The organism is Psychrobacillus sp. 05T411 (genome assembly GCF_056396485.1).
The window spans coordinates 173,014-230,684 of sequence record NZ_JBFTLO010000005.1 but is presented as its reverse complement, the minus strand read 5'-3'; the positions used below and the strand labels follow the sequence as shown (position 1 = coordinate 230,684).

The following is a 57,671-nucleotide window of genomic DNA, read 5'->3' as shown; positions in this document are numbered from 1 at the left end:
ATCCAATAAAGTAGCAAGCTCAGAAGCTTTTACAGCTTTTTGCTGTTTTAAAAAGGATTCAATCATTTCATGTCTTTGTTCTTGTAACATCACGAAGTACTCCCCCTATTTTTTTATCTCGTATAAAAATAATAACATAAATCAAAAGAAAGCAAAATGATGCATAGAAAAGCAAGGTGTAAAGTTAAAAGTATATGTTGTTTATGAAAATAGTGTAAATGTTGTGTAATGAAACTGTAAAACCCCTTGCAAAACTGCAAGAAACGGATTAATCTTGCAATGTAAGTAAATGAAAACCGAAAAAGAAAGGAAATAGCTGAATGGGAAATTATTATAATCCAGTAAAAATTATCCTAGATACGATAGATGTTATCGAGGATGCCTTAAATACAATCAATCCTCCACATAAAAGTATTGTCCTTTTACATCGAGGAGGTGATTTTTTAGAAACCGAGGCTGGACGTATTCTTTACAAATGTCTTGAAGGTTTTGAAGTCAAACAATTAGCAGTGAATATATCCAATCCTGATGTAGAAGACTTGTTTCACTTTTATAAAGAAATTGAAAACTTTGATTATCAATGCATAGTAGGAATTGGGGGCGGCAGTGTTCTGGATCTTTCGAAATCTTTAGCTGCCTTAAAGAATATGGAAATAGATTCTACTTCTACTTTGCGCTCTGTCATTGAACAAAAGCTTTATATAGAAAATCAACATTTCGTACCATGGGTCGGGATTCCGACAACTTCAGGTACGGGTTCCGAGGTTACTTGTTGGGCAACAATTTGGGATCGCGCTAACGGAGTAAAATTGTCTGTTGATTGGGAAAAACTATATGCACATACTGCTATCATTGACCCAACTCTGACAGCATCATTACCGAAGGGGTTAACGGCGGCAACCGCTTTAGATGCTTTATGTCATGCTACGGAGGCTTACTGGTCAAGAAGCTCCAATGAAATTTCAAGAATTTATTCATTAGAAGCGATCGAACGAATTGTCAACAACTTTGAAAAGGTATTAAATCAGCCGAGTGACATTACACACAGAAAAGAAATTGCTTTAGGTAGCTTGTATGCAGGTCTAGCCTTTAGCAATACAAGAACAACGGCATGCCACTCCATCTCCTATCCTCTCACATTGGAACTTGGAATGGTTCACGGGATTGCGGCAAGCATCACCTTAGCAAAAGTGATGGAAATCAACTTTGACTCAATTATTGAAAACGATAAGCTGCTTCAAGCCTTTGGAGTAAGCCGCGTCAGTGAAATCCAAGCGCTTATCGAGCATTTCCATCAACTATCAGGTTTCTCAAGCAAGCTTAGAGACTACAAGGCGAATGAAGAAATAATCGAAAAAATCGCCAATAATGCCTTTACAAAGGGCCGGATGGATAATAACCCAGTTGCTTTAACAAAAGAAGATGTCACACAAATTCTACTATCTATTTACTAATAGAAAAACGCTGAAGTTGCACAAAAACCTAAGTTCGAAAATATATATTTAAAAAGGAGAAAAAAATGAAGACTAAAATTATGTTTACAATGCTCTTAATATTCACTGTTTTGTTAACCGCGTGCGCTGGAAGTGATACTAGTGCTCCAAAAGTGGATGATGTGATTAAAATGGTTTGGTATCCAAATGAATCTGGTGAGGATATGAAATCATCTCGAGATGAAATTGGCAAACTTGTTTCAGAAGCAACTGGTAAAAAAGTAGAGCATCAATTAACAACGGACTATGCCATTGCGATTGAAACGATGGTTAACAATAATGCAGATCTCGCATTTATGGGATCAGAAAGTTATGTCGAAGCAAATAAAAGAAATAATGCTGTTCATACAATAGCGGTGAAATCTGGTAAATCAGGTACTTTGGATGATGCCAAATACTATAGCTGGTTAGCGGTTAATTTGGACGAACAGGACAAGTACAAAGTAAATGAAGAATTTTCACTAGATACGATAGCAGACAAAAAGATTTCATTTGTATCTAATAGCTCAACATCAGGATTTAAGGTTCCAACTGCTAGCATTTTAAGTCATTTCACTCAACAAGAGAAGTATGCAGGTTTAACGGCAGAGGATTTAATGGAAGGTGGACCATTATTCTCTCAAGTATTATTTGGTAACTCTCACCAAGGCTCCGCAGTAAATTTATTATCGGGTAAAGCGGATATTGCGGCATTCTGTGATACTTGTGTGAATGACTATGTGGAAATTGCGGAAGGTAATGAAAATACTGCTGGTGCTGTTTATCGCGTGAAAGCTGATGCTGCAGAGCCATTTAATACAGTTGCAGGTAATAAATTTACTTTAATAACTGCTACACCAGTATTAAATCAACCATTCGTAGTGAATATGGATACAATAGGTCAAGAGGATTTTGATAAAGTTCAAAAACTATTTATTTCAGATGAATTTGTAAACAATGAAAAAATCTTTGCTCCTAAAGATTCAGGACAAGCAGCTTTATTCACTAAAGAAGGCAATGAAAAACTACTTGTTGTTGAAGATAAATGGTATGACCCAATCCGAGAACTTTCAAAATAATATACCGTTTCATCCATAGGAAAAAGGAATAAGAACAAGAGTGTGTATACACGAATATTAGTTATACACACTCTTACTTGTTAATTAAAATAAAAAGGAGCCAATTCAAATGTCTTTGTTAAAGATAGAGGGACTTGGAAAATCATATACAGCAGACAAACAAATACTAAAGAATATTAATTTTGAAATAAATGCGGGAGAATTTGTTTCCATCATTGGTCCGTCAGGTGCTGGTAAATCTACAATGTTGCGTTGTATTAATCGAATGGTTGAATTTAATGAAGGAAAAGTTATTTTTAATCATCAAGATGTTGGTAGTCTGAATAACAAAGAGTTACGTAAATTGCGAACGAATATTGGGATGGTGTTTCAGCACTATAATCTCGTACCTCGTTTGACAGTGATTGAGAATGTACTGCACGGCAGATTTGGTTATAAAACAACGCTGCAAGGAATTTTCAACAGATATACAGAGGAAGAAAAAGAACGTGCCTTTTACCTGCTAGAGAAACTAGGAATTCATGAACATGCTTATAAGCGATGTGACCAATTAAGTGGTGGTCAACAACAGCGTGTAGGGATATGTAGAGCACTAATTCAAGAGCCGAAATTGATCCTTTGTGATGAACCAATCGCTTCACTTGATCCGAGTTCTTCTAAGATTATTATGGACCATTTAAAATCCATAACTACTGAAATGGGGATTACATGTTTGGTGAATTTACACCAAGTGGAAGTGGCACAAAATTATTCAGATCATATCATCGGGTTGAACAAAGGGGAAGTTGTATTTCGTGGAGAGGGCAGTGAGCTTTCTGATGAACAAATTCAAAAAATTTATGAAACCAATACGAAAGACTTAATAACTGCGTAAGGAGAAAAAAACGTGAATGAAAAAAAGATGCGAAAAAGCAGATGGCAGACAGTAATCTTTCTCATCATTATCATCGTTCTCACCTATTTATCATCAGCTATCACAAAATTTAATTTTGTAGAGGGAATGGTAACGTTTCCTAAAGCCATAGGTTGGATCTTCTCTAATTTAATAGTGACACAGGAGTCGATGTATAAATTACCTAAAATCCTAGAAAAGTTAGTGGAAACCATTTTTATGTCCATAGCGGCGACAACTGTAGCAGCTGGTATATCCCTCTTTTTAGGAGTATTTGGATCGAAAACAACAAAAGTAAACAATTTCTTAAGTGTATTTGCTCGTTTTATTGCTTCCGTATCAAGAAATATTCCAGTTGTCGCATGGTCGTTGGTTTTGCTTCTTTCTTTTGGGCAAAATTCAGTAACAGGATTTCTCGCTCTATTTATTGGGACAGTAGGATTTTTAACAAGGGCATTTATCGAATCGATTGATGAAGCTAGTCAAAGTTCTGTTGAAGCATTAACCGCAACAGGGGCGACCTATTTTCAAATTGTGAATAAGGCAGTTATTCCACAATGTTTGCCACAGATGCTCAGCTGGATATTGTTTATGGTGGAAACCAATATTAGAAACGCTACTTTAGTAGGGATCTTAACGGGTACGGGAATTGGATATACGTTTGATATGTATTATAAGATGTTAGATTATAATGCCGTAGCACTTGTGACGTTATGTATTGTCATTACCGTGATTATTGTGGATCTTATTTCAAACTACGTACGGAAGGTGATTTTATAATGGAAGCATCTTATATTCGAAGAACGAAAGACGGACGTATTCATATAAAATCAGGTTACAAAGGTGATTCAGCCGTAAGATGGACGTTAATAACTCTCCTAGTTTTAACAGTTGTTGGCTTTCTATTATTTAACTATACAGGGTTGGAACTAGGCTCCGCGATTATTGAAACAGTTTATAACTTAAAAGTGATGTTTCTAGAACCGGCATTAAGTCATTTTGATTTAGGAGAAGCCGTCTATCAAGTGGGGATTACACTTGGTTTAGCATTTCTAGCTACGATTATCGGAGCCATTATTGCTTTTTTCCTTTCTTTGATGGCCGCAGCGAATTTAGCACCTGCATGGGTATCGAGAATTGTTCGTATATTTGTTGCTGTTGTTCGGGCTGTTCCAACCGTATTATGGGTGTTAATCTTTGCGATTGCTGCTGGGTTAGGAAGTGAAGCGGCGATACTTGGGATGCTATTTCATTCTATCGCTTATTTAGTTAAAGCATTTTCAGAAAGCTTTGAAGAAGTCGATAAAGGAATCTTTGAAGCGCTGAAATCATCTGGTGCTAACTGGTGGCATATTGTGCGAAGTGGTGTTTTACCGACTACTTTGACTTATTTATTGTCATGGGTGTTCTTGCGATTCGAAATTAATTTTGGAGTAGCCGTAGCAATGGGAGCAGCTGCTGGTGCGGGTGGAATTGGATTTGAGCTTTTCATGGCTTCTGGATTCTATTTCGATTTACGCGAGGTTGGCTTTATTACTTATGCGATTCTCATTATTGCCTTTCTATTAGAGGTGACGTCAACCCGTTTGAAAAAACGTTACTTCCCAGCAACTGCTGACTAAAAAGAATCTATAATTATACTAATATAAGGGAGAAGAGAAAAAATGAACAAAGTAGAAGGAATTATTTTTGATTGGGCTGGAACAACAGTAGATTTTGGATGCTTTGCACCAGTAAACGTGTTTATTGATATTTTTAAAAATGCAGGTATTGAAGTGACCATGGAAGAAGCAAGAGAACCAATGGGGATGTTGAAAATTGACCATATTCGTGCGATGCTGTCCATGCCAAGAATCTCGACAAAATGGGAAGAAAAATACAAAAGACCTTTTAATGAACAAGATGTAGAGAATCTATATGCTGAATTTGAAACTGCACTCATGTCTTCTTTAATCGAGTATACAGATCCAATTCCAGAGGTTGTGGAGACTGTGCAAATATTAAGAAACCAAGGATTGAAAATCGGCTCAACAACAGGATATACACAAACTATGATGGATGTTGTTGTTCCGAATGCTTTGAAAAAAGGCTATGGTCCAGATTTTTATATTACACCGGATGGAACAAATTCTTTGGGAAGACCGTATCCTTATATGATATATCGCAATATGGAAGCTTTACAATTATCGGCAGCATGGAAGGTCGTAAAAGTAGGAGATACGATTTCAGATATTCAAGAGGCGGTTAATGCAGGTGTTTGGTCAGTGGGTGTCGTGATCGGCAGCTCAGAAATGGGATTAAGTTTAGATGAATTTAATGCGCTATCGAAAGAAGAGCAAGAGATAGTGATCTCTAAAACAGAAAAATCCTTTTTACAAAATGGGGCAGATTTTACGATCCAATCGATGAGCGAATTGCCACTCTTAATCGAGCGAATTAATCACCTTATTACAGATGGAAAAAGACCTAATGCTAAATAAGCTAAACTAAAAGATTGACGAGATTAGTAACTTTAGTCAGCTACGGACAACTGAGAGCAAACCTTAAATTCAGGTTTTGTTCTTTTTTTGCTTAGGAAACTAAAAAAGTTTAGATATATGGATATTTTTTCAAGTAACAAAAGGTATGGTAATTTTTATTTTGTACGTGATATAGGGATAAAGTGTCGTAGTCATCGGAATCTCAATCCAAGTAAAGAGCTATTTTAAGAATTGGTTGCTTTCACCGACAATTTGGTTGCTCTCGTGTGGATCTGGTTGCTTTCGAGTTGATTTAGTTGCTTTCCGAATAGAATTGGTTGCTTTCAGTGCCCGATTAGTTGCCCTTATCCATTTATTGGATTTATTGCGTTTGCATACGACGCATTATCCCTATTATGTCCACCATTCCATTCATAGTTTCTATGCGCTATAGCGAAACAGAGACAGACACTATCGTTTTATTTTAATTGGTGAAATAATCCCCCACTCGACAAACTTCGTATCCATCCTCCATAAGACAATCTGTCTAGTCCACTCCGTAAAGTGTTTACATAATGTCTAGTTAATTGAAAATACCCTCAAAATATAATAAAGATAGAATATTTATAAAATTCTATAAACAATTATAAGACCGTAGTTTTCAAAAGATCTGGAAAAGGGGAGATTATATGAACACAAAAGTAGAAAACGTGACGTATTTACGAGATAAAGAGGCTGTTATTAATTTAACAAGAGAGTTAGTCCGAATTCCAAGTGTTTATCGCGAAAATACCCCAGATGGAAATGAAACAAAAGTAGCGCTATACGTTGCCCAATATTTAAGGGACCTTGGGATTGAAACACATGTGGAGGAAGTTGTGCCTGGGCGACCAAATGTTATTGGAATCATTGACTCAGGGAAACCTGGAAAAACGCTACTTTTTGAAGGTCATACAGATGTTGTGACAGAAGGTAACAGAGACGCTTGGGAATACGATCCGTTTGGAGCAGAAATTATTGATGGACGTATGTATGGAAGAGGAACTAATGATACAAAAGGGAATCTAGCATGCATGATTACTGCTGTAAACTCTCTTTTGTTAGATAAAGAAGAATTCAAGGGGAAGATCATTCTTTGTATTCCTTGTGACGAAGAGGGTATGATGCTCGGGATTAAACACTTCATTAAACAAGGTTGGGCAGATGGGGTAGATGGAGCAATTATATGTGAACCTGAAGAGAATAATGTTTGTATTGCACAACGCGGGGCAATGCGTATTCAAGTGGATGTATATGGAAAGATGGCACATGGTGCTATATCTTGGAGTGGTATTAATCCAAACTGGCGTATGGCGAGACTAATAGTTGAACTCGAAAAGTTAGAGAAGGAAGAGCAAGCAAGATTAGGGGAAGATCCTTATTTAAAATGGCCATCGATCACTCCTACTATATTGCGAGCACCTGTAAAAGGTGATGCACAAATCAATGTTATCCCGGACCACTGCATGATGACACTTGATATTCGAACAGTACCGAAACAAAATCATGATGAACTTTTAAATAAAATCTATGAAATTATAAATAAATTAAAAGAAGCAGATCCGGATTTTAAAGTAGACTTAACAATTTTAGACAATCGTCCTTCAACTTTAACTCAAAAGGATAATCCAGTAGTAAATGCTGTGTATGATGCTGTTCATTCCGTAACAGGGGAAGAGCCAATTTATAATGGTGTTCCTGGTGCAACAGATGGCACATTCCTTCATATGCATGGTATCCCAATTGTGACGATTGGTGCGGGAGACCGAGAAATTCCCCATCAAATTAATGAATATGTGGATATTGAAGAATTAGCAGTTACTACTGCCATTTTCAGAGACGCTGCCTTACGATTTTTGAATAGTGGAGCGTAATTGATTATTTGAATGAAGAAAGAGGTGAATTCATGAATACCCCGCAAAATAAAACAGCATCTACTACACTTCTTCAGGAAGATTTGTTACTAGAGGTTAAAGGTTTAAAAACCTATTTTAAACTTGGAAAAGGAAAGGTCGCTAAAGCGGTAGATAACGTTAGTTTTTCTATTAATAAAGGGGAAACTGTCGCATTGGTAGGGGAATCCGGAAGTGGGAAGAGTATAACGTCGTTGTCCATTATGAGGCTAATCCCCAAGCCACCCGGTGAGATTGTGGAGGGCTCTATTCGTTTAGAGGGAAAAGAATTACTTACACTTTCGGAAAATGAGATGACCGAAGTTCGTGGGAACGAGATAGGAATGATTTTCCAAGAACCAATGACATCATTGGATCCAGTCTTTACGATTGGCAATCAAATTGTTGAATCTCTTATGAAGCACCAAAAGATGAAAAAAAGAGAAGCATATGAGAAAGCAATTGAACTTTTAAAAGTAGTCGGCTTTTCAAGAGCTGAAGTCATTATTAATGAGTATCCCCACCAATTGTCTGGAGGCATGAGGCAAAGGGTGATGATAGCTATTGCGATGTCGAACAATCCAAAGCTTCTAATAGCAGATGAGCCAACTACAGCATTGGATGTCACCGTTCAAGCTCAAATACTAAACTTAATGATGGATATGAAAGAGCAATTTGGATCGTCCATATTACTCATCACGCATGATATGGGAGTGGTTGCAGAAGTTGCCAATAGGGTGCTTGTTATGTATGGAGGGCAAATAGTGGAAGAGGCACCTGTTAAAGAGCTTTTTCTCGAAACGAAACATCCATATACGAAAGCATTGTTAAAAACCATCCCAAGTATCGATGTAGAATTAGAGCGGTTGGACTCCATACCTGGTATGGTTCCACCTGCTCACTTGTTTCCAACAGGATGTAGATTTGCAGATAGATGTGCGTATGTAATGCCAAAATGTCGTAAAGAGAATCCTGAACTCTACGAGAATTCTCCCAATCATAAAGTTAGATGTCACCTTTATGGACAAGTAGGAGGTGTATAGAATGAAAGAAAACGAGAAGCTTCTTACTATAAATAATTTAAAAAAGTATTTCCCTATTAAAGGTACCCCTTTTAAGAAAAAAGCTGGACAAGTAAAAGCTGTTGATGATGTGAGTTTCCATATATACAAAGGGGAAACGCTAGGTATTGTGGGGGAATCTGGATCTGGTAAATCCACTTTAGGAAGAACAATTCTTCGATTAACAGAACCAACCGATGGGGAAATAATTTTTGAAGGTACAAATCTTGAAAAGCTTTCAATGAGTAAGCTATTTGACTATAGAAAGCATATGCAAATGATTTTTCAGGATCCATTTGCCTCCCTAAACCCGAGAATGCGTGTTGGACAGTTAGTAGGGGAGCCTTTAGCTGTCCAAAAAGTACTAACAAAAGCGGAACGCACTGAAAAAGTAATCGACTTGATGGGTAAAGTTGGTTTGCCGAAAGAAGCGTTGACAAAATTTCCTCATGAGTTTTCTGGTGGACAAAGACAACGGATAGGAATTGCGAGAGCTTTATCGATGAATCCTAGCTTTATTATTGCGGATGAACCGGTTTCTGCATTAGACGTTTCGGTTCAATCGCAAGTTCTGAATTTGATGATGGATCTTCAAGATGAATTCGACTTAACTTATCTATTCATCTCCCATGATTTAAGTGTGGTAAAACATATTAGTGATCGCGTAGGTGTGATGTATCTAGGACGTATTGTTGAAATTGGACCTAAAAAAGCTATTTATAGCAACCCATTACATCCTTACACACAGGCACTTTTATCAGCCATTCCAGTTGCAAATTTTGACAGTAAAAAAGAAAAGATACAACTAAAAGGAGAACCGCCTAATCCTTCAAATCCACCGGAAGGTTGCGCATTTCATACAAGATGTCCATTTGCATTCGAACGATGCAAATTGGAACGACCTAGTCTCGCAGAGCAGGGGGACGGGCAATACGTGGCATGTCATTTGTATGCAGGAAATGCAAATATAAGTATCGAGTCAAGCAATGATGAAAAAATGCTCGTTTTGCAAAATTAACTAGGTTTTTATGTTTGTGACAGGGGGAAAGTAAATGATTCACGGCAATATAACGGATGTTCCAGGAGTAAAAGTTGGCAATTTAGAAAACGTAGAAGCATTAACGGGGTGCACAATTATTGTTGTAGAAGAAGGGGCAGTTTGCGGCGTAGATGTCCGTGGATCAGCTCCGGGAACAAGGGAAACAGACTTACTTGACCCTATCAACAAAATAGAGGAAGTACATGCAATATCATTGTCAGGGGGAAGTGCATTTGGTTTAGATGCTGCGTCAGGCGTTATGCAATACTTGGAAGAACAAGGAAGAGGGTTGGATGTAGGAGTAGCAAAAGTACCGATTGTGCCAAGTGCGGTATTATTTGACCTGCCTATAGGAAGCCCTACCGTTCGCCCCGATAAAAAAATGGGGTATGAAGCAGCTAAAAAAGCAAATACAGGTCCTTTTCCTTTTGGGAATATAGGAGCGGGATGCGGAGCAACAGTTGGTAAAATAACTGGTATTGAAAATTGTATGAAAGGTGGCTTAGGTAGTGCATCATTGACATTTGAAAATGGCCTCGTGATCGGTGCAATAGTTGCAGTAAATGCAGTAGGTGACGTAAGAAATCCACTTACAAGAGAAATTCTCGCAGGTCCGATTGACCCGACGACGGAGGAGTTAATCGATAGTATTGCATATTTACAAAAAAATGCATCTACGAATCACGTATTACCTGGGACAAATACGACAATCGGGGCGGTGGCAGTGAACGCAAAGCTAACAAAATCCGAAGCGAAAAAGATTGCTCAAATCACCCAAAATGCATTAGCTAGAACTATTTTCCCGGTGCATACGACAATGGACGGAGATACCATTTTTGCACTTGCTACTGGGGGAGAAGTATACCCAGTTGATTTCCTGGGAAATATGGCTGCGCAAGTAATGGAGGAAGCAATTATTGCCGCTATTAAAGCCGCTGATACTGTTGAAGGCATACCAAGCTATAAAAGCCATAAACACAAAATAATATCGCAACCATAAAAAGGGGGATGCAAGATGAAGAAAAACAAAAATTGGTTCATGCTTATCGCAATAATGTTTTGTGTTTTGTTAATAGGCGCATGTTCTGGAGAAGAAGGTAGCGAAGCAAACGGGGAAAAAGCGCAAGTAATTAAAGTAAGGATTAATGATGATCCAGATTTCCTTGATCCACATTTGGCAACTGCTTCGATTTCTTTTCAAATGATTTTAAATATGTTTGAAGGTTTATTTGCCCCTGAAACGGATGGTTCTTTAACTCCAGCGTTAGCTGAAAGTTATGAGCTATCTGAAGATGGTTTAACTTATACATTCAATATTAGAGATAATGTGAAATTCCATGATGGTAGTGCACTTACAGTAGAAGATATAACGTATACATTCAATCGATTAATGGGAACAGAAAACGGGGAACCTCTTTCATCCAATTTCGATAATGTTGCTTCAATTGAAGCACCAGATGCGGATACATTCGTGATAAAACTGAAAGAGCCGAATTCAAACTTTCTATACTCACTAACCGCTTTGCAGTCAGCTATTATACCTGTAAGCAATGATGGTAAGCAAAATGATAATCCCATTGGAACTGGTCCATTTAAATACGTAAAATATACGCCGGGTGCTAATTTAGAACTGGCTAAAAACGAAGAGTATTGGGACGAGAAACTGCCGTATTTAGATAAAGTGACGTTCGTGTTTCAATCAGATGATCAATCTGCATTAATGGCATTAAAGGCAAAAGAGGTAGATTTAACTGGAGTACCAGCAAACCGATTAGCGGAAGTGGAAAATGACTTTACGATTAGTAAACAAAATAACAATTCATCATTAATTGTCACTTTTAATCATGAAAAAGAACCGTTTAATGATTTAAAAGTGCGTCAGGCTATTAACTATGCGGTAAATAAAAATGACATCATAGACGCTGTATTTTCAGGATATGCTACACCAACCGGTTCCAATATGAGTCCAGCAATGGGTGATTATTATAAGGATGGATTGCAGGACGTCTATGCTCGAAATATTGAAAAGGCAAAAGAGCTTCTTGCAGAAGCGGGCTATCCAGATGGCTTTAGCACGACAATTTCTGTATCGTCCCACAACGATATGTATTCTAATATAGCGCAAGTAGTAGTAGAAAATTTAAGAGAAATTGGGATTAACGTTGAAATTGAAGTAGTAGAATGGGGAATTTGGCTAGAACGGATTTACTTCGGAAGAGATTATGATATGACAGCAATCGATCTAACTGGAAGACCTTCTGCATATGAAATTTTAAATGATTATATATCTACAAACAATAGTGAAAACTTCTTCAAATTCAAAAACGCTGAATTCGATCAAATTATGGCAGATGTATTAAAAGAAGCAGATAGAGATAAACAAATAGAAATGTACCAACGTGCACAGGAAATATTAACGGAAGAATCTGCATCTGTTTATATAGCAGACTACCAAGTACTTTGGGCATCTGACAAGAGACTTGAAGGACTAAAAAGTTACCCATTCTGGTTCCATGATATGTCTGAGGTAAGATTTACTGAATAGAAGGGAAGAGAAATATGGCATATATCATTCGCAGAATTATACTATTTGTCGTCACGATGGTGCTTGTATCTCTAATCACTTTTTCAGTTTTTCAAGTAATGCCGGGTGATCCTATACGCATTATGTTAGGAACTGAGGCAGATGAAACACAAGTAGCGACATTAAAGAAGCAACTTGGATTAGACCAGCCCCTTTACGTTCAATATATTGACTGGGTAAAAGGATTAGTGACTGGAGATTTAGGTGAGTCCATTCGATTTTCAAGGCCAGTAACGGAATTACTTGCCGATCGATTGCCGGTCACTATTTCCTTAGCCTTAATCACATTGCTTATAGTCGTCATTGTCGCAATCCCTCTTGGTATATTCGTTGCTAAAAGACAAAACAAGTTAAGTGATGTTGTTTTGTCTTCGGCAACTCAATTAGGGATGGCCATTCCATCCTTTTGGCTAGGGATGTTATTAATCTTGTACCTAGGGATGAATTTTAGTTTTTTCACAATTAGTGGATATGTTCCTTGGACACAAAGTATAGCTGGTGCGCTCGGTGCAATACTGTTACCTGCATTGACGATAGCGATTCCACAAATAGCGGTTAAATTTCGGTATGTGCGAAACGCAATACTAGAACAGCTACGATTAGACTATGTTAGAACGATTCGAAGTAAAGGAATCACAGAAAAGTTCGTAATGTATAAGCATGTGTTAAGAAACTCAATGATTCCTATATTGACCATATTCGGATTAATAACTGCTGAGGTCGTAGCGGGAACTATTATTGTGGAACAAGTCTTTTCTTTACCTGGTATCGGTCAATTACTTATTACTTCCATCAGTTATCGGGATTTCCCACTAGTACAAGGAATTGTTATGTACATCACATTTATAGTTGTTTTAATCAATTTCTTAGTGGATGTTTTATACTCAGTGTTAGATCCTCGAATACGGTTAAATTAAGGAGGACTTTAATGAAAACATTAATKAGTCATGCCAAAAATATAAATTTAGTCTTGGGCCTCCTCATATTATTAGCTTTTTTTGTTTTAATGGTTTTGAGTTTCTTCTATACGCCCTATGATATAAACGTTATGAATGTCGCCAATAAATTAAAAGGTCCTAGTAGTGAACATTGGTTTGGTACGGATGAATTCGGAAGAGATATTTTTAGCCGAATTATGAAAGGAACCCAAACAGCCTTTTTTGTTGGAACTTTAACTGTTAGTATTGGTGTTATTTTTGGCACGTTAATTGGAGGGGTAGCGGGTTATGTCGGTGGTTGGGTAGATGAAATATTCATGCGAATTATGGATGCATTAATGGCTTTTCCTGGTATCATATTAGCCCTTATGTTAGTTGCAGTATTTGGACCGGGAATTGTAAATACATCCATCGCCCTTGGCATAATAGCTATTCCTAGTATTGCCAGAATTGCTAGAAGTGGTTTTATCCAGCACAAAGAATTTGAATATGTATTATCAGCAAAGTTGATAGGTGTGAAGCCTTTTAAAATTATGTTTAGACATATTTTACCGAATGTTTCATCGCCATTAATCGTTGCTGCATCTGTAAGTTTTGGAGTTGCTATGCTAGCTGAAGCTGCACTAAGTTACCTCGGACTAGGCGTTCAGCCGCCTAACCCAAGCTGGGGACGTATGTTAAAAGACTCCCAAGCTTATTTAACAAGTTCACCTTGGTACACATATGCTCCAGGTATTTCGATTACTTTTATGGTTTTGGGATTTTATATGCTCAGCAACGCAGTAAGAGATATTATGGATCCTCGTTCCAACTGAATAGACAGGGAAATGACTGGTTTTTGATTAACTACTAAAAACCGGTCATTTCCCTGTTCTATAAAGTTAAGATTTAGCTTAATTCAGAACAGCCTATATACGAAGGTCCTTATAAAAGGATGTAATGGACATTTGGAAGCATTACAAATAAATTATTTAAACTTCCAAAGTCACCGGTGTAAACACATAATTTCCTTTTTCAATGGGCTCCCCAATAACAACTGGAACACGCGAAGAAAAAATTGGACCATCTACAACAACCGTATGAAATTCTCCGTTCTCTCCACAAGCATCGATACCTGCAAGTTCAAGCTCCTCGACCATTTCTCTTGTCAACTTTTTCCCAGCATATTTAGCAGGCATCATCGTCGTATTTACGACAACAATCCAAGCTTCAAAGCCCTTAGCTAATAGCTCGTCCACAACAGCTCTTCGCGTCATTTGCCAAAGCGGATGTACGGCTTCAATATTCGATTTCGCGCACGTCTTTTGCACCCACTCCAAATGTCCCTCTAAATCGATATCGCCGAACACGCCGTGCGTAATTCCTTCTTCTCGGCAAGCATCCATTGCGCTAGTAAACTGATTTTCATATGTACCCCAACTAGCCGCTTTTGTTAATAGAGGCACCCCAAGTCGGTCCACCTGAGCTTGCACAACCTCTAACGGAAGAGCGTGTGACTTAGAAATTTCCCCATCTTCTTCAAACATCGTTAGCACTTTTTTCGGCAGCATTCCTAATTGCAATGCCCGGTAATAAGCCAAGGCAGAATCTTTTCCGCCACTCCATGAAGCTACAAAACTTGCATTTTGCATATCCCATTCCTCCTTTAATACTAAGTTACATGATTAATTGGTTATTTCCAACCTAGGAAGTCCTTTTCTTGAAACAATAAACTTGTGATCAATCAGCGAAAAGAGAGCAGCCAAACAGGTTAACTGATTTGAATAAACATTCTACTAGAACTAGTGTCACAATCATAAGCAACTATTAATAATATACATCTAAAGAGGCTCAGAACAATTAGTTTGTACAATCGAGGAGTGTGTGTATGGCTACGATTACAGGAAAGCAATATATAGAAAGGATTAATCAGTTAAAAACGGAAGTATGGATAGATGGTGAGCCTGTTATCGGTAATATTTCGGAGCATCCTGCATTCAAAGGGATTATGAAGAGTCAAGCAACTTTATACGATTCACAACATGATGCTTCGTTAACAGAGATGATGACTTATCGATCACCTTCAACTGGAGAACCTGTAGGTATGTCTTATTTCCAACCTAAAACAAAAGGGGATTTAGTTAAAAGGAGAGAAATGATTCAACAGTGGGCACGATTAAATAATGGGCTAATGGGAAGAAGCCCGGACTATATGAACACGACTTTAATGGCTTTTGCATCATCTTCTGGCTTATTGAAAGGAAAGAAGAATTGCTTTCCTGAAAATTTACAAGCGTTCTATGAATATGCACGCGAACATGACCTATCGATGACTCATACCTTTATGGACCCACAAGTGAATAGGGCACAATATTATCTTGAAAGAAACAAGGAGCCTATTGCTGCAAAAATCGTTGATCGAAACGCTGAAGGGATTATTATAAAAGGGGCAAAATTACTTGCAACACAAGGTGGAATTACAGACGAAATTTTGGTCCTTTCTACTGGGGGCATCTTGGAAGAGGAAGGTGGATTTGCCTTTTCCATCCCTAGTAATAGTAAAGGCTTAAAATTTATTTGTAGGCAATCATTTGTGGGTGGAGAATCCGTGTTTAATTATCCATTAAGTTCACGTTTTGATGAAATGGATAGTATTGTGGTGTTTGACGATGTGCTAGTACCCTGGGAACGAGTATTTTATTATGATAATTCTGCTGTTGCGAACAGCTTCCAAATAGCTAGCTCTTTTCAAGCATTTGCACTACATCAAGTGATCTCCAGACAAATCATGAAAACAGAGTTTGTATTAGGTATCGCACAATCCATCATTAACACGATAAATATCTCAGAATACAAGCATGTACAAGAAAAGGTTTCCGAGATTATAGTGGGACTTGAAACACTGAAAGCATTAGTCATCAAATCAGAAGTAGAAGCAAAAGTGGATGAATGGGGTTTTATGCGACCGGACAGCATGACATTACTCATAGGCATTAATATTTTTCCGCGCATCTATCCAAGGTTCACTGAAATCATTCAGCTTTTAGGGGCAAGTGGATTGATGACTATTCCAATCGAACAGGATTTTCAGTCATCTATACGAAATGACTTAGACCAGTATTTACAATCTAAAGGGGAAAATGCGGAAGAACGTGTCAAACTCTTTCGTCTAGCCTGGGATTTAACAATGAGCCCTTTCGGCACACGTCAAACGCTATATGAGCGCTTTTTCTTTGGAGACCCTATACGACTTTCTGGTCAACTATATCAATCGTATAATAAAGAACCGTACGTGGAGAGAGTGAAGGGGATATTAGAGTGAAGCTTGTCACTTTATAATTAGCTAGAAAAGTAGATATCCAAGTAGTAATATCTACTTTTCTACGTTTATACATATTATCAATAATATTAAGTCTCCTTTATGCAACAATCGTTTCTAGTAAGAGTTTTAATAGTTCTTCTAGCGTTTCTGGTAATTGCTCTGGCAAGCCAAATGGACTCATTATTTTCGCGCCTCCTTTCTTATCTTGTAATCTATTAACAATATAGTCAATCTATCTAACTTTTATACATGAATTTATAAAATAATTTTCAAGAAGTTTCGAATCTCTTAAAATAGAGTCTATTCATACAAAAGACGAGCTAGTACTAAGCCTTTCAGTACTAGCTCGTCTTCATGTATTTATAAAACCTTTCAAATCATTCCCAGATGGACTCTGGAATAATTGAATTCCAAACTCGGGTGCTATGGCGAAAAGATGGTCAAAGATATCGGATTGAACTGTTTCGTACACTACCCACTGCACACTATTTGTAAATGCATATATTTCTAACGGTAACCCATGTTCGCTAGGTGCTAACTGTCTTACCATTAAAGTCATCTCCTTATTGATGCCAGGATGATTTTGAATGTAATTGCTAATATAGGCCCTAAATACGCCAATATTCGTAAGAGCCCTTCCATTCACCGGACTACTTTGGTTAATTTTATTCTTCGCATTGTACTCTGTAATTTCCCGTTCCCGTTGAATGATATAGTCCGATAAAAAGTGGATATTTTTAAAGGCATCTATCATCTCTTCGGTACAAAATGAAATACTGTTTGTATCGATAAATAAGGAGCGCTTGATCCGTCGTCCTCCAGATTTTTGCATGCCTCGCCAATTTATAAAAGAATCGGATATTAGCGCATAGCTTGGAATCATCGTCACCGTTTTATCGAAATTTTGCACCTTGACTGTGACTAAAGAGATATCAATAATATCCCCGTTTGCCCCGTACTTAGGCATTTCAATCCAGTCTCCAACTTGAACCATATCATTGGTCGACAACTGAATCCCCGCAACAAGCCCTAATAACGAGTCTCTAAAAACTAACATAAATACAGCAGAGAGCGCACCAATTCCACTTAGAAGAATAAGGGGGCTTTTACCGACTAGGTTTGCGATTACTAAGATAAGGCCTATTATTATAACGATAATTTTAACTACTTGAATATATCCTTTAATCGGCTTTGTTTTAGAGATTTCATACGTTTGATAAGTATCATTCATTGCATTTAGGGAGGCACTAATAAGTACTAATCCCATAATGATTAAATACGCCATCGCACCCTTTTCTATCAAATCTCGATAGGATGAAAAAGTGGAGGCAAAGCGGTAAATAATAATTGCGGGAACTATATGGGATAGCTTATGAAAAACCTTTCTTTCCAAAAGCATATTATCCCATTGGAATTTCGTATTATTTACAACTTTAGAGATTATCCTGATTACTACTTTTTTAGTGATAAAATTCGCTACAATACATAAAATTATGATGAAAAGAAGCATGATAACAATGGAAAGATACCCTGCTAAGGTAGGATCCATATTATATTTTAAAAGTTGGTTATTAATGAAAGCCATCTATTTCACTCCATTGAATGACATAAAAACAAGTATATCAGAATTGATTGTTCTTCACCTTGTTCCATACTCCCAGTCGAAACATGCTAAAATATAGTCAATCAGAACGAGTAAAAGATACGTAACAGTAATCGAGAAAGGACTACATGATGAACTTTTCGATGAATGAAACAAAAATTAAAAAATTATGCGGCGTTACTGCTTTTAAAAAGGGTAAGGCTTATTTTCAGGCAGATAAAGTAAAACTTCATTCCTTTCCAAAAGACAGCTCGGTAATCGATGCAAGTGTGAAAGCGGGTGACGACTTCGATGTCATGGTAAAGGCTTCCCCTGGTGGCAAAATAGTAGCTACTTGTACATGCCCGCAGGTAAGCTTTGTGCAGACATACTGCCAACATATTGCAGCGGTCCTGCTCGCTATCGAAGAGAAGCAGCAAGTAGAAGATCATTTGGCAGACAAAATGCTGGATTTATTCGATGGTAAATCTTCCACTCCTACAGGTAAGCAATTACATTTTGACAAAAGAGAGACGTTTCAAGTGGGGGTTACATGCCGTCCTGTTTATCAAAGTGAGGGGGATTATGCGTTTGGGATACAGTTAAGTATTGGTCCCCAGATGCAATATTCAGTCCCCCATATAGCAAAATTTTTGAGTGCAATTGAAAGCAGAGAACCGTTTGAATATGCTCAGGGTTTGATATATACACCAGAACTCTTCAGTTTTCCAAGAGAAACGGATGAAGTCCTTCAATTTTTAATGAAAAGCCAGCGAGTGAAAAGTAAAGCCGCCCTACAAGACGGATTATTACTTATTTCGGCATCCGATTGGGAGCAGCTCCTTCCTTTATTAAAAAAGGCACCAGCAGTAAGGTTTATGCAAGGAGGGGAGTATTTTGAGGGTGTCCGGATAGGAGAGAAGCTTTCTTTACGTTTTGAATTTGAGGAAGGAAATACGGAAGCCTACCAATTGAATGTAAAAGGACTGGATGGAATCATCGTTTTAAAAGCATATAGTTATGCACTTGTAGCTGGCGAATTGTACAAACTTCCCGAAGAAGAATGCAAGCGGCTAGCAGAGCTAAAAACAATGCTGGATAGGTCTGGAAAACACCAACTGATCATCTCAGACAGCCAAATCGATCACTTTATGGATAAAGTCATACCGGGTTTAATGAAGCTAGGCCAAGTGATTATTGCAGAATCTATTTCTAAAAGATTGGGAGAAACGCCACTTCGTATCAAGATGTTCCTTGACCGAGTAAAGCACCGTTTACTAGTGGGTTTGGAATTCCATTACGGGCATCTAATCATTAACCCATGCGAGGAAACAGAGCAGTCATTTTCCCATTATCCAGGGATTAGGCGCCAGCGGGAGAAGGAACTACATATTATCCACTTGCTTGAAGAAAATTCCTTTACCCAAACACCAGGTGGATTTTACTTATATGAAGAGGAAGCAGAATACCATTTTTTATATCACGTACTGCCAAATATGGAAAAATGGGTGCAAATTTACGCTTCGACAGCTGTGAAAATGCGTGTCCAAAAAGGATATATTGGTCCTAGAATAAGAGTGGAAGTAAAAGAGCGAACGGATTGGCTCGAGTTTAAGTTTGATTTAAAAGAAATTCCGGAAAAGGAAATCCAGCGACTGATGGCTGCCATAGAAGAAAAGCGGAAATTTTACCGCATTCCAGGAGGCAACTTAGTTTCACTTGAGACACCTGAATACCAAGCATTATCTAGCTTTATCATTGATATGGGAATTACGGCTGATACGATGGAAGAAGGACTGCGAGTTCCGTTAATAAAAGGAATGCAAATGATTGACACCTTGGATCAAAATGACTTGGTAGAACCTGGTGAAAAATTTGCAAAGCTAATGAAAAACTTACATGACCCTGAAAATTTAGCGTTGGATGGTACAATCCCTTTAGAAGGGGTACTTAGAGACTATCAAAAAGTAGGATTCAGGTGGTTCCAACTACTAGCAAAGTACAAATTCGGTGGTATCCTTGCTGATGATATGGGACTTGGTAAAACACTTCAAAGTATTGCCTTCATTGAATCTGTGCTTCCAGATGTACGTGCACTAAATTTACCAGTGCTCATCGTATGCCCTGCATCACTCTTGTATAATTGGAGAAACGAGCTAGAAAAATTCACGCCACATATACAAGCGCAAGTAATTGATGGCGATAAAGCAAAGAGAAGTAATTTGTGGAAACAGAGTGCTCATGTGGATGTAATAATCACTTCCTATCCAACGCTTCGAATGGATACAGAGCTATACCGGAATCGCCTATTTCATACGCTATTCTTAGACGAAGCACAGGCCTTTAAAAACCCAGTAACCAAAACAGCAAAAGCGGTGAAAATGATTCAAGCAGAATACCGTTTTGCACTTACAGGGACACCAATCGAGAACGCATTAGACGAACTTTGGTCCATATTCCATGTTGTGTTTCCAGCGTTATTACCAGGTAGAAGAGAATTTAGTGAATTAAGACGTGAACATATAGCAAAACGGGTACGTCCATTCATCTTACGCAGGATGAAACAAGATGTACTAAAAGAATTACCAAAGAAAACAGAAACGATGTTGTATTCTGAATTACAGTTGGAGCAAAAGACATTATATGCAGCCTATTTGGCTGAGCTTAAGCAGGATGCATTGAAGCATTTGAAAAAAGGTGAACTCCAAAGAAATCGTATAAGAATATTGGCTGGATTAACAAGACTTCGCCAGTTATGTTGTCATCCATCTCTTTTCGTAGAAGGCTATAAGGGAAGCTCAGCTAAGTTCGAACAATTGATAGAGCTCTTAGAAGAATGTAGATTATCGGGGAGAAGAGTGCTTATCTTCTCGCAGTTTACCCAGATGCTAGGCATCATAAGAAGGCAACTAATACGCACTGGAACCTCTTATTTCTACTTAGATGGCCAAACTCCATCCGAGGAACGAATAGAGCTATGCGATCGTTTTAATAACGGAGAAGGGGATCTATTTCTGATTTCTCTAAAAGCAGGGGGAACTGGGTTGAATCTGACGGGAGCGGATACAGTTATTCTTTATGACCTTTGGTGGAATCCAGCAGTGGAGCAACAGGCTGCGGACCGTGCTCACCGAATGGGTCAAGAAAACGAAGTGCATGTCATTCGGTTAATAGCAAAGGGCACTATCGAAGAAAAAATTACGCAATTGCAATACAAAAAGAAAAGCCTTATTGATGAGGTAATTCATTCTGGACAGGATGCGTTGTCTTCTATGACAGAAGAGGATATTAAAGAGATATTGATGATTGAATAGAAACACTGATTGATGAACAATCCAAGTTAAGCGTTAATTGCTTATCTTGGATTTTTTATTTATAAAATGAATCTCCTGTTTATATCAAGAAGATATTAGTCTGTGTTTAGAAATAAACTGATGAACAGAGTTAATATTTTTCATTCCATTTTGGTAGTTTTCTTTAAGGACCCGTGCTAATTCAACTTAAATTAAGCCGTTCTAAGGACCTTGTATTTAAAAATCTATACTAGAAGGTTCTACTCTATTAAAACGTCTTTAAACTCGCTTTAAATGATAAAAGGAGCAAATGAGTAACTAAAGGTGAATTGAAGTTAGGTAATTTCTTTAATTATTAATAACTCTCCTTTGATTTTAGTCCAATTTGTTTCTCAACTAAGTGTTTAGTGGGGGAAGTTAATTTTCTAACTAATACACATTTTTTGTATTGGAAATTGAACTTTGTATTGTTAAAGCTTGAGTCTGTAGATATATATTCATAGTTATCAATGATTTTATAAGTAGTTTTATTGTAGTAGAAGCACTAAGTGAAAAAGATAAAGAATCCTTTTTCACTATTTAAAAGTGAAGTAATCATTTTGTGTACAAGTATACAAAATGAAAACAATATGTACACAAAAATGTAAACTTGTATACAAACATGTACGCATGCTGTTGTGGAGGTATGTGTACAATATAGTTTACATGTACACGAATATAGTGTATTTGTGTACGATAATAGATTGAATGTTTACAATTCGAATACATCTTTTGTTGGATTGACGCAGCCAGACCTGTAAGATAACCTTTAAATGGTAGAACATATAATAGAAGGGATGATTTGATGAACACTTCAAGAGTTTGTGCGATCGATGTAGGAAATGACTCAGTTAAAGCTTTATTTGGTAAATTAGATTATGAACTAAACATTCCCAATGTAATTGCAGTATCAACAGAAGACAGACCGGTTATAGGGATTGAGGAATTGAATGATAAGGATCCAATTGAAGGAATTCATATTAAAGTACACTCCCCTGCCCTAAAAGAAAACAATGTAATTTATCGTGTTGGTAGCTTAGCAACAAAAAGTGACAATGCAACTGAATTAGACCCTGGTAGCAACAAATCAGAGGAAGATCAAACATTAGTTATGTTATTTGCTACTTTAGCTTTAGATGCAGTGAGAGAAGAAAACTCAAGCGTATTTAAAAAGAATAATAATGTAATTGATGCAAACTATACGCTAGGTACTGGTCTACCACTTCGTGAAGTAAAAGAAGGAAAAGACGTAGGTTATCGTTCGCAGTTGCTAGGATCTGTTCACCAAGTTGAATTTTTAGTAACGCCTAAATACCAAGGGTTAAAAGTAAATATTAAGTTTGAAGAAGTTAAAATATATCCTGAAGGATTTGCTGCATATATTAACCTAGTAATGGATAATAATTTAAACATTATTAATAGAGAATTAGTAGACAAAAGTATCCTAATTCAAGATATTGGCGGTCTATCAACTGATGTGGCAGTCATTAAGAATCGTAATGTGGACGACGATAAAGCACAGGGATTCAATCTTGGTGTTTCGGAAGCATTAGAATCTATTCGTGAAGAAATTAGATTAAAACATGGTGTGGAATTAGATAGCCGTAGAGATGTTGTAGATATTATCACTAGAAAGAATGATCGAAACCATATTATGGTGAATGGTAGTCGTACAAGCGTCCATGATATTACGGATCGAATTCTTTTAGACTTAGCGAAGAAAGAATATCGTCATTTACGTAATGTTTGGCAAAAAAATTCACAAACAGAGATTTGCTATTTTGTAGGTGGCGGGTCAATCGTATTAAAAGATTATATTAAAACACTGAATAACAATTTAAACGGCTATAATATCGAGTTCTTTGAGGATGAAAAAGAGAGCATTTGGATGATGGCTAATGCTTATCACAAATTAATCTCTGATTTTGTAAGAAAAAATACTAAAGAGACAAAAAAAGCTGAAGTAACGGTACAAAAAGTATAAAAATAGGGTGATTTCATGGAAAAATCGGGGAAATCTAGTATTCAAAGGGGACAAGCTATTACATTTCGTCTCCCATCTGACACTCCTGATCACATTCTAAAGCAAATGCAAAAGTTAAAAGAAACAGAGAGAAGAAATTTTTCTAGCAAAATAGCGGAGTTCGTGCTGGACGGTGTAAGTACCTCCCTATCCAAGGATAGAGAAACAATAAATATTCCGATGCCAAAACAGTTAACGAAGGAACAGCGTAATTGGCTAAAACACGCACATTCAGAAGCTATGCTAGGAAATATTGTCTATCATTTGTTGTCAGATCCTGTTCGGGCAATGTCTATTCTTGCCTCTCTTAACAGCAATGCTTTAGATATTGACCAAGCCCTGTATTTACAAGCCGAGTCGGCAGAAAATGTAAGAGATGAATTAGATACAAGTACCAATACTGATATTTCGACAGAACCAGAAGAAAATCACCAAGAAATCCTTGCTGACGAACTAGAAGATGATTTGATGAACTTTGACTGGGAGCAAGTAAAACTTGAGCATGCTGCTACAGAAGAAGATTCAGAGGAGAATGTCGAAAACGAAAGTTTAGATGATTTACTTGGAGATTTTCTTTCTAGGATGAATAAGTGATTAGAGGAAAATGAAATAAATGAAGAAACCCTTGGAATGAGTAGCACTTGTACCAAGGGTTTCATTATATTAAAGTGATTCCGTGTTATAAACATTCTCTTTTTAAAACACAGGTCATAAATACATTTCTATTAAGTAGAGACTTCCGCTATTACTTTTGCCTCGAGGAATTTTTTATGCAAGAATTCTTTATTAAACATAAAGCAAGCTTTGTTCTCACCCGCAAAGAACCGTTCATACGCTCCTGTTTTCGTACCTTTTGTTGAAATGACGAGCGGAATTTTAGAATAATTTGTTGCAGTCGGAAGCAAGGATATATCATTTTGTTCAATCGCCTCTTTTATAAGGGTGTAAGTTTCACCGAATCGTTCAATTTCATCTGCAGTAAATGTTACTTTAAATAAGCAATGAAGGATTCGTTCCCCGTTTATTAGTTTATTATTGACTTGGTCTCTTCCTAGATAGCCTATGTATAAAAAAGTACTCTCTTCAAAGAACAACTTCCATTCTGATTCTTCCCATGTGTCTTCAAAATGACTGATATTTAATGTGTGGAAGGTTCCTTTTTCAATAGGTGTATAATCTTTTTCTATTGGGATACTTTTAATTTTGTATGTAGATTTATTAAAAATCTCAAGCTTCTCAAGTTGCTTTTCTATTCCAATGATACGTCGTGTAAGCATGTGACTAAGATTTTTAGGGATTTTACCTATTATATATTCTGGGTCAACCATTTTTAATATATCTATTTGTTTAATGCCTTTATAAGAATTGATTTGATCCCAAACCCAATCCTCTGGAGACAGCTGGACTGTTAATTGTGTTGTTTGATTTTGTTTATATTCATTGAGCACACCTTTTAAAAATGAGTTCTTTAAAGAAAATGCTCGTGTTGGAGCAAGAATTGTCGAATGTGGCTGACTTCGAGTTTGTCCAGACGCACCTTTAGATGCTGCCCCTAAGATAACACTTTCCCCTTCTGATAAATTATGGGCTAATCCGTCAGCAACTTTCTGCTGAATCATGTTGTAATCATTACGAATAATTGGTTCTATTCTTGTTAAATCGTATAATTGGAAATCGTGAATAACAAAATCTTTTTTATCGCCGCCTTTTATGTATTCATACCAGACAAATAATAACTTTTTACTTTTTGATATCACGCTGCTAAATTCGAAGGGTTCGTGAATGATACTATTATAATTGATTTGACTAAGCGATATTCGCTCTTTTGCGGACCAACCCCCTTTTTTTAAAGTTTTAAAACCAGATACTTTAAGTTCAACACCGATGTTCTCAAAATCTGCTTGAGCTAGATTGTTTAAAGGATATCCGTAGAAACCTGTTTCAACGACTTTACCTAAAATTCCTTTGTCATTAGTTTTTTTTTGAAGTAGGCCTTGCTTGTCGATTTCTCCAAAAGTTTTCCCTACAATTTCTTTTGTTTTTTCTAGTAACTCTTCAATCGATTGAAATATCATTGATTTAATTCCTCGCAGTTTCAATATCATCGACTAGACTCACCAATGATATAGCTGATATATTTGAATACACTTAATTATACAATAGAATTAAAGGGTGATCTTTTTATGTAGATACATTTTAATAACAAACGAATACATCTAGATAATCTTTCTTTTATTTGTTCTTCTTTATCCATAACAAAATCTATAATTTTATTAGTCGATGTATAAAAAAGGATGTCTACTGCTTTTTCATTTCATTAACAAAATACTCTATGGTTTTAACAACCATTTCTAAATCATTTTTAACTTCATGCTCCCAAAAACGAAGTAGTGTCCATCCTTCTTCTAAATAATGACTAGATATTTCATTATCACGTTCTATATTTCGATTTATTTTCTGACTCCAAAAAGAGGTGTTTGTTTTCGGCATTTTAAAATGAATAGGACAACCATGCCAATAACAAGAATCTAGAAATACCACAATTTTCAACTTTGGAAAAGAGATATCTGGTGTGCCCAGTAGTCTTCGATTATTTTTACGGTAACGATATCCATCTTTCCACAATGCTTTGCGTACGACTTGTTCAAGTTTAGTATCTTTCCCGCGATTTCCGCTCATCGTTTTAAAAACTGCAGGGCTTGATGCTTTGGGAACATTTTTAGCCATATCAAACTCCTCCTTTCTTTACAATTCCCCTTTAATCGACAATAAAAACTAAGATTTGTAATAAAACGAGTAAAAGATCTTGATCTTTTCAAAAAAATGTTGTATAATAAAGAGAAACTACGAAAGGGTGTTCGTATATGCAAAATTCTAAAATTAATGTAATTGAATTATTTGCTGGTGTAGGTGGATTCCGCTTAGGACTTAAAAAAGCGAACCCTGAATTATTTGAGGTAGTTTGGGGTAATCAGTGGGAACCTTCCCGAAAAGCGCAGGATGCTTTCAATTGTTATGTGCGCAATTTTGAAACAGGAAAGCATTCAAATGAGGATATAACAACAGTTTCAAACGAGACTTTTATAGATTTAGAGCCTAATTTAGTCGTTGGTGGTTTTCCTTGTCAAGACTACTCAGTGGCACGTACTCTTTCAGGAGAAAAAGGACTTCAAGGTAAAAAAGGTGTCCTATTTTGGGAAATCAAAAGGGTTATTGAGAATACAAAACCTAAATATGTACTTTTAGAAAATGTGGACCGGCTTTTAAAGTCACCTTCCTCTCAGCGTGGTAGAGATTTTGCCGTAATGTTAGCAACGTTTAGAGATTTAGGTTATACCGTAGAGTGGCGCGTAATCAATGCGGCGGATTATGGGTTTGCTCAAAGAAGAAGAAGGGTATTTATTTTTGCTTATAAAAATGGTATCGCTTTTGAACGAGCCCAAAGCAACTATTCTGATGATCAGATTGTTTTTAAAGAAGGTTTTTTTGCTAAGCCTTTCCCTGTTGAATTTGAACCTTATCAAGATAGAATAACTTCTGTCACATTACCACCTGATATTGTATCGATATCTGACGATTTTTCATTTGGATTTCATACCGCCGGATATATGAAGCATGGACAAGTTTTTACCACTCAAGTCATTCCGGTAGAGGAAAAACCAACTACTTTACAAGATATCCTAATAGATGAATCTGAAGTAGATGAAAAGTTCTATTTGTCCGAATCACAAATAGAAAAGTTTGCATACTTACGTGGTCCGAAGAAAATAGAGAGAAAAAGTGCTGATGGACATGTCTACCAATTCTCTGAGGGAGGTATGTCTCCGACCGATGATTTAGACAAGCCTGGAAGAACAATGCTAACAAGTGAGGGGTCAACAAATCGAAGTACCCATATTATTGAGGTGAATGGTCGTAAACGATTTTTGACACCTCTGGAATGTGAACGTCTCAATGGATTTGATGATAATTGGACAAGTTGTATGTCAGACCGTATGCGATATTTTTGTATGGGAAATGCATTAGTCGTTGGATTAATTGAGAGAATGGGAAAACGTATTGAAGAAATTGAAAAAACAAATGTTCAAACAGAAGTTCAACTAGAACTAACATTGAAAAGCTGATACTTTGAGTATCAGCTTTTTTCTATATATGGTAAAGTTATGTTAATTATTAGAATAATTTTAGGGGGTTGCCACGATGGTATATGAAACTGAAGAAGCACTTCTATATAAGGCTAAAGAAGCGGAAGGGAAAACCTTTGGTGAAATTAATCAAAGTGGAAGGATTTCCAATCCAAAAGCTAAAGGGCAACTGGGTCAAATAATTGAAGAAAGTTTTTTTGGATACGAAATTAACTCAAAATCAGAAGCAGACTTTGCAAATTTAGGTATAGAGTTAAAGGTTACTCCTATTAAACTGAATAAAAACAAAACAATTTCTGCTAAAGAGCGACTAGTTTTAAACATCATTAACTATCATAAAGAGGTACTTAATACATTTGAAACGTCTAGTTTTTGGATGAAGAATGAAAAAGTGTTACTTATGTTTTATCAATGGCTTCCTGAAATTCACCGGTCAGAGTATCAAGTACTCAAAAGCCATCTTTTAACTTTCAGTGAAGAAGATTTGCATATAATAAGAAGTGATTGGGAATTTATAACTAATAAAATTAAAGCGGGTAGAGCTCATGAACTTTCTGAAGCGGATACCATTTATTTGGGTGCGTGTACAAAAGGAAAAAATAAAGATTCATTAAGAACTCAACCATATAACGATATCCCAGCGATGCAAAGGGCGTATAGTCTTAAAGCTAGCTATATCACAGGTGTTGCACGGAAAGTACTTTCAAACAAAGATATGGTTTCTATCACAAATAAAAGCGAACTAAAAAGTAAAACACTAGAAGAGATTCTCTATGATAGGTTTTCTTCCTACATCGGAAAAACCTTATCACAAATTGCATCTGAGAATAATATAACCATCAATAAATCAAAAAGCTTTCTGCCCGATTTCATAAGTACGTTGCTTGGAGTAAAAGGAACTAAACTCGATAATATTGAAGAATTCTCAAAAGCTAACATTCAATTTAAAACCATTCGCTTAGAAACAAATGAAATGCCTCGTGAGCATATGTCTTTTAAGAATATAAACTTTTTAGAATGGGCTGAGAAGGATTGGGAAGAGAGTTGGCTCAAAAGCTATTTTGAGGAAACAAAATTTCTATTTATTATTTTTGAGTATAGAGAGACGGAAAAAGAAAATAAAAATAGGGAATTATATTTTAAAGGGATAAAGCTATGGAATATGCCTATTAAAGATATTGAAGAGAGATTAAAAGATTTCTATCTTTGTCTTCAACAACAATTAAGTTCAGGTGTCCAAATTGAGATGATTTCTAAAGGTAAAAAAACTGTTGCCAAGAACGACTTGCCTTCTCCAGGTACGAACGGACTTTGCCATATTCGTCCTAAGGGAAGAAATGGACAAGATAAAACTCAATTGCCAGATGGACAAATGATAGCCAAACAAGCATTTTGGTTGGACAAAGAATATATCATATCCGTGATTGACTAAATAAAAATGAACTATACATTATCTTGATTAGGCGGAGATTGAAAATGTCAAAGAGTGAGTTAGGTTTAATACTAAAGAATATGTATGAAAATGCACCAGCAGGCTACCAAGTTGCGAACATTCATTTATTCGGCGTAAAGTACGCTTCAGTAATTCAAGAAAAAGGGTACAAAATTATTGATATCATTATTGCTTCGGGAATAAATAAATCTTATGCTACGGAAGTAAGTAAAGGAGTAAAACTCGCTAAATATGTTGTGCCAAAATATTAATAAATATATTTTTAAGAATCTACTTGATAAAGACTCTAAAACATTTCCATTGTTTTAGAGTCTTTTACTATTTATAGGAAAATAAAAACTTAACATTAACAGGTATTGGAATATTGATAGGACTGGCATATAATTGAATCGGGGATTATCAGGATTTTTTTAAAATACTGGAAAGTGATTTAATGTCAGTTCAAAAGTCAATTTCAATTAATAAAGATTTCTTAACTTTTTAGAAAAATTAATATGTCACATGCCTAGTGAAAACTTGATTACTTTATAGAAAGAAGGGCGTTTCCTTTGCGTAATCGTACGAAGAAAGAACAGAAAAATATAGATGAATTGGCTGGTTTTATTCTTATTGTAGCTGCATTAATAGGTTGGTACACTACCAAAAGTCTAATAGGAACCGGTATTGCAATAGGTATTGGGTTAGTTGTAATGATATTGGTGGCGGGATGGAGATCGGCTCGTTTTAAGAAGAGAATGCAACAATCTGGAATAGCTGAGATTGACCAGATGAGTGGACGACAATTTGAAGAGTATGTTGGTACTCTATTTCAGCATCAAGGGTACAAGGTTTCTTATACATCTACGACAGGTGATTTTGGAGCAGATTTAATTTTGAAAAAAGGAAAAGAAACGATTGTAGTTCAAGCCAAACGCTATAAGAAAGCTGTTGGTGTTAAAGCTGTGCAAGAAGTTATTCCCTCCATAAATATGTATAACGCAGGAGCAGCATGGGTTATTACAAATAGTACTTATACAAAACAGGCATTGATACTGGCTAAGAAAAATCATGTTCGAATGATCGAGCGGGATGAATTAATACAAATGAGCTTGGAAATGCAAAATACATTAATAAAGGAAAATGAAGATGTCTCAACAATGGAAAGAGGATCAACAATTTCTACTAAATAATATGAGCGCCTATCGTATAAAGATTGAAAACAAAGAAGTTAAAGAGGTTAGAAAAATAACAAAGGCTTTCGCAGAGACCGTATACAAAAATACTTCTGAATTGCATCATAGAAGTGTCAATTCAATTGTTGAACGTCTACCGTATTTAGATAATTTATTGGCTGGAGCATAGGAGAAAAATGGCTATCAAATACTGCATTCTTATAATAAAGCATTGAGAATGTGACAAKAAGGCTTTTAGGATCTGGATAAACAAGGATATTGAAAGGGGTGTTAATTTGTTATTGCATACGAACATCATAGGCGAAGGAGATCCAATAGTATTCTTACATACGGGTCTACAAACAGGTATGACGGACTTTGAATTTCAAAGAGAATACTTTAACAAAGAATACAAAGTTGTCCTCCCAGATCTAAGAGGTCATGGGCAATCATTTTCACATGATATCCAAAACTTCTTTAGTGATTCTGCGAAAGATTTATTGGAAACAATTAATCACTATAATATGAAAACTATTCATTTGGTAGGTTGTTCTTTAGGAGCACTGGTCGCGGTGAAGTTCTCGAAATTGTATCCCGAGCGAATTAATACTTTATCTATTTCAGGAATTACACCAGCTAGACCTGATAATTGGCTAGAACTTCATAAGCAGGATGTTGAATCACAAGCGAATTTATTGAACAATTATGAAGCTATTAATTATTTCGATCAATTACATGTTTCAGATTGGCGGCAATTCATCTATTACGGAAAAGATGAAGGCTGGTATCCATTTGAGGATTTGAATGCGATAGCTGAATTCAAATTCCCAGTGTTGTTTATAGTTGGTGAGGAAAAGCCCAATGAAACAATTGGAGCTATTACTTATCCTAAAGTAAGTGAAAATGTACATGTTGCCATTGTGCCATTTGCGGGGCATTTAGTTTATGCTGATCAGCCGAGGATATATAACAATATATTGGAAATGTTTATTGAAAGAGTGAAAACTTCTCCAAAGAGATGATAACAATGACTTAACTTTTGACCTTGTGATAAAAACAACGGAATGTGAAGTAGTAAGATCTCTGAGTAAACAGGGAAATTCGTCATTTGTACAATAGGACAGGTTTGGAAGTAACAAATTAATAAAAATTATTGGTAAAGGGGCGGGAACGAAATATATGCACCTAAAATGGGGTCGAAAATAATATGCTTTATATTTTTATCTCACTCCCTAGATTAGCCGTGCACACCATTGGAGTATGGATGGTGTCTTCTTATAAACCAAACTAGGTTCTAGCACAATCCAGGATTACGCTAGAACCTAGTAGCCTACTCATAGACTTTTCAAAGCATCCCCTATAGCCATATCACCAGCAACAAGATCAAACGAACGTTTAAAGGTGTTTTCCTCATTTAGTGCAGTGACAAGTGTTTTTGCAACATCTTCTCGTGGAATCGATCCACGCCGTAAGTTCTCGCCTACAGACACTTTTCCAGTTCCAGCTTCATTTAACAGACCACCTGGGCGAACAATTGTATAGTTGAGTTTACTAGCAATAAGTGCTTTATCTGCAAAATGTTTGGCAACCATATACGGTTTGATTGGACTATTCGCCCAGCTTTCTCTCTTATTTGCCTGGATAGCACTCACCATTACATAGCGATTGGCGCCAACTTTTTCCGCAGCTTCCATCGACTTTACAGCCCCATCCAAATCAATTAATAATGTTTTGTCTGGACCTGTATGACCACCAGACCCTGCAGTGAAAATAACAGCGTCGCAGCCTTGCATAGCGTTTGCAATTTCATCTACTGAACCTTCCAAATTGGCTACAACCGCTTCTACCCCTTTTTTTTGAAGTGCAGCAACCTGCGCTTCATCTCGAACCATTGCTCGTACTGTATGTTCTTTGCTTTCTTGGAGCAGATGGACGACATGTTTACCAATTTGACCATTTGCACCGATTAACAATATTTTCATCAGACACCCCTCCTTGAGTCTATTGTTTCAGAAGGGGTATTACTTATCAAGGAACATGCTTAAAATTCTGACTATATAAAAAGTGACCCTGTGTCGGAAACATTCATTGGTTTCTAGAGCAGGGATAAAATGGACTCTAACACACAATTTTACAGAATCCATAAGACGTCCACTGTCCCGATAACTGAAAATATAGATATATATCCTCTTTTATTTAAAGTATAATTTAACCAATATGTCTTAAAAAATGAGGTGGATTCACTTGCTGGACTTGCTTGTTATTATGCTTGAGAGGGTTGGCATGATTGTTGCCGTTGCCTTCATTTTGACTCGTTTTCAGTTTTTTAAAAACTTAGTGAATCGTGACAAATTGAATCGCAAGCAAGAGATTGCGGCAATTTTGTTTTTTGGCTTTTTTGGTATTGTGGGAACGTATTTTGGAGTCGCGCTCCATACAAATACATTACATTTTAATAGCGTCTCAGCAGTATTGGGTTCAGAAGAGGCCATTGCCAATTCGCGTGTCATCGGAGTGGTTGTTGCAGGTCTGTTAGGTGGTTACCGTGTGGGGATTGGTGCTGGTCTGATCGCAGGTATTCATCGTATGACATTGGGTGGATTTACGGCTGTTTCTTGTGGTCTTTCAACAATCATAGCAGGAGTAGTTGCAGGTGTTTTTTATCGAAAAGGAAGAGCCCTAAAACCGCTTACTATGTTTGGGATTGGTGCACTCATGGAAGCGATGCAAATGTCTATGATTTTATTGATATCCAAACCTTTCGAGCAAGCACTTACACTAGTCAAGGTCATTGGTATACCGATGATATTAGCAAATGGTGTTGGAACTGCACTTTTTCTACTGATTGTCTATAATGTGAACAGCCAACAAGAAAAAGTAATGGCATTGCAGGCGCAGAAAATGTTGCGCATTGCCAATCAGACACTAAGTTACTTGCGCAAGGGCATGAACTCTGTCACGGCAGAAGCCGTTTGTAATATTCTATTTCGTGAATTACAACCAAGTGCTGTAGCTATGACCAATCAAACCGACATTCTTGCGCATATTGGGCTTGCCAGTGATCACCATAAGGTAGGCAGTTCCATTCGGACAGATGAAACCAAGGATGTCATTCAACATGGAGAGGTGGTTGTTGTCAAGGATGGCACCATTCACTGCGATTATCCTGGCTGTCAATTAGGAGCAGCGGTCATTGTCCCACTCATTCAGCGGGGTGAAACCATTGGGACACTTAAACTGTATTATCCGACTGAAAAAGTCATTACAGATGATTATATTGAATTAATCGTCGCATTGAGCTCGCTATTAAGTAACCAACTAGAAATTGCCGAGACGGACCATGCTTATCAATTGGCAAAAGAGGCAGAAATTAAAGCATTGCAGGCGCAAATTAATCCCCACTTTTTATTTAATTCGATGAATATTATTGTGTCGTTGATACGAACGGACCCTGATCTTGCACGGAAACTTCTGACGTCCTTATCCTACTTTTTGCGGCAAAATGTCACAGGGACAACTGCGTCTCAAATAACACTTGAGCAAGAGCTATTACATGTTAAAGCCTATTTGGAAATAATAGAAGCTAGATTTATAGATCGATTGACCATTTTATATGACGTGGATAATCATTTGTTGTATGAGAAGATTCCTCCTTTCACATTACAGCCCATTATTGAAAATGCTATCCACCACGGCATTAATGATATGGAAAATAATAGTGTGGTTCAAATGTCGGTGTGTGACCTTGGCGCAGAGATTGAAATTAAGGTAGAAGACAATGGGAAAGGGATACCGCCTGAGCGACTTGCTGTTTTGGGCAACATGCAGCTAGAGTCTGAATCGGGAACCGGAGTAGGTTTATACAATATTAATCGTCGCTTACTAATGACGTTCGGGGACCAAGCAACATTAAAGATTGCAAGCAAAGAGAATGAAGGAACAGTGATTTCCTTTAGAATTCCTAAATTGGGGGTAAAAGTCTAATGGGGCCAATCAGTGCTTTGATTGTAGATGATGAACGATATGCACGTGAGGAATTAGCCTATTTACTAGGTAAGTTTCCAGGCATTCAAGTTATTGGAGAGGTTGAGAGCGGAGAGGCTGCTATTTTAAAGGCATTACAGCTTCAACCGGATGTTGTTTTTCTGGATATCGAGATGCCTAAAATGAATGGAATAGAAGTAGCCAAAACCTTGGTGGAGGTAAAAAAAGTGCCACTAATCATTTTTGCGACCGCCTATCCACAATTTGCGGTGGAGGCCTTTCGAATTAATGCCGTAGATTATTTACTGAAACCGTATGATGAACAGCAGCTCAAGCAAACGATAGAGCGTATTGAAAAGACATTATATCCTACACTAACAGTTGACAATACGGAGAAGCTTGGCAAATTGGCGATAGAAGCAGGCGGCGATATTGATTATATTCTGCCGCGGGATATTTTATATATCTATCGGAATGACAAAGTAACGAAAATCATTACACAAACCGATGACTATGATGTGCGGACAACGTTGAAAGAATTGGAAAGTCGCTTAGTATCATTTTCATTTTTTCGGATTCATAAAGGATATCTCGTTAATCTGAAATACGTTACCCGATTAACGCCATGGTTTAACGGTGCATATCAGCTTGAATTGGAAGGGGTAGATGAGAAACTTTCTGTCAGTAGAAATTATGTGAAAGATTTAAGACAGCGCTTGGAATTGTAATAACCTGTTAACCCTCTCTATTTGCATGTTAAACTCTTAAACTTGCATGTTACTCCGAAAAACTTCTATTTTAGAATATTTACCATAAACTGAATATATGGGGTAGAAAGAAAGAGACACAAATATAGGGGGATACATATGATTACATTTTTAAGTGCAATTGTAATATTAATCATTGCATACTTTACGTATGGGAAATTCATTGAAAAAATTTTTGGTCCTACGGATGCTCGAAAAACACCTGCATATGCAAATGCAGATGGGGTCGATTACGTGCCTATGCATAAGCAAAAAAATGCGCTCATTCAGCTGTTAAATATAGCTGGAACAGGTCCAATCTTCGGACCAATTATGGGTGCGCTATTCGGACCAGTCGCTTTCTTATGGATTGTTTTCGGAGCTATTTTTGCAGGGGCTGTACATGACTACTTAACGGGTATGATCTCTATTCGTAACAAAGGAGCACATATTCCGGAGCTTGCTGGAAAGTTTTTAGGTAATGTATCGAAACATATTGTAAACGTTTTCGCATTATTGCTTCTGCTATTAGTCGGAACTGTATTTGTAACGACTCCGGCTTCATTATTAGCAATATTAATGGATGGTAAAGTAGCATTATGGATATTAATCACAGTTATTTTTATTTATTATTTCTTATCTACGATTCTACCGATTGATAAAATTATCGGGAGACTGTACCCATACTTTGGTGCAATACTATTGATAGGGACTGTTGGGGTTGGGGCTGCTTTACTGTTCTCTGACTATACAATTCCAGAATTGTCGTTGACGAACATGCATCCAGATAATGTGCCGATTTTCCCGATTCTATTCTTTACGATTACATGTGGTGCACTGTCAGGCTTCCATGCTACGCAATCACCAATTATTTCTAGAACTACCGAAAAAGAATCACAAGGTCGTTATGTATTCTATGGCATGATGATTACGGAAGCAGTTATAGCGATGATTTGGGCTGCTGCGGCAATGAGTTTGTTAGACGGTCAAACATTAAGTGAGTTTATCAAAACGGGCACGCCTTCTGCAGTTGTCAATGAAGTATCTATGACTTTACTAGGAGCTATTGGTGGAACAATTGCGGTACTTGGAGCTGTAGTACTGCCGATCACATCAGGCGATACAGCGTTCCGTGCAGCACGTTCAATTATTGCAGATTATTTGAAAATTGATCAGAAAAAAGTGGCAAAACGTTTGATGATTGCTGTACCATTGTTTGCGATATCTGCTATGTTAACGCAAATTGATTTCAACATTTTGTGGAGATACTTCTCTTGGGCAAACCAAGCAACTGCGGCAATTGCTTTATGGATTGCGACAATGTATTTGTTTATTAAAGGGAAGAACTACTTTGTGTCGCTAGTCCCGGCACTGTTTATCACTTATATGGTCTTTGTCTATATTTTAAACGCGAAGATTGGATTTAGCTTAGACTTGAAGATTTCTTTCTATGTCGGAATCGTTTTAACTGTTATTTTGACAATCATGTTCTTTGTTAAAGCAAAAAATAATAAAGCGAATAAGATTGAAACAGATGTTGTGGTGGATGGTGTAGACGTGAATAATAGTAAATTGGCTTGAATGGACTCACAGAGAAACGGAATCGTTTCTCTGTGAGTTTTTTGTCGTATAAGTTAGTATTCAAATGTTAGTTATTAGGATTGTATTTAATGCTTCCAGGAAGCTTCTTGATAATGTTCCAAGCTTCAATTGCCCCTTCACGACTTTTCCCCTGATTTTTTGAGTCAGCAGCACTCATTCCATTTTCTTTACAAAACGATTGTAATTCTTCCTTTAACCAATAGAAATCTTGAAAACTTTCTATACTAATTTTTTGGGTGAGAATAGGTCTCATGATTTACACCTCCGTATTTAACTGTCTTTACTACAGAACGTTAGTTCCTTTTTTATCAAAAGTTTTTCTTAAGAGAAGTAAAATTATGAAAATAGTTTAATGTCAAAGAAGGTGATTCAAAGATTATCGGGACATTCGAACAACAGGTTAAATATATTTTTATTTTAGAAACAAATTAAAGTCCATATATAATGGAAGGAAACTCGCATACTTTGGATGTGTGTTTCCTTACTGAACAAGGTAGTACATTTAGTGATATGACTTTCAAAAATGTTAGCAATTACCTGTCCAATTATTAGCAATTGTCTAGAAATACATTGAAATATTGATAAAAATATTATATATTATAACTTATTAGCACGCTAAAGTAGTAGAGCGTTAATCGGAAATTGGTAAGTGAGAGAGGGGCATAAATATATGGAATCAAATACGGTTCTGCAACAAATAGAGGACGTTTATCAAGAAGTAATTGAGTGGCGCAGACATTTACATCAGCATCCGGAACTTTCATTTCAAGAACATAATACATCTCAATATGTCTATGATTTACTCGGAAGTTTCGGCGGTTTTGAATTATCAAGACCAACTAAAACAAGTGTAGTGGCACGTTTAAAAGGAAGTAAGCCTGGAAAAGTAATTGCGCTTCGTGCAGATATGGATGCTCTTCCTATAAAAGAAGAAACAACGTTACCATTTGTATCGACAAATGACGGTGTGATGCATGCGTGTGGACATGATGGTCATACGGCTATGCTTTTAGGAGCGGCAAAAGTGTTAAAAGACAACCGAGATGATTTAAGTGGTGAAGTGGTTTTCATCTTCCAACACGCGGAAGAATTGCCTCCGGGTGGAGCAGCGGAAATGGTTGCGGCAGGTGTACTTGATGGAGTAGATCAAGTGGTTGGTGTTCATTTATTTTCAACAGTTCCTACTGGGACTATAAATATTCGTTACGGTGCTGTTACGGCAGCGAGTGATGTGTTTGAGATGACGGTTCAAGGGAAAGGTGGACATGCTTCCACACCTGAATTGACAATAGACCCACTTGCTACAGGTGCTCAAATTGTAACAGGATTGAATCATATTATTTCCCGTTCCGTAGCTCCTTTAGAAGCAGGGGTAGTGTCTGTCACTAAGTTTACTGCAGGCGGGGAAGCGTTAAATGTTATTCCAGATACAGTGGAAATTGGTGGATCTGTTCGAACGCTGAGTAGCGAAGTCCGTGAACTTGTCAAAAATCGCATAATAGAAGTTGCGGAAGGGATCGCAAAGGCAAATGGTGCTGAAGTAAAGGTTAATTATACCTATGGCTATGGATCCGTTATGAATGATAAGGAAGTCACAGACCAAGTGGTGGGTGTATTAGAAGAGCATTTATCGGAAAACAAACTGGAATGGGTTGACCCGATACTTGGTGGGGAAGACTTTTCTGCTTTTAGTGATGAAAAATCCGCTTGCTTTGTTATTATTGGTGCGGGAAATGTAGAAAAGGGTATAACACACCCGCACCATCATCCAAAATTCGATATTGACGAAAATGCATTATTAGATGGGCTAAAATTTCATGTTTTTACTGCCTTTACTCTAACTCAAAATAAATAAGCATCTTAGAAGGAGAAATTATGGCTCAAAATACAGAGAAAAAGAAAAGGTCGTTTTTTGACCGAATGCTTGATTCAATAGAATTTGCGGGTAACAAATTACCAGATCCGATTGTATTATTTATCATTCTTTGCGGTGTAGCTTTAGTGGCATCTTTTGTTACCTCGTTATTTAATGTATCTGCTGTTCATCCAGTCACTGGAGAGACAGTAGAAGCGACTAATCTTTTGACCGGTGATGGTCTAGTAAATATTTTGACGAATTCCGTTACCAACTTCAGTTCATTTGCTCCGCTTGGTATGGTTCTTGTCATGATGATTGGGATTGGACTAGCAGAACAAAGTGGTTTCTTTGCAGTACTTATGAAGCGTGCAGTAATGGCGACACCTAAAAAATTGATCATTCCAAGCGTAATTCTTATTGCCATTATTGGGAATGCTGCGGGAGATGCAGGTCCAATTGTTTTGCCACCGCTTGCTGCCGCAGTTTTGATGGCGTTTGGTTATCATCCTTTAGTTGGATTAGTTGTCGCATATGCTTCGACGTTAGGGGCATTTGCAGCTAACCTAATAATCGGTATGTCGGATACGCTAGTTGCTGGATTTACGGGACCTGCTGCGCAAACAGTGGATCCAAGTTATGTTGCAAATCCTGCTATGAATTATTATTTTATCGCTGTATCAACTGTTGTGCTTTTATTTGTTTCTTTATGGGTTACGCATAAGTTTACGATTCCTCGTTTTGGTACGTATACAGGCGAAATAGAAGAAATGGAAGTTGTCTCTTCTGAGGAAAAGCGAGGACTCCGGTGGGCTGGCATTTCTGCTGTTGTTTTTGTGCTTATCCTATTAGCAATGATCATTCCAGAAAACGGACTTTTACGTAATCCTGAAACCGGTTCTATTATAGAGGGTTCTCCATTAATTGCTGGGATTGTGCCACTATTAACGATCTTTTTCTTTATACCAGGATTGTTTTATGGAATTGGTGCTAAGTCCATTAAAAGCTCAAAAGACTTTGGGAATATGTTAGGGAAGTCTATGAGTACGATGGGACCGTATATTGTATTGGTGTTCTTCGCAGCTCAGTTACTTTCATTCTTTGCGGCTAGTAATCTAGGTCCGATTATAGCGATCAAAGGGGCAAACATTCTGGATAGTGCTGGGATTACAGGTATTCCTTTAATCGTCCTATTCATCATTTTTGTTGCATGTGTGAACTTATTGATCGGAAGTGCATCCGCAAAATGGGCGATTTTAGCTCCAATCTTCGTGCCGATGTTCATGTACTTGGATTATGACCCAGCGTTTACGCAAGCGATTTATCGTGTAGGAGATTCTATTACAAATCCAATTACGCCGATGCTTCCATACTTAGTCTTATTACTATCATTTGCGAAAAAGTATGATAAAAATATTGGTTTAGGAACTTTAATTTCGGCTCTTTTCCCTTATACCGTATTCTTTGGAATCGTGTGGATTATACTTGTTATTGTTTGGTACTTATTAGGATTGCCGGTTGGACCTGAGGGACCGATTCATTTATAAACTAAAAGAGCCGTTTCAAATTCTCCAAAAGGAGGTATTGAAACGGTTCTTTTTTATACGGGTAGATTTTGTGCTTCTAATGCTTTTTCAAGGAATTTGGCTAGCTCCAGCATGCCGTACTTGCCTTCCTTCGCTTCTGCATCACTGTTATAGTTTGTGTTCGTATTAATGTCATAGGTGTACACCGTACCATTTTCATCCGAAATAAATTCAATCCCTGCCACTGCTATTTTATTTGCTTGTAAAAAAGCCTCGTATTGTACAATTTGTTCTGAATCAACCTCGTGGATGATTTCGAATTTCGGTTTCTCTTCTACTTGTTCGCCAACAGGACAGAATAGATCATCGATTTGGCAAGCGTCTGCTGGGCAAAGTTCGAAGCCGTTTGATGTATCTACTTTGACTGCGTACACGAATTTTCCACCTACAAATTCGGCGCGGGTAATAAATGATTCTGGTGCTTTAATGTATTCCTGAATTAAGGTAATGCCGTCCACCGGTTCATCATATAGCTCACTGTTTAAGTAAGCCTTTAACGCATCAATGGAGTGGAATAATTGTACGCCTAATCCTTTTCCAGCACGATTATGTTTTGTAATAAAAGAAGCTTTCCCTAATTTTTCAGCAGCTTTTATGACTTGCTCTTTCCCAACTGCACCGATTGTTTTAGGAGTACGAATGCCTGCTTTTTCTAATGCAAGGTATTGATTGATTTTACTTAATTCTAAAGACAGTGCACTTGTACCATTAAATACTGTACGTCCGTGAAACTCCAGCCAAGCAAGCACTCCAGCTGTTAGTTCCGGTGCATAACGGTGATTGCGTGTATGGGATGAAGCACTCATACGGCTATAGAAAACACCTTCTGGAGGCGCTACAGTTAAGTCGACAATCCCCTCATCTAAATGCCATAATTCGTAAGGTAGATTAAGTTCTTCTAATCGTTTTGTTAAATGAATTGTCCATTCATTATTTTCGTGGATAACGTAAATTTTAGACATATTATCTAGCTCCTAACTTTTGAGATCTTAGCTGTTCAACAATTGGCATTACTTTTTCAGAGAAGCGTTGCATTTCCTCCAGTTGTGGCGAAAATTGAAGTATAAGTAGATTCACACCCACTTCTTCATACGCTAATATTGTTTTCGCGATTTGCTCTGGTGTACCAATTAAATTTGGACGTAAACCACGGTTTGATACGGAATAATCCTTTAAGCTAACTTTGACATTGAGTTGAGATTTACGGATGAAATCCTGATAGCCCGCATAACCTGTGCTATTCTCTTGTACATTTTGAATGCGCGCTAGCTCAGCTTGTACCTCTTCCTCCGTATCACGACAAACAATATAGGCAGACATTCCAAACGTATCAAATGCCTMTTTGCCAAGTTGTACACGTCGTTTTTTCATATCTTCAATCTTCTCTTGCACCTCTTCAATCGTGCCACCATGCATAACGTATGAATCGCAGCTTTTAGCTATTGCTTGTTTTCCTGCTTCACTTTCTCCTCCCGCATATAGAGGGATATGTTGATTGCGAACTGGCTTGGGCGATAAGTAAGTATTTTCATATTCATAAAATTTCCCTTGGAATGAGTAAGGTGTTTGTGTCCATAAGCCCTTTAATACTTCAAGGAATTCCTCTGTACGAGCATAACGCTCATCGTGAGCAGTAAATACACCACCATATTGGCGTGCTTCTTCTTCCCACCAAGCGGACACGACATTTAATGAAATTCTGCCTCCACTAATATGGTCGATATTCGACGCTGTTTTTGCAAATAATGCTGGATTGTAAAACCCTGGGCGGATGGCAGTTAAGATTTCTAATTTATTCGTAACCGCTGCAATTGCCGCCGTTGTAGACCATGCATCTAATGTAGCGGCTTCCATTCCTTTAATATCATTCAAGTTTAACTCTGCAATGAGTGTCATATCATAGCCTAAGTTTTCCGCATTTTGTGCCACTTTTTTTACATAGTCAAATGTAGCAGGCATATTTTCATCCTCTACATTACGTAGCCATCCTCCGAAAACTGGTAACCAAAAACCATATTTCATTAGTTAATCCACCTTTTTATATTTTATTAGAATTATCAGTCTCTTGAATACAAACTAATCCTACCATATAACTTGTGTTTTTAACAATGAAACTCCTTAAAATTTAGTTGAAAAGTTGACTTTGTATGCATTTGATCTAACTACTAAAATAATTCTGAATTGCATTAGAACCTAGTACCTTTCAGTGAATCTGGCATGATACAATAACGATATTAAATGAGTGGAGGAATTTATATGTACAGCTTTAAGAATGATTACGCTGAAGGAGCACATCCAAGAATTTTACAGGCTTTAATAGATTCGAATTTTGTACAAGAAGAAGGCTATGGAAATGATAGCTTTACTAAAAAAGCAATCGAGCTTTTGAAGGGGAAATTAGAAAGACAGGATGTAGATATACACCTATTATCGGGCGGAACCCAAACAAATTTAACAGCAATTTCCGCTTTTCYTCGACCTCATGAAGCAGCAATTTCTGCTAGTACCGGACACATATTTACACATGAAACGGGTGCGATTGAAGCTACTGGACATAAAGTCATATCGGTAGAAACGAAAGATGGGAAATTGAATCCCTTCCTAATAAAAGAAGTCCTGGACCTACATACAGATGAACATATGGTAAAACCAAAGTTGGTTTACCTATCAAATACGACAGAAATAGGCTCAATCTACATGAAGAGTGATTTGTTGGCTTTAAGTGACTTTTGTAAAGAGCATAATCTTTTACTGTATATAGATGGGGCAAGACTTGGGTCAGCGCTATGCTCCGATGATAATGATTTGAAACTAAGTGATATTCCTACACTTGTGGATGCTTTTTATATTGGTGGTACGAAAAATGGTGCACTTTTAGGAGAGGCATTAGTCATTTGCCGAGATTCTTTAAAAGAAGATTTTCGTTTTCATTTGAAGCAAAAAGGGGCACTTTTAGCAAAAGGGAGACTTTTAGGTAGTCAATTTTATGAACTGTTCCAGGAGGATTTATTTTTCGAATTAGCTCAACATGCCAATAAGATGGCGGCCATTCTTAGGGAAGCATGTAGAAATGCCGATTTTTCATTTTTGACTCATTCTCCATCGAATCAAATCTTTCCTATATTACCAAACGCCCTTATTGAGGAGCTTCAAAAAAAATACGCATTTATTGTATGGGAAAAAGTTGATACTACCCATTCGGCGATTCGCTTAGTAACATCATGGGCGACAAAAGAGGAAAAAGTAAAAGAATTTGTGGAGGATTTGAAAAAAATCTAAATTTTTTTGTCCCTGTGTCGCGAACAATTTAGAATTGTTTCTGACACAGGGACATTTTTTAAATCTCTTCCAAAATTCCTTTTACCAATCCTACAAATTTAACTTTTACTTGACTAGCAACTTCAATTACTTCCTCATGATTCAACGGTTGATCTAATATTCCACATGCCATATTCGTTAAGCAAGAGATACCAAGTACCTTCATCCCGCCGTGAGTAGCTATTATCGCTTCTGGTACTGTAGACATACCGACAGCGTCAGCCCCTAATGTACGGATCATACGAATTTCTGCCGGAGTTTCGTAAGTAGGTCCGCTCCACCAAGCATATACACCTTGTTGTAATGGTATATTTTGTTCATTTGCTACTTTATTCGCAATACTACGAAGTTCCTTGCTATATACATCTGATAAATCAGGGAAACGAGTTCCTAATTCATCGTTGTTTGGTCCGATTAACGGATTAGCCCCTGTTAAATTAATATGATCCGAAATTAACATTAAATCTCCAGGGCTAAAGCTTGTATTTACTGCGCCGCAAGCATTTGTAATGATCACGTTTTCAATTCCTAGTGCTTTCATCACACGTACGGGGAAAGTTACCTCATCTAAAGTAAAACCTTCATAATAATGAAAACGACCTTTCATCGCAGCAACTATCTTTCCGTTTAATTCACCGATAACAAGTTCGTTTGCGTGTCCAATTGCTTCGGATTTTGCGAAGTGTGGAATCTCGCTATAAGGAATTTTAACAGCGTTTTGAATATCATCGGCAAGACTTCCTAGCCCCGAGCCTAAAATCAGTCCAATAGAAGGACGGTGGTTTGTTTTACTCATAATGAAATCTCTAGTTTCAATAATATCTTGCATGTTATGCATACATAATTCCTCCTTAAAATAGTACGTTAAGTGTACTTCCTTTTTAATAAAATCCATGTTGTCGTTAAAAGTTTAATGGAGGGAAGGAATATTGTAAAGAAAACTATAAATCACTATTTGACGTTTCCAGAAGTATTCTATATCATATACAAGTACCCGACTTAATCGGGAGAGGTTCATAGCTGATACCCTCTATAAAAAACTATGGATACATGACGTTTCGCCATGTCCATATTTGGGCATGGCTTTTTTGTTTTTATCCTATATGTTTGCGATAGACTGGTTAGAGATGCCTCGTTAGAAACATTTTATTAGGAGGTTTTTATTATGTCTGGCAGAAGCCAAGAAGAAGGTTTGAAGGATTTAACATTGTTGGGGAATCAGGGGACAAAATATTCTTTTGAATATGCACCGGAAGTATTGGAGTCAGTAGATAGTCTCCATTCCAATCGGGATTATTTCGTAAAATTTAATTGTCCAGAGTTTACTAGTTTATGCCCGATTACACAACAGCCTGATTTTGCGACAATGTATATTTCGTACATACCGGATAAAAAGATTGTAGAAAGTAAATCGCTAAAATTGTATTTATTTAGTTTTAGAAATCATGGAGATTTCCATGAAGATTGCGTCAACATCATCATGAACGATCTAATTAAATTATTGGACCCGAGATATATCGAAGTTTGGGGAAAATTCACACCACGTGGGGGAATATCCATTGATCCATGGTGTAACTATGGTAGACCAGGGACCAAATATGAAGAGATGGCAAATTATCGTTTGATGAACCATGATCTTTACCCTGAAAAAATAGATAATCGATAAATTGAATAGTCCGCATAAAGGAAGAGGTTATTAGCTACCCTCTTTAAAAAACTAAGAAGAAAACGGCATTCTTTTTAGAGTGCCGTTTTTTTGTTATAAGGGAGTTTTACTGATGAATCAGGAAAAGGCAATTATTGTATTTAGTGGAGGCCAGGACAGTACAACTTGTCTGTTCTGGGCAAAAGAACGTTTTAAAGAGATTGAGGCTGTGACTTTCGATTATGGGCAAAGGCATCGTCTTGAAATTGAATGTGCCAAAGCAATAACAGAGGAGCTTGGTATCAAGCATCATATTCTCGATATGTCTCTTTTAAATCAGCTCGCACCGAATGCATTAACTCGAGATGATATAGAGGTAGAAGACGGAGAAGAAGGTGGATTGCCGTCGACTTTTGTACCTGGTCGGAATATGCTCTTTCTTTCATTTGCAGGAGTTTTAGCGAGCCAAGTAGGAGCCAAGCATATTGTGACTGGGGTTTGTGAAACCGATTTTAGCGGATATCCCGATTGCCGAGATATTTTTGTTAAATCATTGAATGTAACGTTAAATTTAGCGATGGATGATACTTTTGTGGTGGATACACCACTTATGTGGCTGAATAAGGCGCAAACATGGGAGCTTGCGGACCAGCTTGGAGCACTTAAGTTTGTACGGGAAAGAACGTTGACTTGTTATAACGGTGTAATTGCAGATGGTTGCGGGGAATGTCCAGCTTGTAGGCTGCGAAAAAAAGGGCTTGATGAATATTTAAGCTTCCAAAAGGAGTCTTAGGCTATGACTCATTTTAGAATTGTCGATAAGCTGCAAAAAATTGGGGAAGATATTCAAAGTGGTCAATTAAAGTATCATCAAAAGCGAGTTCTCGTGAGCAAAGAATTTACTTTCGATGCTGCCCATCATTTACACAACTACGAAGGAAAATGTAAAAATTTGCACGGTCATACGTATCGTGCCGTATTAGGGTTAAGCGGATATACGGATGACCGCGGCTTGGTGATTGATTTTGGCGATATAAAAGAAATATGGAAACAAAAAATAGAGATCTATTTAGATCATCGTTATTTGAATGAAACACTTCCACCGATGAATACGACGGCAGAAAACATCGTTGTCTGGATTTACGAGAAACTAAGCGAAACATTGCTTGAGGAAGAACGATATGACGGGGCACGTGTAGAATTTATCAGGTTATATGAAACTCCAACAAGCTACGCTGAAGCGAGACGGGAGTGGATGGAAGTTGAGTAAGATACCTGTAATGGAGATATTTGGGCCTACTATACAAGGGGAGGGAATGGTAGTTGGACAGAAAACAATGTTTGTTCGAACTGCTGGCTGTGATTATTCCTGTTCCTGGTGTGATTCATCGTTTACATGGGATGGGAGTGGAAAGCATCTTATCGTCCAAATGACTGCAGAGGAAATTTGGTCTGAGTTGAAACGTATTGGAGGTAATGGTTTTTCATTTGTCACCATTTCGGGTGGAAATCCAGTACTGCTTCGAAACTTAGAATCACTCATTGCTCTTTTAAAAGAAAGTGATATGAAGATCGGAGTAGAGACACAAGGAAGCAAATGGCAGGAATGGTTGTATGATATCGATGAATTGACGATTTCGCCAAAGCCTCCCAGCTCCGGAATGATCACGGATTTTTCTGTGTTATCTGCTATCATCGGAAAACTTATAAATCGAAACAGTGAGCAGCATATTTCTCTCAAAATAGTCGTTTTCAATCAAGAGGATTATGAGTATGCCAAGCAAGTACACCATCGATACCCAGGGATTCCTTTTTATCTCCAAGTGGGTAATGATGAAATTACAACAACTGACAACCCACAGCTGATCAACCATCTATTAAAGAAATACGAGATGCTGATTGATTGGGTAATTGCTGATGAAGAATTAAAAGATGTCAAAGTACTACCACAGCTTCACGCGCTTATTTGGGGAAATAAAAGAGGCGTATAGCCATAAAAATTACTTGAGGAGTAACATCATGAGAATATTATTTTATTTATTATCTATCGTCACTGCTAATGTAGTAACAGCAGCATTCGCACCATTACAGCTAGGCGTGTTTATCGTCCCTATGGGAACGCTTTTGATTGGAGCAACTTTCATTTTCCGAGATCTTGTACAAAATAAATACGGAAGGAAAAAGACATATTTATTTATTATTATAGCTTTAGGTTTATCCGCGTTGGTTTCATTCATGCTTGGGGACACATTATTAATTGTAGTGGCATCCGCACTGTCATTTGTTGTCGCTGAAACAGCGGATACTGAGATCTATACAAGGCTGAAACTGCCAATGGCTTGGCGTGTGTTTTATAGCGGAATTGTCGGAGGATTTCTAGACTCTGTCATTTTCGTTATAATTGGCTTAAGTCCACTTGGAGCTAATTTTCTCCCTTGGGAAGCAGTGCCTTTTGCTATTTTGGGACAAATTATCGTGAAGACGGTTATTCAAATGTTTGGTGCATTGGTATTGAACCAAGTTTATGTAAGTAGAAGAAAGCAGCTTGTTTCAGAATAAAAAAAAACCCTGTGTAGGAAACAATTCTGAATTGGTTCCTACACAGGGACATGTTTTAAGCTCCAAATCTCTTCCTGTAACCGCACTTCCTACACATTTCTTCCACAGCTTCTCTTCTAGAAAAACCATCATACAAATTATTGGCTCTTTCTCCCTCGATAATTTCAGAGAAAGGTTTATCATTAATATTACCGAGATCAATTACACCTTCCCCATCTAGACAACAAGGTACTACTGTGCCATCTACAAGGATGGCTGCTTGGCTGCGCAGGGCATGACAAAAACCTTTTCCATCGTCTTCCGGTGCTAGTAAACTCGGCCATTGGAATTCATGGTCTTGGTTAATATAAATGCGGTCTGCAATTTTTACTCCACTTCCAGGCACAACTTTTTCTTCAATTTTGTAATCTAAATTAAACTCTTTTTCTAAGATATCTAATGTTTCTTGGTTTTTTCTCTTTTGTTCGCTTGTTGCATGAACCGGGTCTAAATTCCATAAGCGGAAGGAGATGAGGACCCCTTGTGCTGCAGCTTCTTTTGCAAACGAAAGAATTTCTGCTAAGTATCCTTCACGGTCGGTAGAACCTTCATGTCCATCAAAACTATGGAGTGAGAAGTTCATTTGTCGTAGCGCCGGTTTACCTAACAGTTTATGTCTATTCTTTTTAAGGAGTGTCCCGTTTGTTGTTATATTTACTTTAAATCCTTTTGCGTGTGCCGCATCTAATAATTGATCGACTCTCGGGTGGAGAAGGGGTTCTCCTTTCACATGTAGGTAAATATATTTCGTATGTGGTTTGATTTGATCTAGTATTTCATTAAATTTATCTACTTTGAGAATATTTGCCTTCCTTGCAGTCGGAGGGCAGAAGCTACAAGCAAGATTACATACACTTGTGATTTCAATATACATTTTTTTAAATGTTTTCAACGTTTATTCACCATTCCAGTTCGTATATTATAAAATGACTATACTCATTCTAACAGAATTGCATGCTTTAATGTGTAGTTTATCAATAGGTGAAATCTTACTGTGCTATGAGTTATCCATATTTCCAATGCATGTTGATTTTCTAATTTTTGYATAGTATTATTGTTCCATAATAAAGAGTAGACAGATCTTGATTCATGGAGGTTAACCATTGATTGAAGTAATAACAATAGTAAACTTAGTGATAGAAGTAACAAATTCGAAAGATTATCAAAAAGAAGTGGAACAAGTACTGCGGTCTAATACTTCGACCATTCAACATATGGAGACAATTAGTATATCTCCTCTTAGTGATAATTTAAAAGCAAGTGCAATGGCTAAATATAGGGTATTGATAGAGGAAAGAAAAGAAAATAAGTTTCTAGATGACTATGTTGGGCTTGTTCTACCTATGTTTTATAATCGACCTGGAATGATGCCATTAAGCAATCAAATTTACAAAATATCGCGCATTGAAAGATAAAATAATCACCCAATTGAGCAGCTACTCAGATGGGTGATTGTTTTAGTTTTATTTATTTTTCCACAATAATTCCGTCGAAAGCTGCTTTATAAATCGCAAAAATATCGTCTTTTTGCAAAGGCATCGGGCTACGCGCTAAAATACGTTTTTGCTCAATTGCATCCTTCGTTAGACTTTCAAGCGCGTCTTCTGTAATGTTAAAGCCTTTTAATGTGGATGGAATGTTCACGTCTTCTACTAACCGTTTTAGTTCCGCAACACATTTATAAGAAGCTTCTTCCTGTGAAAGATTGGCAGAGCTAAAGCCCATCGCATCGTATATATCTTTCATACGCTTTTCACAGCTTTGGCGAATATAACCCATTACATAAGGAAGCAAGACGGCGTTTGAATCTCCGTGTGCAATGTGAAATTGACCACCTATCGGATAAGCTAATGCATGAACGCCGGCAACCCCTGCATTAAAGAATGCAAGACCAGCAAGATAGCTACCATAGCTCATATCTGTACGAGCTTGTCTGTCTTCACCGTTTGATACTGCAGTACGAATAGCATTACTGATTAAGCGGATTGCTTGTAAAGCAAGTGCATCAGAAACAGGGCTAGCATTTTTCGAGATATAAGCTTCCACTGCATGAGTTAGTGCGTCAACACCCGTAGCGGCTGTTACTTTCGGTGGTAAAGAGATGGTCAATGCAGGATCTACGATTGCTACATCTGCTAATAAATAATCGTGCGTTACAACATCTTTCGTTGTCTCCAGCGATAATACAGAAATATTCGTTACTTCTGAACCTGTACCGGAAGTAGTAGGGATTAAGATTGTAGGAAGCCCTTTTTTGGTGACTTTTTTTGTGCCAGTTAAGTTCAAGTAATCCGCCACATTACCTTCGTGCGAAGCTAATACACCTGCCAGCTTTGCTAAATCTAATGCACTACCGCCACCTAGGCCAATTACCATATCAAATTCGTTGTCACGCGTGTATGCAACGAGTTTCTCTCCAATTGCTAAGGGTGGTTCAGGTACGACGTCTGTATAAACTTCTGTTGAGTAACCAGCGTTTTCCAAAGGTTCTACGACTTTATTAGTTAAACCAATATCCTTTAAGAATGGGTCAGTTATAACAAGAATTTTCTTTACATTAAAGCGATTTACTTCATCTAATAGGTGAGAAAGCGAATCCCAGCCAGTATAACTTATTGGTGTGAACGTTATTTTTTCGGACATGTTGTACTCTCCTTAATTGTGATTCCAGACAACTAACTTTGTTTCTGTCATTTCATGAATTGCGTACTTTAAGCCTTCTTTACCTGTACCACTTTCTTTTACTCCGCCGTATGGCATCTGGTCTACGCGGTATGTTGGAATATCATTTATCAAGACACCGCCAACTTCTAATTGTTTGGAGGCTTTGAATGCTGTTTGAATGTCGTTTGTAAAGATTCCCGCTTGGAGACCGTAGTTTGAATCATTGATTGCTTCAATTCCTTCTTCAATAGAAGAAATGCGGTTAACTACGACGATTGGTGCAAACACTTCCTGACAAGAAACTTTTAAATTAGGCGATACATTCGTTAAAATAGTTGGCATGAAAACACCATTTTCGATAGTTCCACCAGTTACAATTTCGGCCCCGTTTTGTACCGCTTCTTGTACCCAGTCTACAGCACGATCTTGTTCTCCAGGATGAATCATGGCAGATACATCCGTCGTTTCTTCGAGCGGATTACCAATGACTAATTCCTTTGTAGCTGCAGCAAATAGTTCCGTAAATTCATCAAATAGTTCCTCCATTACATACGTACGTTGTAAGGAAATACAAACTTGCCCCTGATTAGAGAAGGCACCAGTGACACATTTGGGTACGATTTGAGATAAATCAACACCCTTGTCGATAATTAACCCAGCATTCGACCCTAGCTCAAGTGCCACTTTTTTCAAACCAGCCTTATTGCGAATGCCGATGCCTACAGCAGGGCTTCCTGTGAACGTAATCATTTTCACTTTATCGCTTTCCACTAAAGCGTCACCAACCGTTTTACCACTACCTGTAATGACATTGAAGGCACCTTTAGGTAAAGTTGTTTGGTCAACCAATTCAGCTAAAAATAATGCGGAAAGGGGAGTTTGTGATGCTGGTTTCAATACAATCGTGTTACCAGCTGCGATTGCAGGTCCCACTTTATGTGCAACTAAATTTTGCGGGAAGTTGAAAGGTGTAATAGCACCGATAACTCCTATTGGCTGTTCAATCGTGTAACCAAAACGGTTTGTCCCGTTTTTTGCAGCGTCCATCGGAATCATTTCGCCAGTCAATCGTTTTGCTTCTTCAGCTGCAAATTTATACGTTTCAATTGTGCGATCAATTTCACCTAATGCAAACTTAATCGGTTTTGCAGCTTCTAACGAAATGATTTCAGCAGCTTTTTGACGATTGTCGGCAAATAATTGAGCGATTTGCTCCAAAATGGCCGCGCGTTCATATGCAGTAAGCTCAGCCATTTGTTTTTTAGCAAGATCCGCCACTTCTATTACTTGTTCTACCTCTTCGCGAGTCGCTTGAGGAATAAGAGCAATCACTTCTTTTGTATGTGGCGACCTTAGTTCCGCAGTCTTTTCAGAAGATTTCCATTCACTGTTAACATAATATTGCTTGTTCATCGAATCATCCTTTCTTATTATGCTTCTTCTAAATCTGATTGTTGATCTTTGGAAAATGTATTATCAACTTCTCCTTTAAAGAAGTCTTTACCAAATATTAAGAAACAAAGTAATATTCCTACTGCAAATGCCCATGCAGCACCTTTAATGCAAAGAACAGCACCGATAATTCCTGCGATTCCTAAGTCACGTTGACTGCGTGATTCTAAAATTCCAACTTTTACGCTTACATAGCCTTGAATTAACATCGTTAAGGCTAAAGCGACCCCTAAAATTGGTTGAACCAAACTTACGATTGGCAGTAAAAATAAACCTGTATTAGTACCCCAACGGAATGAACCAACGCCTCCAAAGAATGAATCCATTGCTTTCCGACCTTTTTTAAAACGTTCAACCATTACAACTTGCATAGCTGACCATAATGGCCCACTCATCGTTACGTCTGGTCCTAAAATACTCATGACACTGTTACGTATACCGAAAATTAAGTGTGCACGGCTTGGGCTATACTCTACTTTTTCATCAGGACGTTTTGCTGCCCCATCTTCCACTAAAGCTTTAGTCTGCAGTACGTCACCAAATAATACGATGTATGCTGCGAGTACAGTCGGTAAACCAGTGATAAACATCATTAGTGGTGGGAATCCTATACCAAAGATTGTGTATTCATTCCATAGTGTAATGAAATCAGGGGATGAGAAGCCCCATTGAATAGTCGGCCATGCTGCCTCACCAAATAGCGGTGCAATAACTACTGCTATAATGATGACTGGAAAAATTCCTAATTTAGCAACAGTTCCCCAAAATGGGTTACGATTTTGGAATGTTGCGAAGTGTTTGGAGAATAAAAGATAGAATCCAATCCCAATTGCAATAGTAATTGTCCAAGGAAAGTCATCAAATTTCCCTCCAATTTGGAATACCGAAATGATTGCCGCGAAACCAGCTCCGAGAATTACACCTGACTTCATCGCAGAAGGAATTAACCTGACAACCTTTGCAGCTAAACCTGTAGCACCTAAGAAAACAGAAAGAATTCCTAGCGTCATCTGGAATGCTATGAGTGCATGCACTCGTTCAGGACCTTCAGGGAATTGCTGACAATATAACATGATTAACGGAATTGCTGGAGTAATCCATCCTGGCACAGCCGGGTCGCCAAGTAAATGATGTAGTAAATAGAAGACTCCGTTTAAAACTACAATTGCTAAGGCAACTTCAAATGGCATTCCTAATAATTCGATTAAAAGTGGAATTGCCGATAAGTCGACCGCACACATAAGTAGACCTTGTACATAGTCAGGCCACTCGAAACGATAATGAATAAAAGGTAAACGAATTTTAAAAGGTCCTGCTGGTATGTATGGAGACTCTTCTCCATATTTCCGATCTTTCCATTTCATAAACTAATTTCTCCCCTTACAAATAAAATGAAACCCCTTACAAAAAAGGATGAATATATGAAGCAATTTCGATGAATGAATACGTAACCATTTTCCTAGAAAAAAATATTTCGTAAAATGGTTACGTATTCATTTGGAGTGAAAATTTAAAACAAACCTTTAAAAAGTTTGTTTTAAATTTTCCGCGTYGTACTTCTATGAAACACTTTAACAGATTCAGTGATTTGTATGCAACCATTTTTTTTATTTTCAATCATTTCAATCAATTCATAAATAGCCAAATAACCAAGATTTTGTTCAGAAATGCTACCGACAGTGGTTAGTTGGACCGAACCGTGGCTGCTTAAATCCACATTATCAATTCCAATAATGCTAATATCCTCTGGAACAAAATAGTTTTCTTGAATAGCGACGTCTATTAAAAACAAAGCAAGAGAATCTGCACCCGCACAAATAGCAGTAGGGCGATGTTCCAGTTGCATTAATTTATGAAAAGCATCTGTAATAGCTAGCTTGGATGCGTCTGTATTAATGATAAATTGTTCGGGGAGCGGTAATTTAAAATCTTTCATGGCTTGAAGAAATCCAAGGTAACGGTTGTTAAACGTGCTAACAGTCAATGTTCCACCAACCCATGCTATAGCTGTATGACCTTGTTCAATCATATGCTTTGCTGATAAATAACCCGCTTCGAAATTGTCTATTTCTACAAAATACTCGTTGTTCTGATGTTTTCGATTATATGTTATAAAGGGGATATCCATTCGAGTAAGTTTTTCAAAAATCGGATCGTTTAATAATATACAGGATAATATAACACCGTCTACCTTATGTTCGATGGCAGTAGCGTATGCCTCATTTAACTTTTGGTCATTCACGAATTGTACATTTACACGATAACCCATTTCATTGGCATAATGGACAATGGCGGATGTCGTGTCAACAAAAAATGGATTATGTAGTGGTCCTGATAACAGTGCTATCGTGCTCGTTTTATTTTGTACGAGAGAACGTGCATGTCCATTTGGGACATAGTTTAAATCATGGATCGCTTTCATCACTTTATCAAAGGTAGGTTTTTTAACAAATTCCGGAGAATTTAATACACGTGAAACCGTCGTTTGTGAGACGCCTGCGTGTTTTGCTACGTCTTTGGATGATACCAAAACAGTTACCCCCTAGTATTTGCTATTGTTGTTTTTAGTAGATTATACAATTATTTTTGCAACGTTGCTAATTATACTTTAACTAATCACAAAGTGAAATGATGTGAAAGCTAGATGTAGTACACCCTTATTCATTTCAACAAATTACGTTATAATAAAATGTTAGATTGAATATTCAGAAAAACATTGATATCTTATTAGGAGATGAAGTATATTCTTCATTGTAAGCAACACCAATTTTATATATACGTATTGCAAAGGGGATAACGAGCAGTGTATAAAACAGTGATTGAACCACGTGTATCTGAAACCGATGGAGTAGGACATATTAATAATACAACTATCCCAGTATGGTTAGAAGCTGGGAGGAACAAGTTATTCACATTGTTTAATCCAGATAATAGTTTCAAAAACTGGAAGATGATTATTTTGAAAACTACGGTTGAGTATAAAAAACAACTGTATTTTGGTACAAATGTGGAGATTAAATGTTGGGTTAAGCGAATTGGTAACTCTAGTCTCGAATTGTATGAAGAGATTTGGCAACAAGAAAAATTAAGTGTAAAAGCGAACACTATTTATGTAAATTATAATACGCAAGAAAACAAGAGTGAAATAATTCCCACAGAAATTAGAGAAGAATTAGAAAATCATATGTATGAGGAAGTTTTGTGTGAATAAGAAAATTGTTTACCAATTAGAATATCATGTGATTGGGAATTTGATAGATTACCTTTAACAATAGTAAACTCATAATCAAATAATGCAACACCTCCTAGAACGAAAACATGTATCAATTTAAGGAGGTGTTTTTCTTGCGTCATATTATTACCAATCGTCTGAGTTTAACTTCATCTAGTTAGTAGAAATTCTTTACCCTTTGTTTTGTGCAATCGCCCTTAAGCGTTCGAACGATTAAAGCAGTACATACGGAAACTTCCTTCTATGAAATTATGTACATTATCTATTCTAGATTAATAAAATTAGTATGGTGGTATTTTTTTACATTCTATTTTATAAGTTTTTTGATAGAATAATATTATAATGACGAACTATTGTGAATATTAACGATGCGTGAAGAATGTATTAAAATAATTGTCTTATTAAGAAAGGGGAGGTACAAATGAATAATTTAAATGAATTACTACCCCAAGCACTTTTACAAAGTTATGAAGGTTTTTTGCTTTCCGATAAACAAGGGAGAATTTTTTTTGCAAATGCGGCTGTTGAAATAATTTCAGGCGCGAAATTAAATCAAATAGTTGGTAAGACCCCTAAGGAAATGATGGAAGATGGTCTTATTATCAAACAATCGCAAAGAATTCTCCAAAAAAATCCTTTGACCATTTACCAAAAATTGAGCACCGGACGAGATATTTTTATAACGAGTAAGCCTATTAAAGATAAAAATGGCAAAGTGTTATGTTATGCCGCCAACTACAGAAACTTAAAAGACTTAAATGTTCTATTTAATGAACATTTGAATTACTCAGAGATAAGGTTTTTAGAACTAGAAAAATTGCGTGAAAGCATAACGAAGACAGACGGCTTGATTAGTATGTCGCCGATTATGGGAGAGGTGAAAATACTAGTTGAGAAAATTTCCAAAACGGATGCAACCGTTTTAATTTTAGGAGAGTCTGGAACAGGTAAAGAAGTTATTTCTAAAAATATACATAGTTTAAGTAATCGATCAGATGAACCTTATATTCAAATTAATTGTGGTGCAATACCAGAGAATTTAATAGAGTCAGAGTTATTTGGATATGAAAAGGGTGCATTTACAGGTGCCAATGCAAGTAAACCAGGATTGCTCGAAGTGGCGAACAATGGGACTGTATTACTTGATGAAGTTGGAGAAATGCCATTACATTTACAAGTGAAATTACTTCGGGCCATTCAAACGAATGAAATTACACGTGTTGGGGGAACTGCAAAAAAACAACTAAACGTACGCTATATTGCCGCGACCAATAAAGATTTGAAAAAGCGAGTGCAAGAGGGGCAGTTTCGTGAGGATCTTTTTTACCGATTAAATGTCGTACAAATAGAAGTACCACCTTTACGTGAACGTGGAGAAGATATTAGGTATTTAAGTAAGTTTTTTTTAGAAAAGTTCAATAAAAAATATAATAAACGCTTGGAATTTTCAGAGCAAGCAATGCTACTTTTGGATCTCTACGAATGGCCAGGCAATGTACGGCAACTTGAAAATATGGTAGAACAATTAGTTATATTATCAGAGGAGCCTTATATTTTAGAAAGAAATATTCCTCATGAAATTTCACATGCAAAATGGAAAGGGACACGTCCTACGATGGAAATTCGACCGTTAAAAGATATTGTGGAACAACGGGAGAGGGAAGAAATTCAAAAGGCACTGCAATTATACCCTTCCATACGTAGCGCTGCGAAGGCTTTAGAAATAAGTCATTCCACACTGCTTCGCAAAATAAAACAGTATAAAATTTCTTTAGAAAACCTCTAAGTTAGAGGTTTTTTGTTTTGTGGTTTGAAAATGAACCAATTACGAGTAAATAGTATGGTTGAATTCAAAAATGAACCACTAGTGGTCTGAAAATAAACCATTCCAAGGATAGATATTTTAAAGTGCTCTTAAAACGTGGATTACATGCGGAGTAAAACTTGGCATGGATATTGCAATATGTATTGTAGAGAAAGGCGGTGCTAATAATTTGGGTGTTATTGAACAAGAAGTAGTCGATAACGAGTCACAGATCTGTAGTTTGACAATTAATCGACCAAAAGTAAAAAATGCGTTGAATAGGGAGATTGTCCAGCAACTTACACAGTTAATAAAGAAACTGGAAAAAGAGGGATCGACGAGAGTTGTCATTTTGCAAGGCGAGCAAGAAAATTTCGCTGCAGGAGCAGATATCAAAGAAATGCTACATGCTGATATCGAGGAAATAAACCTGATAACTGAACAGGTACATGATTTACACAAAGTAATGAATGAAAGTCCTATTATTTTTATTACTGCCATTGAAGGCTATTGTTTAGGTGGGGGATTTGAGTTGGCTTTAGCGAGTGACATACGAATTGCTTCCCCGCATGCAACATTCGGCTTGCCAGAAGTAAAGTTAGGGATTTTACCAGGTGGATGGGGTACGCAAAAATTTCAATCTTTAGCAAACAACTCTTTCGCCATGAAGTATATATTGACCGGAGATTTTTTTGATGCAGAGAAAGCACTTTCTTTTGGCCTTATTAGTGATATTGCCGTAG

The 57,671-nt window shown here is 37.2% G+C and carries 52 protein-coding genes and 1 riboswitch (2 of these 53 only partly in view); of the genes, 37 read left to right on the top strand and 15 right to left on the bottom strand.

The features are described from left to right. Positions 1 to 90 carry the 5' portion of a DeoR/GlpR family DNA-binding transcription regulator gene (locus AC1DFT_RS06010; RefSeq protein WP_477918304.1) on the bottom strand. The gene continues 684 nt to the left of window position 1, outside the view, so only the first 90 of its 774 coding nucleotides appear in the window; its start codon is at positions 88 to 90; its stop codon lies off the left edge, out of view. 230 nt (positions 91 to 320) lie between these two features. On the opposite strand from AC1DFT_RS06010, the gene AC1DFT_RS06005 reads away from it, so the two are divergent. From AC1DFT_RS06005 to AC1DFT_RS05945, 13 genes are all read left to right on the top strand, one after another. Next, on the top strand, positions 321 to 1,454 hold the full coding sequence (locus AC1DFT_RS06005; protein ID WP_477918279.1) for a phosphonoacetaldehyde reductase: 1,134 nt from the start codon (positions 321 to 323) through the stop codon (positions 1,452 to 1,454). Between the two features lie 65 nt (positions 1,455 to 1,519). Further along, positions 1,520 to 2,551: a PhnD/SsuA/transferrin family substrate-binding protein gene (locus tag AC1DFT_RS06000; protein WP_477918278.1), complete on the top strand. Its 1,032-nt coding sequence runs from the start codon at positions 1,520 to 1,522 to the stop codon at positions 2,549 to 2,551. Between the two features lie 109 nt (positions 2,552 to 2,660). Beyond that, positions 2,661 to 3,425: a phosphonate ABC transporter ATP-binding protein gene (gene phnC, locus AC1DFT_RS05995; RefSeq protein ID WP_477918277.1), complete on the top strand. Its 765-nt coding sequence runs from the start codon at positions 2,661 to 2,663 to the stop codon at positions 3,423 to 3,425. A gap of 12 nt (positions 3,426 to 3,437) precedes the next feature. After that, entirely contained in the window at positions 3,438 to 4,223 is a 786-nt protein-coding gene (gene phnE, locus AC1DFT_RS05990; RefSeq protein ID WP_477918276.1) for a phosphonate ABC transporter, permease protein PhnE, read from the top strand. Continuing rightward, positions 4,223 to 5,065, top strand: coding sequence for an ABC transporter permease subunit (locus AC1DFT_RS05985; protein ID WP_477918275.1), 843 nt, complete (start codon positions 4,223 to 4,225; stop codon positions 5,063 to 5,065). Before phnE ends, AC1DFT_RS05985 begins: the two co-directional genes overlap by 1 nt. Positions 5,066 to 5,107: 42 nt before the next feature. Then, positions 5,108 to 5,923: a phosphonoacetaldehyde hydrolase gene (phnX, locus tag AC1DFT_RS05980; RefSeq protein WP_477918274.1), complete on the top strand. Its 816-nt coding sequence runs from the start codon at positions 5,108 to 5,110 to the stop codon at positions 5,921 to 5,923. 668 nt (positions 5,924 to 6,591) lie between these two features. Continuing rightward, on the top strand, positions 6,592 to 7,815 hold the full coding sequence (locus tag AC1DFT_RS05975) for a M20 family metallopeptidase (protein WP_477918273.1): 1,224 nt from the start codon (positions 6,592 to 6,594) through the stop codon (positions 7,813 to 7,815). 32 nt (positions 7,816 to 7,847) lie between these two features. Then, entirely contained in the window at positions 7,848 to 8,876 is a 1,029-nt protein-coding gene (locus tag AC1DFT_RS05970) for an ABC transporter ATP-binding protein (RefSeq protein ID WP_477918272.1), read from the top strand. A 1-nt stretch (position 8,877) separates the two neighbouring features. Further along, complete coding sequence (locus AC1DFT_RS05965; protein ID WP_477918271.1) at positions 8,878 to 9,912, top strand: ABC transporter ATP-binding protein; 1,035 nt, start codon at positions 8,878 to 8,880, stop codon at positions 9,910 to 9,912. A 34-nt stretch (positions 9,913 to 9,946) separates the two neighbouring features. After that, positions 9,947 to 10,933, top strand: a complete 987-nt coding sequence (locus AC1DFT_RS05960) for a P1 family peptidase (protein WP_477918270.1) — start codon at positions 9,947 to 9,949, stop codon at positions 10,931 to 10,933. A gap of 15 nt (positions 10,934 to 10,948) precedes the next feature. After that, positions 10,949 to 12,478, top strand: a complete 1,530-nt coding sequence (locus tag AC1DFT_RS05955; protein ID WP_477918269.1) for an ABC transporter substrate-binding protein — start codon at positions 10,949 to 10,951, stop codon at positions 12,476 to 12,478. 14 nt (positions 12,479 to 12,492) lie between these two features. Then, positions 12,493 to 13,434: an ABC transporter permease gene (locus AC1DFT_RS05950; RefSeq protein ID WP_477918268.1), complete on the top strand. Its 942-nt coding sequence runs from the start codon at positions 12,493 to 12,495 to the stop codon at positions 13,432 to 13,434. Positions 13,435 to 13,445: 11 nt separating this feature from the next. Continuing rightward, entirely contained in the window at positions 13,446 to 14,270 is an 825-nt protein-coding gene (locus AC1DFT_RS05945; RefSeq protein WP_477918267.1) for an ABC transporter permease, read from the top strand. Between the two features lie 156 nt (positions 14,271 to 14,426). Here the strand turns inward: AC1DFT_RS05945 and AC1DFT_RS05940 are convergent, their stop codons facing one another. Beyond that, a complete protein-coding gene (locus AC1DFT_RS05940) occupies positions 14,427 to 15,086 on the bottom strand; it encodes a Dph6-related ATP pyrophosphatase (RefSeq protein ID WP_477918266.1) in 660 nt (219 codons plus the stop codon). A gap of 236 nt (positions 15,087 to 15,322) precedes the next feature. Between AC1DFT_RS05940 and hpaB the strand changes: the two genes are divergently transcribed. Further along, on the top strand, positions 15,323 to 16,756 hold the full coding sequence (gene hpaB / locus AC1DFT_RS05935) for a 4-hydroxyphenylacetate 3-monooxygenase, oxygenase component (RefSeq protein WP_477918265.1): 1,434 nt from the start codon (positions 15,323 to 15,325) through the stop codon (positions 16,754 to 16,756). A gap of 352 nt (positions 16,757 to 17,108) precedes the next feature. On the opposite strand, the gene AC1DFT_RS05930 is transcribed toward hpaB, so the two are convergent. After that, complete coding sequence (locus tag AC1DFT_RS05930) at positions 17,109 to 18,341, bottom strand: mechanosensitive ion channel family protein (protein ID WP_477918264.1); 1,233 nt, start codon at positions 18,339 to 18,341, stop codon at positions 17,109 to 17,111. Positions 18,342 to 18,502: 161 nt separating this feature from the next. Between AC1DFT_RS05930 and AC1DFT_RS05925 the strand changes: the two genes are divergently transcribed. From AC1DFT_RS05925 to AC1DFT_RS05915, 3 genes are all read left to right on the top strand, one after another. Beyond that, positions 18,503 to 21,652: a DEAD/DEAH box helicase gene (locus AC1DFT_RS05925; RefSeq protein ID WP_477918263.1), complete on the top strand. Its 3,150-nt coding sequence runs from the start codon at positions 18,503 to 18,505 to the stop codon at positions 21,650 to 21,652. An 823-nt stretch (positions 21,653 to 22,475) separates the two neighbouring features. Then, positions 22,476 to 23,654 (top strand): Alp7A family actin-like protein, encoded by a 1,179-nt coding sequence (locus tag AC1DFT_RS05920; RefSeq protein WP_477918262.1) that lies wholly within the window; start codon positions 22,476 to 22,478, stop codon positions 23,652 to 23,654. 15 nt (positions 23,655 to 23,669) lie between these two features. Beyond that, on the top strand, positions 23,670 to 24,287 hold the full coding sequence (locus tag AC1DFT_RS05915; protein ID WP_477918261.1) for a hypothetical protein: 618 nt from the start codon (positions 23,670 to 23,672) through the stop codon (positions 24,285 to 24,287). A 131-nt stretch (positions 24,288 to 24,418) separates the two neighbouring features. Here the strand turns inward: AC1DFT_RS05915 and AC1DFT_RS05910 are convergent, their stop codons facing one another. Continuing rightward, the gene (locus AC1DFT_RS05910; protein ID WP_477918260.1) at positions 24,419 to 25,768 is read right to left on the bottom strand and encodes a Sau3AI family type II restriction endonuclease; all 1,350 of its coding nucleotides are present in this window, start codon (positions 25,766 to 25,768) and stop codon (positions 24,419 to 24,421) included. A 223-nt stretch (positions 25,769 to 25,991) separates the two neighbouring features. Next, positions 25,992 to 26,420: a very short patch repair endonuclease gene (locus AC1DFT_RS05905; protein ID WP_477918259.1), complete on the bottom strand. Its 429-nt coding sequence runs from the start codon at positions 26,418 to 26,420 to the stop codon at positions 25,992 to 25,994. Between the two features lie 137 nt (positions 26,421 to 26,557). On the opposite strand from AC1DFT_RS05905, the gene dcm reads away from it, so the two are divergent. The 5 genes from dcm (at position 26,558) to AC1DFT_RS05880 (ending at position 31,464) form a co-directional block, all read left to right on the top strand. Continuing rightward, entirely contained in the window at positions 26,558 to 27,817 is a 1,260-nt protein-coding gene (gene dcm, locus AC1DFT_RS05900) for a DNA (cytosine-5-)-methyltransferase (RefSeq protein ID WP_477918258.1), read from the top strand. 76 nt (positions 27,818 to 27,893) lie between these two features. After that, positions 27,894 to 29,270 carry a Sau3AI family type II restriction endonuclease gene (locus tag AC1DFT_RS05895; RefSeq protein ID WP_477918257.1) on the top strand — a complete coding sequence of 459 codons (1,377 nt, stop codon included), beginning with the start codon at positions 27,894 to 27,896 and terminating at the stop codon, positions 29,268 to 29,270. Between the two features lie 44 nt (positions 29,271 to 29,314). Further along, positions 29,315 to 29,542, top strand: coding sequence for an HTH-like domain-containing protein (locus tag AC1DFT_RS05890; RefSeq protein ID WP_477918256.1), 228 nt, complete (start codon positions 29,315 to 29,317; stop codon positions 29,540 to 29,542). A 297-nt stretch (positions 29,543 to 29,839) separates the two neighbouring features. Next, on the top strand, positions 29,840 to 30,460 hold the full coding sequence (locus tag AC1DFT_RS05885) for a restriction endonuclease (protein ID WP_477918255.1): 621 nt from the start codon (positions 29,840 to 29,842) through the stop codon (positions 30,458 to 30,460). 278 nt (positions 30,461 to 30,738) lie between these two features. Further along, positions 30,739 to 31,464, top strand: a complete 726-nt coding sequence (locus tag AC1DFT_RS05880) for an alpha/beta fold hydrolase (protein WP_477918254.1) — start codon at positions 30,739 to 30,741, stop codon at positions 31,462 to 31,464. A gap of 312 nt (positions 31,465 to 31,776) precedes the next feature. On the opposite strand, the gene AC1DFT_RS05875 is transcribed toward AC1DFT_RS05880, so the two are convergent. Further along, a complete protein-coding gene (locus AC1DFT_RS05875) occupies positions 31,777 to 32,424 on the bottom strand; it encodes an SDR family oxidoreductase (RefSeq protein ID WP_477918253.1) in 648 nt (215 codons plus the stop codon). Between the two features lie 283 nt (positions 32,425 to 32,707). Between AC1DFT_RS05875 and AC1DFT_RS05870 the strand changes: the two genes are divergently transcribed. The 3 genes from AC1DFT_RS05870 to AC1DFT_RS05860 all read left to right on the top strand — a co-directional run bounded on the left by AC1DFT_RS05870 (position 32,708) and on the right by AC1DFT_RS05860 (position 36,753). Further along, positions 32,708 to 34,426, top strand: coding sequence for a LytS/YhcK type 5TM receptor domain-containing protein (locus AC1DFT_RS05870; protein WP_477918252.1), 1,719 nt, complete (start codon positions 32,708 to 32,710; stop codon positions 34,424 to 34,426). Continuing rightward, positions 34,426 to 35,154, top strand: coding sequence for a LytR/AlgR family response regulator transcription factor (locus AC1DFT_RS05865; protein WP_477918251.1), 729 nt, complete (start codon positions 34,426 to 34,428; stop codon positions 35,152 to 35,154). The genes AC1DFT_RS05870 and AC1DFT_RS05865 overlap by 1 nt, the downstream gene beginning before the upstream one ends. 138 nt (positions 35,155 to 35,292) lie before the next feature. Beyond that, the gene (locus AC1DFT_RS05860) at positions 35,293 to 36,753 is read left to right on the top strand and encodes a carbon starvation CstA family protein (RefSeq protein ID WP_477918250.1); all 1,461 of its coding nucleotides are present in this window, start codon (positions 35,293 to 35,295) and stop codon (positions 36,751 to 36,753) included. A gap of 67 nt (positions 36,754 to 36,820) precedes the next feature. On the opposite strand, the gene AC1DFT_RS05855 is transcribed toward AC1DFT_RS05860, so the two are convergent. Next, positions 36,821 to 37,027 carry a hypothetical protein gene (locus AC1DFT_RS05855; protein WP_477918249.1) on the bottom strand — a complete coding sequence of 69 codons (207 nt, stop codon included), beginning with the start codon at positions 37,025 to 37,027 and terminating at the stop codon, positions 36,821 to 36,823. Between the two features lie 417 nt (positions 37,028 to 37,444). On the opposite strand from AC1DFT_RS05855, the gene AC1DFT_RS05850 reads away from it, so the two are divergent. Both AC1DFT_RS05850 and AC1DFT_RS05845 read left to right on the top strand, forming a co-directional pair. After that, positions 37,445 to 38,629: a M20 metallopeptidase family protein gene (locus AC1DFT_RS05850; RefSeq protein ID WP_477918248.1), complete on the top strand. Its 1,185-nt coding sequence runs from the start codon at positions 37,445 to 37,447 to the stop codon at positions 38,627 to 38,629. 20 nt (positions 38,630 to 38,649) lie between these two features. Further along, positions 38,650 to 40,176 carry an AbgT family transporter gene (locus AC1DFT_RS05845; RefSeq protein WP_477918247.1) on the top strand — a complete coding sequence of 509 codons (1,527 nt, stop codon included), beginning with the start codon at positions 38,650 to 38,652 and terminating at the stop codon, positions 40,174 to 40,176. Between the two features lie 53 nt (positions 40,177 to 40,229). Here the strand turns inward: AC1DFT_RS05845 and AC1DFT_RS05840 are convergent, their stop codons facing one another. Then, complete coding sequence (locus AC1DFT_RS05840) at positions 40,230 to 41,177, bottom strand: ATP-grasp domain-containing protein (protein ID WP_477918246.1); 948 nt, start codon at positions 41,175 to 41,177, stop codon at positions 40,230 to 40,232. 1 nt (position 41,178) lies between these two features. Continuing rightward, positions 41,179 to 42,237 (bottom strand): LLM class flavin-dependent oxidoreductase, encoded by a 1,059-nt coding sequence (locus AC1DFT_RS05835; RefSeq protein ID WP_477918245.1) that lies wholly within the window; start codon positions 42,235 to 42,237, stop codon positions 41,179 to 41,181. A gap of 234 nt (positions 42,238 to 42,471) precedes the next feature. Here AC1DFT_RS05835 and AC1DFT_RS05830 point away from each other — a divergent pair, with 234 nt between their 5' ends. After that, the gene (locus AC1DFT_RS05830; protein WP_477918244.1) at positions 42,472 to 43,494 is read left to right on the top strand and encodes a threonine aldolase family protein; all 1,023 of its coding nucleotides are present in this window, start codon (positions 42,472 to 42,474) and stop codon (positions 43,492 to 43,494) included. Positions 43,495 to 43,552: 58 nt separating this feature from the next. On the opposite strand, the gene AC1DFT_RS05825 is transcribed toward AC1DFT_RS05830, so the two are convergent. Beyond that, positions 43,553 to 44,371: a purine-nucleoside phosphorylase gene (locus AC1DFT_RS05825; RefSeq protein WP_477918243.1), complete on the bottom strand. Its 819-nt coding sequence runs from the start codon at positions 44,369 to 44,371 to the stop codon at positions 43,553 to 43,555. A gap of 165 nt (positions 44,372 to 44,536) precedes the next feature. Next, positions 44,537 to 44,583: riboswitch (PreQ1 riboswitch) on the top strand. Positions 44,584 to 44,698: 115 nt separating this feature from the next. Between AC1DFT_RS05825 and queF the strand changes: the two genes are divergently transcribed. The 5 genes from queF to AC1DFT_RS05800 all read left to right on the top strand — a co-directional run bounded on the left by queF (position 44,699) and on the right by AC1DFT_RS05800 (position 47,737). Beyond that, positions 44,699 to 45,199 carry a preQ(1) synthase gene (gene queF, locus AC1DFT_RS05820; RefSeq protein WP_477918242.1) on the top strand — a complete coding sequence of 167 codons (501 nt, stop codon included), beginning with the start codon at positions 44,699 to 44,701 and terminating at the stop codon, positions 45,197 to 45,199. A 112-nt stretch (positions 45,200 to 45,311) separates the two neighbouring features. Further along, positions 45,312 to 45,971 (top strand): 7-cyano-7-deazaguanine synthase QueC, encoded by a 660-nt coding sequence (queC, locus tag AC1DFT_RS05815; RefSeq protein ID WP_477918241.1) that lies wholly within the window; start codon positions 45,312 to 45,314, stop codon positions 45,969 to 45,971. 3 nt (positions 45,972 to 45,974) lie between these two features. Continuing rightward, entirely contained in the window at positions 45,975 to 46,448 is a 474-nt protein-coding gene (gene queD, locus AC1DFT_RS05810) for a 6-carboxytetrahydropterin synthase QueD (RefSeq protein WP_477918240.1), read from the top strand. Beyond that, positions 46,441 to 47,169, top strand: a complete 729-nt coding sequence (queE, locus tag AC1DFT_RS05805) for a 7-carboxy-7-deazaguanine synthase QueE (RefSeq protein WP_477918239.1) — start codon at positions 46,441 to 46,443, stop codon at positions 47,167 to 47,169. Before queD ends, queE begins: the two co-directional genes overlap by 8 nt. 28 nt (positions 47,170 to 47,197) lie before the next feature. After that, a complete protein-coding gene (locus tag AC1DFT_RS05800) occupies positions 47,198 to 47,737 on the top strand; it encodes a VUT family protein (RefSeq protein ID WP_477918238.1) in 540 nt (179 codons plus the stop codon). Between the two features lie 55 nt (positions 47,738 to 47,792). Here the strand turns inward: AC1DFT_RS05800 and AC1DFT_RS05795 are convergent, their stop codons facing one another. After that, positions 47,793 to 48,668 carry a radical SAM/SPASM domain-containing protein gene (locus AC1DFT_RS05795; RefSeq protein WP_402825166.1) on the bottom strand — a complete coding sequence of 292 codons (876 nt, stop codon included), beginning with the start codon at positions 48,666 to 48,668 and terminating at the stop codon, positions 47,793 to 47,795. A gap of 211 nt (positions 48,669 to 48,879) precedes the next feature. On the opposite strand from AC1DFT_RS05795, the gene AC1DFT_RS05790 reads away from it, so the two are divergent. Then, positions 48,880 to 49,191 (top strand): hypothetical protein, encoded by a 312-nt coding sequence (locus AC1DFT_RS05790; RefSeq protein ID WP_477918237.1) that lies wholly within the window; start codon positions 48,880 to 48,882, stop codon positions 49,189 to 49,191. A 52-nt stretch (positions 49,192 to 49,243) separates the two neighbouring features. Here AC1DFT_RS05790 and AC1DFT_RS05785 read toward each other — a convergent pair whose 3' ends face one another. From AC1DFT_RS05785 to AC1DFT_RS05770, 4 genes are all read right to left on the bottom strand, one after another. After that, positions 49,244 to 50,419: an iron-containing alcohol dehydrogenase gene (locus AC1DFT_RS05785; RefSeq protein ID WP_477918236.1), complete on the bottom strand. Its 1,176-nt coding sequence runs from the start codon at positions 50,417 to 50,419 to the stop codon at positions 49,244 to 49,246. Between the two features lie 12 nt (positions 50,420 to 50,431). Further along, on the bottom strand, positions 50,432 to 51,853 hold the full coding sequence (locus AC1DFT_RS05780; protein ID WP_477918235.1) for an aldehyde dehydrogenase family protein: 1,422 nt from the start codon (positions 51,851 to 51,853) through the stop codon (positions 50,432 to 50,434). 17 nt (positions 51,854 to 51,870) lie between these two features. After that, positions 51,871 to 53,256, bottom strand: a complete 1,386-nt coding sequence (locus AC1DFT_RS05775) for a hypothetical protein (RefSeq protein ID WP_477918234.1) — start codon at positions 53,254 to 53,256, stop codon at positions 51,871 to 51,873. Between the two features lie 173 nt (positions 53,257 to 53,429). Further along, entirely contained in the window at positions 53,430 to 54,422 is a 993-nt protein-coding gene (locus AC1DFT_RS05770) for a LacI family DNA-binding transcriptional regulator (protein WP_477918233.1), read from the bottom strand. A gap of 273 nt (positions 54,423 to 54,695) precedes the next feature. Between AC1DFT_RS05770 and AC1DFT_RS05765 the strand changes: the two genes are divergently transcribed. The 3 genes from AC1DFT_RS05765 to AC1DFT_RS05755 all read left to right on the top strand — a co-directional run. Further along, a complete protein-coding gene (locus AC1DFT_RS05765) occupies positions 54,696 to 55,103 on the top strand; it encodes an acyl-CoA thioesterase (RefSeq protein WP_477918232.1) in 408 nt (135 codons plus the stop codon). Positions 55,104 to 55,545: 442 nt separating this feature from the next. After that, positions 55,546 to 56,910, top strand: a complete 1,365-nt coding sequence (locus AC1DFT_RS05760; protein ID WP_477918231.1) for a sigma-54 interaction domain-containing protein — start codon at positions 55,546 to 55,548, stop codon at positions 56,908 to 56,910. A gap of 163 nt (positions 56,911 to 57,073) precedes the next feature. Continuing rightward, positions 57,074 to 57,671, top strand: partial view of an enoyl-CoA hydratase/isomerase family protein gene (locus tag AC1DFT_RS05755; RefSeq protein ID WP_477918230.1) — the 5' portion only. It continues 224 nt past the right edge of the window; only the first 598 of its 822 coding nucleotides appear in the window; the start codon lies at positions 57,074 to 57,076; the stop codon falls past the right edge of the window.

Coding starts and splice junctions, on each gene's coding strand:
- AC1DFT_RS05965 (WP_477918271.1), top strand. CDS start 8,878: ATGAAAGAAAACGAGAAGCTTCTTACTATAAATAATTTAAAAAAGTAT.
- AC1DFT_RS05870 (WP_477918252.1), top strand. CDS start 32,708: ATGCTTGAGAGGGTTGGCATGATTGTTGCCGTTGCCTTCATTTTGACT.
- AC1DFT_RS05925 (WP_477918263.1), top strand. CDS start 18,503: ATGAATGAAACAAAAATTAAAAAATTATGCGGCGTTACTGCTTTTAAA.
- AC1DFT_RS05960 (WP_477918270.1), top strand. CDS start 9,947: ATGATTCACGGCAATATAACGGATGTTCCAGGAGTAAAAGTTGGCAAT.
- AC1DFT_RS05940 (WP_477918266.1), bottom strand. CDS start 15,086: ATGCAAAATGCAAGTTTTGTAGCTTCATGGAGTGGCGGAAAAGATTCT.
- AC1DFT_RS05850 (WP_477918248.1), top strand. CDS start 37,445: ATGGAATCAAATACGGTTCTGCAACAAATAGAGGACGTTTATCAAGAA.
- AC1DFT_RS05845 (WP_477918247.1), top strand. CDS start 38,650: ATGGCTCAAAATACAGAGAAAAAGAAAAGGTCGTTTTTTGACCGAATG.
- AC1DFT_RS06005 (WP_477918279.1), top strand. CDS start 321: ATGGGAAATTATTATAATCCAGTAAAAATTATCCTAGATACGATAGAT.
- queF (WP_477918242.1), top strand. CDS start 44,699: ATGTCTGGCAGAAGCCAAGAAGAAGGTTTGAAGGATTTAACATTGTTG.
- dcm (WP_477918258.1), top strand. CDS start 26,558: ATGCAAAATTCTAAAATTAATGTAATTGAATTATTTGCTGGTGTAGGT.
- AC1DFT_RS06000 (WP_477918278.1), top strand. CDS start 1,520: ATGAAGACTAAAATTATGTTTACAATGCTCTTAATATTCACTGTTTTG.
- AC1DFT_RS05895 (WP_477918257.1), top strand. CDS start 27,894: ATGGTATATGAAACTGAAGAAGCACTTCTATATAAGGCTAAAGAAGCG.
- AC1DFT_RS05970 (WP_477918272.1), top strand. CDS start 7,848: ATGAATACCCCGCAAAATAAAACAGCATCTACTACACTTCTTCAGGAA.
- queC (WP_477918241.1), top strand. CDS start 45,312: ATGAATCAGGAAAAGGCAATTATTGTATTTAGTGGAGGCCAGGACAGT.
- AC1DFT_RS05775 (WP_477918234.1), bottom strand. CDS start 53,256: ATGAAATGGAAAGATCGGAAATATGGAGAAGAGTCTCCATACATACCA.
- hpaB (WP_477918265.1), top strand. CDS start 15,323: ATGGCTACGATTACAGGAAAGCAATATATAGAAAGGATTAATCAGTTA.
- AC1DFT_RS05800 (WP_477918238.1), top strand. CDS start 47,198: ATGAGAATATTATTTTATTTATTATCTATCGTCACTGCTAATGTAGTA.
- AC1DFT_RS05760 (WP_477918231.1), top strand. CDS start 55,546: ATGAATAATTTAAATGAATTACTACCCCAAGCACTTTTACAAAGTTAT.
- queD (WP_477918240.1), top strand. CDS start 45,975: ATGACTCATTTTAGAATTGTCGATAAGCTGCAAAAAATTGGGGAAGAT.
- AC1DFT_RS05860 (WP_477918250.1), top strand. CDS start 35,293: ATGATTACATTTTTAAGTGCAATTGTAATATTAATCATTGCATACTTT.
- AC1DFT_RS05975 (WP_477918273.1), top strand. CDS start 6,592: ATGAACACAAAAGTAGAAAACGTGACGTATTTACGAGATAAAGAGGCT.
- AC1DFT_RS05985 (WP_477918275.1), top strand. CDS start 4,223: ATGGAAGCATCTTATATTCGAAGAACGAAAGACGGACGTATTCATATA.
- AC1DFT_RS05930 (WP_477918264.1), bottom strand. CDS start 18,341: ATGGCTTTCATTAATAACCAACTTTTAAAATATAATATGGATCCTACC.
- AC1DFT_RS05855 (WP_477918249.1), bottom strand. CDS start 37,027: ATGAGACCTATTCTCACCCAAAAAATTAGTATAGAAAGTTTTCAAGAT.
- phnC (WP_477918277.1), top strand. CDS start 2,661: ATGTCTTTGTTAAAGATAGAGGGACTTGGAAAATCATATACAGCAGAC.
- phnX (WP_477918274.1), top strand. CDS start 5,108: ATGAACAAAGTAGAAGGAATTATTTTTGATTGGGCTGGAACAACAGTA.
- AC1DFT_RS05840 (WP_477918246.1), bottom strand. CDS start 41,177: ATGTCTAAAATTTACGTTATCCACGAAAATAATGAATGGACAATTCAT.
- AC1DFT_RS05785 (WP_477918236.1), bottom strand. CDS start 50,419: ATGTCCGAAAAAATAACGTTCACACCAATAAGTTATACTGGCTGGGAT.
- AC1DFT_RS05865 (WP_477918251.1), top strand. CDS start 34,426: ATGGGGCCAATCAGTGCTTTGATTGTAGATGATGAACGATATGCACGT.
- AC1DFT_RS05950 (WP_477918268.1), top strand. CDS start 12,493: ATGGCATATATCATTCGCAGAATTATACTATTTGTCGTCACGATGGTG.
- AC1DFT_RS05780 (WP_477918235.1), bottom strand. CDS start 51,853: ATGAACAAGCAATATTATGTTAACAGTGAATGGAAATCTTCTGAAAAG.
- AC1DFT_RS05890 (WP_477918256.1), top strand. CDS start 29,315: ATGTCAAAGAGTGAGTTAGGTTTAATACTAAAGAATATGTATGAAAAT.
- AC1DFT_RS05910 (WP_477918260.1), bottom strand. CDS start 25,768: ATGATATTTCAATCGATTGAAGAGTTACTAGAAAAAACAAAAGAAATT.
- AC1DFT_RS05875 (WP_477918253.1), bottom strand. CDS start 32,424: ATGAAAATATTGTTAATCGGTGCAAATGGTCAAATTGGTAAACATGTC.
- AC1DFT_RS05905 (WP_477918259.1), bottom strand. CDS start 26,420: ATGGCTAAAAATGTTCCCAAAGCATCAAGCCCTGCAGTTTTTAAAACG.
- AC1DFT_RS05955 (WP_477918269.1), top strand. CDS start 10,949: ATGAAGAAAAACAAAAATTGGTTCATGCTTATCGCAATAATGTTTTGT.
- AC1DFT_RS05915 (WP_477918261.1), top strand. CDS start 23,670: ATGGAAAAATCGGGGAAATCTAGTATTCAAAGGGGACAAGCTATTACA.
- AC1DFT_RS05920 (WP_477918262.1), top strand. CDS start 22,476: ATGAACACTTCAAGAGTTTGTGCGATCGATGTAGGAAATGACTCAGTT.
- AC1DFT_RS05825 (WP_477918243.1), bottom strand. CDS start 44,371: ATGCATAACATGCAAGATATTATTGAAACTAGAGATTTCATTATGAGT.